Annotated in this window: 52 protein-coding genes and 1 pseudogene (1 of these 53 only partly in view); 27 read left to right on the forward strand and 26 right to left on the reverse strand. The window is 68.2% G+C overall.

The window, feature by feature from the left end; genetic code table 11:
- Positions 1–125: 125 nt before the first annotated feature.
- The 10 genes and pseudogenes from ASD05_RS03670 to gtdA form a co-directional block, all read right to left on the reverse strand.
- Complete coding sequence (locus ASD05_RS03670; RefSeq protein WP_056587843.1) at positions 126–839, reverse strand: SDR family oxidoreductase; 714 nt, start codon at positions 837–839, stop codon at positions 126–128.
- A gap of 327 nt (positions 840–1,166) precedes the next feature.
- Positions 1,167–1,766 (reverse strand): annotated as a pseudogene (locus ASD05_RS03675) (glutathione S-transferase); the annotation flags it as partial.
- A gap of 27 nt (positions 1,767–1,793) precedes the next feature.
- Positions 1,794–2,681: an acyl-CoA thioesterase gene (locus ASD05_RS03680; RefSeq protein WP_056587846.1), complete on the reverse strand. Its 888-nt coding sequence runs from the start codon at positions 2,679–2,681 to the stop codon at positions 1,794–1,796.
- A gap of 98 nt (positions 2,682–2,779) precedes the next feature.
- Positions 2,780–3,469 (reverse strand): hypothetical protein, encoded by a 690-nt coding sequence (locus ASD05_RS03685; RefSeq protein WP_235507843.1) that lies wholly within the window; start codon positions 3,467–3,469, stop codon positions 2,780–2,782.
- Between the two features lie 23 nt (positions 3,470–3,492).
- Complete coding sequence (locus tag ASD05_RS03690) at positions 3,493–4,863, reverse strand: FAD-dependent oxidoreductase (RefSeq protein WP_056587851.1); 1,371 nt, start codon at positions 4,861–4,863, stop codon at positions 3,493–3,495.
- Positions 4,863–5,840 carry a Bug family tripartite tricarboxylate transporter substrate binding protein gene (locus ASD05_RS03695; RefSeq protein WP_056587854.1) on the reverse strand — a complete coding sequence of 326 codons (978 nt, stop codon included), beginning with the start codon at positions 5,838–5,840 and terminating at the stop codon, positions 4,863–4,865. The genes ASD05_RS03690 and ASD05_RS03695 overlap by 1 nt, the downstream gene beginning before the upstream one ends.
- Before the next feature lie 96 nt (positions 5,841–5,936).
- Positions 5,937–6,914 carry a Bug family tripartite tricarboxylate transporter substrate binding protein gene (locus ASD05_RS03700; RefSeq protein WP_056587858.1) on the reverse strand — a complete coding sequence of 326 codons (978 nt, stop codon included), beginning with the start codon at positions 6,912–6,914 and terminating at the stop codon, positions 5,937–5,939.
- 59 nt (positions 6,915–6,973) lie between these two features.
- On the reverse strand, positions 6,974–8,221 hold the full coding sequence (locus ASD05_RS03705; RefSeq protein WP_056587861.1) for a 3-hydroxybenzoate 6-monooxygenase: 1,248 nt from the start codon (positions 8,219–8,221) through the stop codon (positions 6,974–6,976).
- A gap of 24 nt (positions 8,222–8,245) precedes the next feature.
- Positions 8,246–8,950: a fumarylacetoacetate hydrolase family protein gene (locus tag ASD05_RS03710; RefSeq protein WP_056587863.1), complete on the reverse strand. Its 705-nt coding sequence runs from the start codon at positions 8,948–8,950 to the stop codon at positions 8,246–8,248.
- Between the two features lie 66 nt (positions 8,951–9,016).
- Positions 9,017–10,078: a gentisate 1,2-dioxygenase gene (gene gtdA / locus ASD05_RS03715; RefSeq protein ID WP_056588395.1), complete on the reverse strand. Its 1,062-nt coding sequence runs from the start codon at positions 10,076–10,078 to the stop codon at positions 9,017–9,019.
- Between the two features lie 122 nt (positions 10,079–10,200).
- Here gtdA and ASD05_RS03720 point away from each other — a divergent pair, with 122 nt between their 5' ends.
- From ASD05_RS03720 to ASD05_RS03745, 6 genes are all read left to right on the forward strand, one after another.
- A complete protein-coding gene (locus ASD05_RS03720; protein ID WP_056587866.1) occupies positions 10,201–11,097 on the forward strand; it encodes a LysR family transcriptional regulator in 897 nt (298 codons plus the stop codon).
- A gap of 99 nt (positions 11,098–11,196) precedes the next feature.
- Complete coding sequence (locus tag ASD05_RS03725) at positions 11,197–11,646, forward strand: acyl-CoA thioesterase (RefSeq protein ID WP_007835409.1); 450 nt, start codon at positions 11,197–11,199, stop codon at positions 11,644–11,646.
- A gap of 92 nt (positions 11,647–11,738) precedes the next feature.
- Entirely contained in the window at positions 11,739–12,215 is a 477-nt protein-coding gene (locus ASD05_RS03730) for a phasin family protein (RefSeq protein ID WP_007835410.1), read from the forward strand.
- 142 nt (positions 12,216–12,357) lie between these two features.
- Positions 12,358–13,077 carry a TetR/AcrR family transcriptional regulator gene (locus tag ASD05_RS03735; RefSeq protein WP_056587869.1) on the forward strand — a complete coding sequence of 240 codons (720 nt, stop codon included), beginning with the start codon at positions 12,358–12,360 and terminating at the stop codon, positions 13,075–13,077.
- A gap of 6 nt (positions 13,078–13,083) precedes the next feature.
- Positions 13,084–13,923 carry a hypothetical protein gene (locus tag ASD05_RS03740; RefSeq protein ID WP_200955382.1) on the forward strand — a complete coding sequence of 280 codons (840 nt, stop codon included), beginning with the start codon at positions 13,084–13,086 and terminating at the stop codon, positions 13,921–13,923.
- Positions 13,924–13,987: 64 nt separating this feature from the next.
- Positions 13,988–14,248 carry an acyl-CoA-binding protein gene (locus ASD05_RS03745; RefSeq protein ID WP_056587875.1) on the forward strand — a complete coding sequence of 87 codons (261 nt, stop codon included), beginning with the start codon at positions 13,988–13,990 and terminating at the stop codon, positions 14,246–14,248.
- Positions 14,249–14,341: 93 nt separating this feature from the next.
- Here the strand turns inward: ASD05_RS03745 and ASD05_RS03750 are convergent, their stop codons facing one another.
- Genes ASD05_RS03750 through ASD05_RS03765 form a run of 4 tightly spaced genes read right to left on the reverse strand, consistent with a single transcriptional unit; the run spans position 14,342 to position 19,130 of the window.
- A complete protein-coding gene (locus ASD05_RS03750; protein WP_056587879.1) occupies positions 14,342–15,592 on the reverse strand; it encodes a CaiB/BaiF CoA transferase family protein in 1,251 nt (416 codons plus the stop codon).
- A 46-nt stretch (positions 15,593–15,638) separates the two neighbouring features.
- The gene (locus tag ASD05_RS03755; RefSeq protein WP_056587882.1) at positions 15,639–15,953 is read right to left on the reverse strand and encodes a polyhydroxyalkanoic acid system family protein; all 315 of its coding nucleotides are present in this window, start codon (positions 15,951–15,953) and stop codon (positions 15,639–15,641) included.
- On the reverse strand, positions 15,946–17,070 hold the full coding sequence (locus ASD05_RS03760; RefSeq protein ID WP_056587885.1) for an aminopeptidase: 1,125 nt from the start codon (positions 17,068–17,070) through the stop codon (positions 15,946–15,948). Before ASD05_RS03760 ends, ASD05_RS03755 begins: the two co-directional genes overlap by 8 nt.
- Positions 17,067–19,130, reverse strand: coding sequence for a molybdopterin-dependent oxidoreductase (locus ASD05_RS03765; RefSeq protein ID WP_056587888.1), 2,064 nt, complete (start codon positions 19,128–19,130; stop codon positions 17,067–17,069). The genes ASD05_RS03760 and ASD05_RS03765 overlap by 4 nt, the downstream gene beginning before the upstream one ends.
- Before the next feature lie 51 nt (positions 19,131–19,181).
- Between ASD05_RS03765 and ASD05_RS03770 the strand changes: the two genes are divergently transcribed.
- Positions 19,182–20,309: an ABC transporter substrate-binding protein gene (locus ASD05_RS03770; RefSeq protein ID WP_056588398.1), complete on the forward strand. Its 1,128-nt coding sequence runs from the start codon at positions 19,182–19,184 to the stop codon at positions 20,307–20,309.
- Positions 20,310–20,593: 284 nt separating this feature from the next.
- Here the strand turns inward: ASD05_RS03770 and ASD05_RS03775 are convergent, their stop codons facing one another.
- From ASD05_RS03775 to ASD05_RS03790, 4 genes are all read right to left on the reverse strand, one after another.
- Positions 20,594–21,688: a M14 family metallopeptidase gene (locus ASD05_RS03775; RefSeq protein ID WP_056587891.1), complete on the reverse strand. Its 1,095-nt coding sequence runs from the start codon at positions 21,686–21,688 to the stop codon at positions 20,594–20,596.
- A 7-nt stretch (positions 21,689–21,695) separates the two neighbouring features.
- Positions 21,696–22,898: a M20 aminoacylase family protein gene (locus ASD05_RS03780; protein WP_056587894.1), complete on the reverse strand. Its 1,203-nt coding sequence runs from the start codon at positions 22,896–22,898 to the stop codon at positions 21,696–21,698.
- 77 nt (positions 22,899–22,975) lie between these two features.
- Positions 22,976–23,473 (reverse strand): nucleoside deaminase, encoded by a 498-nt coding sequence (locus ASD05_RS03785; protein WP_056587898.1) that lies wholly within the window; start codon positions 23,471–23,473, stop codon positions 22,976–22,978.
- Positions 23,474–23,493: 20 nt separating this feature from the next.
- Positions 23,494–24,684 (reverse strand): glycerophosphodiester phosphodiesterase, encoded by a 1,191-nt coding sequence (locus tag ASD05_RS03790; protein ID WP_056587901.1) that lies wholly within the window; start codon positions 24,682–24,684, stop codon positions 23,494–23,496.
- 105 nt (positions 24,685–24,789) lie between these two features.
- On the opposite strand from ASD05_RS03790, the gene argE reads away from it, so the two are divergent.
- The 10 genes from argE (at position 24,790) to ASD05_RS03840 (ending at position 37,948) form a co-directional block, all read left to right on the forward strand.
- Positions 24,790–25,956 (forward strand): acetylornithine deacetylase, encoded by a 1,167-nt coding sequence (gene argE / locus ASD05_RS03795; protein ID WP_056587906.1) that lies wholly within the window; start codon positions 24,790–24,792, stop codon positions 25,954–25,956.
- Positions 25,957–26,209: 253 nt separating this feature from the next.
- On the forward strand, positions 26,210–27,433 hold the full coding sequence (locus ASD05_RS03800; RefSeq protein ID WP_056587909.1) for a DUF445 domain-containing protein: 1,224 nt from the start codon (positions 26,210–26,212) through the stop codon (positions 27,431–27,433).
- Between the two features lie 118 nt (positions 27,434–27,551).
- On the forward strand, positions 27,552–29,213 hold the full coding sequence (locus ASD05_RS03805) for a hypothetical protein (RefSeq protein WP_056587912.1): 1,662 nt from the start codon (positions 27,552–27,554) through the stop codon (positions 29,211–29,213).
- Between the two features lie 135 nt (positions 29,214–29,348).
- Positions 29,349–30,122, forward strand: a complete 774-nt coding sequence (locus tag ASD05_RS03810; protein ID WP_056587915.1) for an MHYT domain-containing protein — start codon at positions 29,349–29,351, stop codon at positions 30,120–30,122.
- 97 nt (positions 30,123–30,219) lie between these two features.
- Positions 30,220–31,830 (forward strand): acyl-CoA carboxylase subunit beta, encoded by a 1,611-nt coding sequence (locus tag ASD05_RS03815; RefSeq protein ID WP_056587918.1) that lies wholly within the window; start codon positions 30,220–30,222, stop codon positions 31,828–31,830.
- Positions 31,827–33,776, forward strand: coding sequence for an acetyl/propionyl/methylcrotonyl-CoA carboxylase subunit alpha (locus tag ASD05_RS03820; RefSeq protein ID WP_056587920.1), 1,950 nt, complete (start codon positions 31,827–31,829; stop codon positions 33,774–33,776). Before ASD05_RS03815 ends, ASD05_RS03820 begins: the two co-directional genes overlap by 4 nt.
- Before the next feature lie 37 nt (positions 33,777–33,813).
- Positions 33,814–34,728, forward strand: a complete 915-nt coding sequence (locus ASD05_RS03825; RefSeq protein WP_056588401.1) for an SDR family oxidoreductase — start codon at positions 33,814–33,816, stop codon at positions 34,726–34,728.
- Positions 34,729–34,743: 15 nt separating this feature from the next.
- Positions 34,744–35,904: an acyl-CoA dehydrogenase family protein gene (locus ASD05_RS03830; protein WP_056588404.1), complete on the forward strand. Its 1,161-nt coding sequence runs from the start codon at positions 34,744–34,746 to the stop codon at positions 35,902–35,904.
- Positions 35,905–35,911: 7 nt separating this feature from the next.
- Positions 35,912–37,075, forward strand: a complete 1,164-nt coding sequence (locus ASD05_RS03835; protein ID WP_056587923.1) for an acyl-CoA dehydrogenase family protein — start codon at positions 35,912–35,914, stop codon at positions 37,073–37,075.
- Positions 37,076–37,240: 165 nt separating this feature from the next.
- Positions 37,241–37,948, forward strand: a complete 708-nt coding sequence (locus ASD05_RS03840) for a slipin family protein (protein WP_413749373.1) — start codon at positions 37,241–37,243, stop codon at positions 37,946–37,948.
- Between the two features lie 16 nt (positions 37,949–37,964).
- Here ASD05_RS03840 and ASD05_RS03845 read toward each other — a convergent pair whose 3' ends face one another.
- On the reverse strand, positions 37,965–39,242 hold the full coding sequence (locus ASD05_RS03845) for a DEAD/DEAH box helicase (protein ID WP_056587926.1): 1,278 nt from the start codon (positions 39,240–39,242) through the stop codon (positions 37,965–37,967).
- A gap of 44 nt (positions 39,243–39,286) precedes the next feature.
- Between ASD05_RS03845 and ASD05_RS03850 the strand changes: the two genes are divergently transcribed.
- The 5 genes from ASD05_RS03850 to ASD05_RS03865 all read left to right on the forward strand — a co-directional run bounded on the left by ASD05_RS03850 (position 39,287) and on the right by ASD05_RS03865 (position 42,701).
- Entirely contained in the window at positions 39,287–39,661 is a 375-nt protein-coding gene (locus ASD05_RS03850; protein ID WP_007835451.1) for a translation initiation factor Sui1, read from the forward strand.
- A 6-nt stretch (positions 39,662–39,667) separates the two neighbouring features.
- The gene (locus ASD05_RS29280; RefSeq protein WP_007835452.1) at positions 39,668–39,904 is read left to right on the forward strand and encodes a DUF3820 family protein; all 237 of its coding nucleotides are present in this window, start codon (positions 39,668–39,670) and stop codon (positions 39,902–39,904) included.
- A gap of 181 nt (positions 39,905–40,085) precedes the next feature.
- Positions 40,086–40,490 carry an RNA recognition motif domain-containing protein gene (locus tag ASD05_RS03855; protein WP_056587930.1) on the forward strand — a complete coding sequence of 135 codons (405 nt, stop codon included), beginning with the start codon at positions 40,086–40,088 and terminating at the stop codon, positions 40,488–40,490.
- 197 nt (positions 40,491–40,687) lie between these two features.
- Positions 40,688–41,176: a tripartite tricarboxylate transporter TctB family protein gene (locus ASD05_RS03860; RefSeq protein WP_007835454.1), complete on the forward strand. Its 489-nt coding sequence runs from the start codon at positions 40,688–40,690 to the stop codon at positions 41,174–41,176.
- 13 nt (positions 41,177–41,189) lie between these two features.
- Complete coding sequence (locus ASD05_RS03865) at positions 41,190–42,701, forward strand: tripartite tricarboxylate transporter permease (RefSeq protein WP_056587933.1); 1,512 nt, start codon at positions 41,190–41,192, stop codon at positions 42,699–42,701.
- Between the two features lie 107 nt (positions 42,702–42,808).
- On the opposite strand, the gene chrA is transcribed toward ASD05_RS03865, so the two are convergent.
- Both chrA and ASD05_RS03875 read right to left on the reverse strand, forming a co-directional pair.
- Positions 42,809–44,173, reverse strand: coding sequence for a chromate efflux transporter (chrA, locus tag ASD05_RS03870; RefSeq protein WP_056587936.1), 1,365 nt, complete (start codon positions 44,171–44,173; stop codon positions 42,809–42,811).
- Between the two features lie 20 nt (positions 44,174–44,193).
- Complete coding sequence (locus ASD05_RS03875; RefSeq protein WP_056587939.1) at positions 44,194–44,952, reverse strand: TSUP family transporter; 759 nt, start codon at positions 44,950–44,952, stop codon at positions 44,194–44,196.
- A 446-nt stretch (positions 44,953–45,398) separates the two neighbouring features.
- On the opposite strand from ASD05_RS03875, the gene ASD05_RS03880 reads away from it, so the two are divergent.
- On the forward strand, positions 45,399–45,698 hold the full coding sequence (locus tag ASD05_RS03880; protein ID WP_056587941.1) for a hypothetical protein: 300 nt from the start codon (positions 45,399–45,401) through the stop codon (positions 45,696–45,698).
- A 22-nt stretch (positions 45,699–45,720) separates the two neighbouring features.
- Here the strand turns inward: ASD05_RS03880 and ASD05_RS03885 are convergent, their stop codons facing one another.
- From ASD05_RS03885 to ASD05_RS03905, 5 genes are all read right to left on the reverse strand, one after another.
- Complete coding sequence (locus ASD05_RS03885) at positions 45,721–47,394, reverse strand: thiamine pyrophosphate-binding protein (protein ID WP_056587943.1); 1,674 nt, start codon at positions 47,392–47,394, stop codon at positions 45,721–45,723.
- A gap of 157 nt (positions 47,395–47,551) precedes the next feature.
- On the reverse strand, positions 47,552–48,772 hold the full coding sequence (locus tag ASD05_RS03890) for a pyridoxal phosphate-dependent aminotransferase (RefSeq protein ID WP_056587946.1): 1,221 nt from the start codon (positions 48,770–48,772) through the stop codon (positions 47,552–47,554).
- A complete protein-coding gene (locus tag ASD05_RS03895; RefSeq protein WP_056587949.1) occupies positions 48,769–49,671 on the reverse strand; it encodes an amino acid ABC transporter substrate-binding protein in 903 nt (300 codons plus the stop codon). Before ASD05_RS03895 ends, ASD05_RS03890 begins: the two co-directional genes overlap by 4 nt.
- A 98-nt stretch (positions 49,672–49,769) precedes the next feature.
- Positions 49,770–51,308: an aldehyde dehydrogenase family protein gene (locus ASD05_RS03900; protein ID WP_056587952.1), complete on the reverse strand. Its 1,539-nt coding sequence runs from the start codon at positions 51,306–51,308 to the stop codon at positions 49,770–49,772.
- A 161-nt stretch (positions 51,309–51,469) separates the two neighbouring features.
- On the reverse strand, positions 51,470–52,327 hold the full coding sequence (locus tag ASD05_RS03905; RefSeq protein WP_056587954.1) for an IclR family transcriptional regulator: 858 nt from the start codon (positions 52,325–52,327) through the stop codon (positions 51,470–51,472).
- 206 nt (positions 52,328–52,533) lie between these two features.
- Between ASD05_RS03905 and ASD05_RS03910 the strand changes: the two genes are divergently transcribed.
- The 4 genes in view from ASD05_RS03910 to ASD05_RS03925 are tightly spaced (each overlapping or abutting the next) and all read left to right on the forward strand, a layout consistent with a single transcriptional unit that may run on beyond the window.
- On the forward strand, positions 52,534–53,622 hold the full coding sequence (locus ASD05_RS03910) for an ABC transporter ATP-binding protein (RefSeq protein WP_056587958.1): 1,089 nt from the start codon (positions 52,534–52,536) through the stop codon (positions 53,620–53,622).
- Entirely contained in the window at positions 53,619–54,479 is an 861-nt protein-coding gene (locus tag ASD05_RS03915; RefSeq protein WP_056587962.1) for an ABC transporter permease, read from the forward strand. Before ASD05_RS03910 ends, ASD05_RS03915 begins: the two co-directional genes overlap by 4 nt.
- On the forward strand, positions 54,476–55,270 hold the full coding sequence (locus tag ASD05_RS03920) for an ABC transporter permease (RefSeq protein WP_056587965.1): 795 nt from the start codon (positions 54,476–54,478) through the stop codon (positions 55,268–55,270). Before ASD05_RS03915 ends, ASD05_RS03920 begins: the two co-directional genes overlap by 4 nt.
- Positions 55,271–55,365, forward strand: partial view of a (2Fe-2S)-binding protein gene (locus ASD05_RS03925; RefSeq protein ID WP_056587971.1) — the start only. It continues 211 nt past the right edge of the window; the window shows 95 of its 306 coding nt (coding positions 1–95); its start codon is at positions 55,271–55,273; its stop codon lies beyond the right edge, outside the window.

The following is a 55,365-nucleotide window of genomic DNA, read 5'->3' on the forward strand; positions in this document are numbered from 1 at the left end:
GGCTGAGGCCCTTGGGGCATTTGCTCGCCCCAATGAAAAATGCCCCGCTCTCGCGGGGCATCTCGATCAAGTCGTCGGCAGACTATTTACACAGCCTGCCCGGCGCCGCTTTGTGTTTTGGGCCGCTACACCGAGCGCGTGATGCCGCCGTCCACGCGCAGGTTCTGACCGGTGATGTAGCCCGCGCCTTCCGAGGCGAGAAAGCCGATGACCGCCGCGATCTCCGCGCTCTTGCCGTAGCGGCCCATCGGAATGCGCGAGCGGAACTCGGCCTTCTCCGGCAGGCTGTCGATGAAGCCGGGCAGCACGTTGTTCATGCGCACGTTCTTCGCGGCGTAGGTGTCGGCGAAGAGTTTGGTGAAGGCCGCGAGGCCGGCGCGGAACACGCCCGAGGTGGGGAACACGGGGTCGGGCTCGAAGGCCGCGAAGGTGGAAATGTTGATGATGGCCCCACCACCCTGCTGCACCATCAGCGGCGCGACCAGCCGTGCGGGGCGCACCGCGCTCAGCAGGTACACGTCCATGCCGCGATGCCAGTCTTCATCGGTGATTTCGAGGATGGGCGCGCGCGGCCCGTGGCCTGCGCTGTTGACCAGCACGTCGACACGGCCCCACTGCGCCACGACCTTGTCGACCAGCCGCTTCAGGTCGTCGTTCGACTGATTCGAGCCCGTCACGCCGATGCCGCCGAGCTCGGCGGCCAGTGCCTCGCCCTTGCCCGACGACGAGAGGATAGCCACGCGAAAGCCATCGTCGGCGAGCTTGCACGCTGCTGCGGCACCCATGCCGCTGCCACCTGCAGTGACGATGGCTACTTTTTTCTGGTCTTCAGAGGACATTCGGGATTCCTTGGTTCGTGCGAGAGCCCGCATTTAGCCAAGGAATCGACTCCCCTGCCAGACTGGGATTTGCGTCCGAGTTCGGGGTGCGTGCGAATGACACCGGGTATTCCCCTCCGCGAATGTCCTCCGGCCTGCGGCCTCCCCCTTTATTTCGCTGCGGGGAGCACCCGGTGCCATTCGCACATGAGCGCACTGCTTGTGCCGGCGGTTCGACCGCAACGTCCATCGATCACGCCGATGGGGTGCCTTGCGCAGCGAAATAAAGGAGGAGGCCGCAGGCCGGGGGACATTCGCGGAGCAAGGTACCCCGTCGGCGTGAGCGGTAGGCACCGTCGCCCGCATCGAAGCCCGCTGGTTGAACCCCTTGAACCACTTCGCACTGTTCGGCGCCTCGGCTCTCCAGTCCACCGAAGGAAAGCGGAAGTCCATGTACCCCAGCGCGCAGCCGAAAGCGATGGTGCCGATGTCGACGCGGTCGCCGAAGGACGGCGCTGCGGATTCCAGCCACTCGAGGCCGGTGCGCACCTTGGCGAGCTGTCCGTCGGTCCAGTCGGCCCAGCGCAGTTCCTCGGGACGCAGCACGGTCTCGTAGCGCGCCAGCAGCGCGGCGCCGGTCATCCCGTCGGCGAGTGCGAGTTCGGTGAGGCGGGCCCAGCGTTCCTCGCCGTCGGCTGGAAAGAGCTTGCCCGACTGCGTGGCGTTGAGGTACTCGCAGATCACGCGGCTGTCGAAGAGCACCTGGCCGTCGTCGGTGATGAGGGTGGGCACCTGGCCGAGCGGGTTCTTCGGGATGATGGTGGCGTCGCGCTTCACCGGGCCGGCCGCGCTGGGCAGCTTCTCGATGCGGTCGGCGATGCCGAGCTCGTGCGCCACGACCATGCATTTGCGCACGAAGGGGGAAGCGGGCGAGAAGAAGATCTGCATGGCGGGCGATGCTCCGGTGTGGCGTTGTTACTTGCGGCGGATGCGCAGCATGCCTTCCTGCGCGGCCGAGGCCACCAGCCGGCCGTCGCGCGCATAGAGGCTGCCGCGGCACAGGCCGCGCGCGCCGCCCGCGCTGGGCGAGTCGAGCACGTACAGCAGCCAGTCGTCCATGCGGAAATCGCGGTGGAACCACATCGCGTGGTCGAGGCTGGCGGGGCGCACCTGGCCGCTCATGAAGCTCAGGCCGTGCGGCAGCATCGCGGCGCGCAGCAGGCCGTGGTCGGAGGCATAGGCCAGGAGCGCGCGGTGCACCATCGGGTCGTCGGGCAGCGGCGCGATGGCGCGCATCCAGATGGCGCTTTGCGCCGAGGCCGGGCGCACCTGCGGGGCGATCAGGTCCTCGGGGTCGACGCGGCGGTACTCGATGCCGTGCGGCTGCACCGCCTTGACGCGCCAGGGCTCGGGCAGGCGATCGCCGAGGGCGATGCGCTGGTCGAGCTCGCTGACGAGGCCGTCGGGGCCGGCCACCTCGGGCATGTCGAACTGGTGCTCGACGCCGTCGTCCACGGTCTGGAACGAGGCCGACATCTCGAAGATGATGCGCTCCTGCTGGCGCGCCACCACGTGGCGGGTGGTGAAGCTGCGGCCGTCGCGCACGCGGTCGACGCTGTACTCGATGGGCGCGTGCTCGCCGGGCAGCAGGAAGTAGGCGTGCATCGAATGCACGGGGCGCTCGGCGCCCACGGTGAGGCTGGCGGCCATCAGCGATTGGCCCAGCACCTGGCCGCCGAAGACGGCGGGCGTGCCGATGTCTTCGCTCTGCGCCAGGAAGCGGTCGCCGCCCAGTGGCTCGAGCTGCATGAGCGCGACGAGTTCGTTGACGAGGCGGGAGGCGGTGGCGGGATCGGTGGTCATCGGAGGCATTCAGGGCAAGCGTAAAAGCAACCCTCGACCATAGCAAAGGCCGCGCCCGAAAGCTGTCGCGGGCCGGTCAGCCGGCGCTCCCGATGGGCCTATTTGTAGAAGCAGACACCCATGAAGCGGGCGCTGCAACCGGAATCCGTGCCGCCCTGAACCACGCGCACCGGCACACCGCCCAGCAGCATCGAGCCGTCGTCGGCATACACCAGCGGCGAAGGCGCGGCCTTGGCGAAGGTGCCGCTGAGCGTTTCCTGCTCGACGTACTTGAGGTACTGGCGCCGCGAAAAGTCGACCTTGTCGGCCGACTTCAACGGCGCGGCCTCGTAGCGCTTGCCGTACACCGTGCCGAAGTAGCGCAGTGCCGGCCCGGTGCGGTCGCCGTACTTCACGTCGGCTTTCGCGAAGCCGGTCTGGACGAGGTAGGTGCGGTCCTCGGGCGTCAGGTCGGCGTCGAAGGCCATCAGCACGTACTGGCCCTCGAAGCTCTGGTTGCGCGCCACCTTGAGTTCGCCGATCAGCGCGGGCGTGACCTTGGTGCGGCCGTCCCAGCGCAGCAGCGCCGCCACGGACGGATCACCGTCGAACACGTAGTGGTAGTTCTCGCCGGCAATGGCGACCTTGCGGCCGTCCTTGGCCGCCATGAAGCTCACGACCCGGTCCTTGCCGTGGACCGGGTCGCCTTCGGGCGTGCTGGCACAGCCGATCTGCAGCAGGCCGAGGGCGGCGCAGGACAGCGCCAGGAAGATGCGACGTGCGCAGGTCGGCAACGAAGGGAGGTGCACTTTTCGTCCAGGGTTCGAGTTCATCAAGCCCCGGACTCTAGCCTCTGGCGGTCGAGATCGGCGCCGTCCGCGGCCAGCTTCTTCTGCAGCGCGGCTACGTCCACGCCGGCGAACGCGGTGCTGCCCAGCGACGCCGCCGCCGTGCCCGCGGCCTGCCCCATGACGAAGCAGCCGCCGCTCGCACGCGCGGCCGACTGGCCTTCGTGCGTCATCGATGCGCAGCGGCCGGCCACCAGCAGGTTGTTGATCGCCTGCGGCACCAGCATGCGCCAGGGCAGGTGGTTGTAGGCATTGGCTTCGTCGCGCGGGAAGGCCCACTCGATGCGGCCATCGGCGTGCATTTCCATCGGCCAGGCGTTCAGGCCGATGTTGTCGTCGAACTTCGCCGAACCCAGGATGTCCTCGCGCCCGAGCGCATACAGCCCCTGGATGCGCCGCGTCTCGCGGATGCCGACCTGCGGCGCGATCTCCACGATGGCCGACTGCGCGAAGCCCGGCACCTCGGCCTTCAAGAACTTGAAGTACTCGGCGATCTGGCGGCGGCCTTCGAGCTCGCCCTCGGTGAGCTCGCGCGCGTCGACGCCGTTCATCGCGTGGCCCTGGGCATTGCGGATCTGCGTGACGTTGGCGCGCCATTCGCGCGGGTCCTTGTTGGGCCGCAGGATCGCGCCTTCGCGCGGGAACTTGTAGACGCCGGGCTTCTGCTGCTCGGCACGCGCCATGTAGTCGTTGATGGCCGAGAACTCGCCCACAGCCGCCAGCGCGGCCGGCGCGTCGACCTGGCCGATGCGGAACATGGTGGTCGGAAACAGCCCGCTGCCGTGGCCGTCGCCCACCTCGAAGGGCACGCCGGCAAAGGCCGCCACGTCGGCGTCGCCGCTGGCGTCGATGAAGGCATTGGCGCGAATCGCCTGGCGGCCCGACTTGGTCTCGACCACCAGCGCGGCGATGCGGCTGCCGTCGCGAACGACGGATGCGGCCAGCGCGTGGAACAGCAGCTTCACGCCGGCGGCGCCGAGCAGCTGGTCGGCGGCCAGCTTGTAGGCCGAGGTGTCGTACGAACGCACGCAGATGCGCCCGCCCATGCCGTTCTGCGGCGCATTCATGCCGTTGAACCCGGCGATGCGGTCGATCAGCTCGTCGACCACGCCGCGCACCAGCTGCGTCATCTCGCCGTTGCGCTTGCCGTACAGGCCAGCGAAGTTGGTGACGCCGCCGGCCGTGCCCATGCCGCCGAGAAAACCGTAGCGCTCCACCAGCAGCGTGCTCGCACCGTGGCGCGCGGCGCTCACGGCGGCCGCGATGCCGGCGGGGCCGCCACCGACCACCACCACGTCGTATTCGCCGAAGACCGACAGCGCGCGCGCCGGTTCGTTCAATGTCTGCGCTGTCATCACTGCAACTTGATGCCGCGGGCCGAGATGATCTTGGTCATGATCGCGGCCTCTTCGTTGACGCGCGTGCGCATGCCGTCCGGCGAAGTGCCCACGGCCTGCCAGCCCTGCTCGAAGAGCTTGCGGCGCACGTCGGGGTTCTTCATGACCACTTCGAGTTCGCGGCTGATGCGGGCCTGCGCGGCCTTCGACAGGTTGGCCGGGCCGAGCAGCGCCACCCACACCTCGAGGTTGAAGTCCTTCACGCCGGCCTCGGCCAGCGGCGGGATCTCGGGCACCAGCGCGCTGCGCCCGCCCGTGAGGCCGATGGCCTTGAGCTTGCCGGCGCGGATCTGCGGCATGGCCACGCCCGGCGGGATCAGGCCCATCTGCACCTGGTCGCCCAGCATCGCCGTGACGACCTGCGGATTGCCCTGGTAGGGCACGTGCTCGGGCTTGAAGCCGCTCACGCGCGTCTTGAGCAGTTCCATGCCCAGGTGGCCGACCGAGCCGATGCCCACCGAGCCGTAGTTCCACTTGTCGCCGGCCTTGCGGCCCGCGTCGAAGAAGGCGGTGCCCGAGGGCAGGTTGTTCTGCGCCACCAGCACCAGCGGCGCCGTGGCAATCAGCGAGAGGTACGTGAAGTCCTTGGCCGGGTCGTAGGGCAGCTTGGGGTACAGCATCTTCGACGACGTGAGATTGCCGTTGATGACGAGGCCCAGCGTGTGGTCGTCGGTGGCCTTGGCCACCTGGTCGGCCGCGATGTTGCCCGAGGCGCCGGCCTTGTTGTCGACCACGATCGGCTGGCCCAGCGCCTTGCTCAGCGGCTCGGCGATGGTGCGCGCCGCGATGTCGGGCGTGGAGCCACCGGGAAAGCCCACGAGCAGGCGGATCGGCTTGGTCGGCCAGGCGGCGTTGTCGGCATTGGCGCTCAGGGGCAGCGCGGCGGCGGCGGCCAGACCGCAGGCAATCAAAAGGGCTCTCTTGGTGGCGTGCATGAAGGAAAAGTGTGAAAAAGTCGTCAAAAAACCAAAGAGGGCCAGCTTAACTGCCGGGCAAGACACCGGGCAAGACCGAAGCCCGGCGCGCCCTCTCTATTCGAGGCTGATGTTGCCCCTGCGCACCAGCTCGCCATACACCTTCGACTTGGCCTCGGCATTGCGCTCGATTTCCTCGGGCGACCAGGCCAGCGGCTCGAAGGCGAAGGTGTCGAAGCGCGCGCGGATCTCGGGGTCGGCGATGACCTTGGCCACGTCGGCATTGATCTTCGCCTTGACGGCCGCCGGCACGCCCTTGGGCGCGAGCAGCGACACGAACGAGTTGACCTCCAGCGAGGCCGGGCCGCCGGCCTCGGCCATGGTGGGCACGTCGGGCATCTGCGGAATGCGCCTGGGCGCCGCGATGGCCAGGTAACGCAGCTTGCCGGCCTTGTAGATGCCCTGGCTCGACGGAATGCTCGCGAAGCTCCACGGCACCTCGCCGGCGCCCACGTTGGAAAACAGCTGCGACACCTCGCGGTAGGGAGCGTGGCGCATGTGGATGCCGGTGAGCGCCTCGAGCTGCTGCGCGCCCAGGTGGCCGGGACTGCCGACGCCCCACGAGCCGTAGACGATGCCATCGGGGTTGGCCTTGGCCGCGCCGATCAGGTCGCTCATGTTCTTCCACTTCGAATCGGTGGCCACGGCCACGAAGAAGGGCGTGCGAAACAGCGAGGCCACCGGGTCGAAGTGCTGCAGCGTCACGAAGTTGCGCGACTTGTACAGGTGCGGCAACGCGGCGATGTGCTCGCTGTCGAGCTGCAGCAGCGTGTAGCCGTCGGGCGCGGCGCGCCGGGCCTGGTCGATGGCGATGAAGCCGCCGCCGCCGGGCTTGTTGTCGATCAGCACGCGCTGGCCCCACAGGCGCGAGAGCTTGTCGGAGACGAGGCGCAGCACCGCGTCGGGGCCGCTGCCGGCCGCGAAGGGCGTGACCAGGGTCACGGGCTTGTTGGGAAAGTCGCCGGCCTGCGCCAACGCCCCTGTAGCGACTGTCAGGGCAAGCCCCGCGGTCAGCAGTGCGCGCGAAAAGTTCATGGTGTCTTGTCTCCTGGGCCTGTGGCCTCGATGGTTATGGATGATGGAAGAAGCTGACTTCAATGCGGCGAAAGCACGGCGACCGCCCCGGGCCGCAGCGCCTCGGGCGCGTCGTCCAGGCAATGCTCGGGCCGCCAGGCGTAGAGCCACTCGACCGCATCGTAGAAGCGCTCGGGCGAGCGCCCTGTCCACAGGCTGTTGCGCACCAGGCGCTCCACGCCCCTGGCGTGATAGAGGCGCCCCATCTCGCGCACCGACAGCACCACGCGCGCCGTGCGGGCGATGCGCGCCGCTTCGTACAGCTTGAACGCGGCGGGCATGTCGAAGCCGCAGGCCTGCACGGCGGCGCCGAGCGTCACGGCATCCTCGAGCGCCATGCAGGCGCCCTGCGCGAGGTACTGCATCATCGGATGCGCCGCATCGCCCAGCAGCGTGGCCGGGCCTTCGCTCCATCGCTCGACCGGGTCGCGGTCGGCGGTGCTCCAGCGGCGCCACGAGGTCGGGCGGTCGAGCAGCTGGCGCGGGCGCGCATGCACGCCCTCGAAGTACGAAAGCACTTCTTTCTTGCTGCCGTCGGTCACGCCCCACTCTTCCTGCTCGCGGCTGTGGAAGGTGACGACGAGGTTGTATTGCTCGCCATGGCGCAGCGGGTAGTGCACCAGGTGGCAGTCGGGGCCGGCCCAGACCACGGGCGCGTTCCAGCGCAGGTCGGCGGGCATGTCGGCCGCGGGCACCACGGCGCGATAGACCACGTGCCCCGACACGCGCGGCGCGTCGCCGATGAGCTTGCTGCGCACCACCGATTTCACGCCATCGCAGCCGACGATCGCATCGGCCTGGAAGCGGCGGCCGTCGCGCGTGACAGCGGTCACGCCGTGCGCACCGGTGTCGATGGCCTCGACCTGCGCCGATGTGTGGAAGCGGATCAACGGGTGCTTCTTCACGGCTTCATGGATCGCGCCGTGCAGGTCGGCGCGATGGCTCACCGCGTACGGGTTCCTGAAACGTGCGCGAAAGGCTTCGCCGACCGGCACCGAGGCCACTTCGCTGCAATCGACCGCGTCCATCATCACGAGCCGATCGGTGAAGACCGAACCGCGGCGCACCGCCTCGCCCACGCCCAGCGCATCGAGCGCGGCGAAGGCATTGGGGCCGAGCTGCAGGCCGGCGCCGATCTCGCCGATGGCAGCGCTCTGCTCCAGCAGGTCGATGGAAACGCCCAGGCGCGCCAGTGCCAGTGCGGCAGCCATGCCGCCGATGCCCCCGCCGACCAGCAGCACCGAGGGAGGATTCTTCGAGGGAGTCATGGCAGGCCTGCGCGGTGGAGGGAATCAGTCGATGTGCACGGTCAGCGAGGGCAGGCGCTCGATGCTCACCTTGATCGTCTGGCCCGGCTTCACCGCGCCCACGCCTTCGGGCGTGCCCGTGAAGATCAGGTCGCCGGGCTGCAGCGTGAAGAGCGTCGACAGGTTGGCGATGACTTCGTTCACCGACCAGATCAGGTGCGTGATGTCGCTGTGCTGGCGCACCTCGCCGTCAACTTCGAGCACGATGGCGCCGGCGTTGATCTCGCCCACGTCGGCCAGCGTGCGCAGCGGCGCGATGGGCGCGGAGAAGTCGAAGGCCTTGCCGATTTCCCACGGGCGGCCCTGCTCGCGCATCTTCATCTGCAGGTCGCGACGGGTCATGTCCAGGCCCACGGCGTAGCTGTGGATGTGGCTCGCGGCCTGCTCGACCGGGATGTTGCTGCCGCCCTTGCCGATGGCGACCACCAGCTCGGCTTCGTAGTGGTAGTTGCTGGTGAGCGGCGGATAGGGAATCGAGGCGCCCTTGCCGTCCGCCACGGGCACGACGGAGGCGTCGTCGTTCGGCTTGCAGAAGAAGAACGGCGGTTCGCGGTCGGGGTCGAAGCCCATCTCGCGCGCATGGGCCGCATAGTTGCGGCCGACGCAGTAGACGCGGCGCAAGGGGAACTGCTGGTCGGAGCCCACGATGGGCAGGCCGACGATGGAAGGAGGCGTGAAGACGAAAGACATGAAAGCTCCTGCCGCATGGGGCGGCGCTGGGTCGAACAAACAAGAAGAAAAGCCGGGCGCCCGGATTCAGGCGTCTTCGAGGAAGGCTTCGCGCAGGATGCCCATGGCCTGCTGCACGGGGCGGTCGGAAAAGCTGAACAGCACCGTGTCTTCGTCGGGCGAAGACAGGCGCAGCGGCGCCCACGAGGGCACCACGAAGGTGTCGCGCGGACCGAACGCGAAGCGCTGGCCGCCGATCTCGGCCGTGCCATGGCCTTCGACCACGCTGTACACCGCGCCGTCGGTCGCACGGTGCGCCCTGCCTGCGAAGCCCTTGGGCAGCAGCTGCAGGTTGGTCGAGATGGTCGGCATCGGCGAGCCGCCCGTCAGCGGGTTGATGTAGCGCAGCTTGTGGCCCAGCCACGCGTCGGGCGCTTCCTGCTTCTGCAGCTGGGCCAGCGCCTCGCGGCTGCGCGCATAGGGGTAGTTGAAGATTGGCGAGGTGACCGAGGTGTGGTCGTGCCGCACTGGCACCATGTTGTGACCGAAGCGCGCGAGGCTGTGGCCCTCTGGGCGCGCCACGTGCTGCACCTTGGCGTCGTCGTTCTCGGCGAAGCCGGCGTCGAAGAAGCGCAGCATCGGGATGTCGAGGCCGTCGAGCCACACCACCGGCTCCACGCTGCCGCCGATGCCTTCGTTGCCATGGTCGTGCCAGGCCCAGGAGGGCGTGATGATGAAGTCGCCCGGATGCATGGTGGTGCGCTCGCCACCCACCGTGGTGTAGGCGCCCTTGCCGTCGACGATGAAGCGCAGTGCCGACTGCACGTGGCGGTGCGAAGGCGCCACCTCGCCCGGCATGATGAGCTGCAGCCCGGCATAGAGCGACTGGGTGATCGACGAATTGCCGGGCAGCGCCGGGTTCTCGAGCACCAGCACGCGGCGCACGGCCTCCTCGGCGGTGATGAGGTCGGCCGACTCCATCAGCAGCGGGCGGATCTCGTCGTAGCGCCACAGCGCCGGCACGCAGGGCGTCTGCGGCTCGCGCGGCACCAGCGCGTGCAGCGATTCCCACAGCGGCGTGAGGTGCAGCGGGCGGATGCGGGCGTAGTAGTCGCGGCGCTCGGCCGCGTTGGAGGGAGCGGGTTTCATGGGGCGGGGGTCTCCGTTGGCGGCATTGTTGGCCCGCACCACTATTTCCTCAAGACCTACAGCCAATACACGGAATTCGAAATTTCGATAATGGTGCCTTTCGCCGTAAGCAAGAGGCCCGCATGTCCAAGCTCGATCTCGAATGGCTCGCCGTGTTCGACGAGGTCTACAAGACCGGCAACGTCTCGAAGGCCGCCGAGCGGCTGGGCATGGCACAGGCGGCGGCCAGCACCGCGCTGAACAAGCTGCGCGCGCACTTCGACGACCGCCTGTTCACCCGCACCGCGCAGGGCATGCAGCCCACGCCGCACGCCGAGCGCATCTACCCGAACCTGCGCGAGGCGCTGGCCCAGCTCGCGCAGGCCCAGGGCAACCGCAGCAGCTTCGAGCCCGCGCAGGCGCAGCGGCGCTTTCGCATCTGCATGACCGACATCAGCGAGGTGGTGCTGCTGCCCGGCCTGCTCGACCACCTGCGCCACGCGGCGCCGGGCGTGCACATCGAGACCGAGATCATCTCCACCCTCAGCGGCCGGCGCCTGCAGGACGGCGAGGTGGACCTCGCCGTGGGCTTCATGCCGCAGCTGGATGCGGGCTTCTACCAGCAGACGCTGTTCATGCAGAACTTCGTCTGCCTGGCGGCGCAGAACCATCCGCGCATCGGCGAGAAGCTCACGCGCAAGCGCTTCGAGGCGGAGGCGCATGCGGTGGTGTCCACCTCGGGCACCGGGCACGCCATCGTCGACACGACCCTCGCGCGGCTGGGCCTGAGGCGCAACGTGGTGGTGCGGCTGTCGAGCTTCCTGAGCGTGGCGCGCATCGTGGCGCACACCGAACTGATCGTGGTGGTGCCGCGCATCCTCGGCAACGTGCTGGCCACGCAGGAGCCGGTGAAACTGCTGGAGCCGCCTTTCGTGCTGCCGGATTACGCGGTGAAGCAGCACTGGCACGAGCGCTTCCACGCCGACCCGGGCAATGCCTGGCTGAGGCGCACGCTGGCCCAGTTGTTCAGCGGCAGCTGACCGAGCGTGCATGCCCTGGCGACGGGCGGCGTCCGCAGGCGTGGCCCCGCTCGCATAATCGCGGCACCTCCCACAGCCATATCCACAAAAGGCGGCCCCATGTCTTCGATCACCCTGCGCTTTCTCGCCGAACCCAGCACCGTCAACTTCGGCGGCAAGGTCCACGGCGGCACGGTCATGAAGTGGATCGACGAGGCCGGCTACGCCTGCGCAACCAGCTGGTCCAAGCGCTACTGCGTCACCGCCTTCATCGGCAGCATCCGCTTCCACCGCCCGATCATGATCGGCGACCTCGTCGAGGTGGAGGCCCGCCTGGCCTACACGGGCAACACCAGCATGAACATCTCGGTCGAGGTGCGCAGCGGCGACATGAAGGGCGGCGCGATGGAAAAGACCACCGAATGCCTGATCGTGTTCGTCTCGGTCGACTCGCACGGCCGGCCACTGCCGGTGGAAAGCTTCGTGCCCGGCACCCCCGGCGAAATGGCGCTGGCCGAGCGCGCCAAGACGCACCTCGATGCGAGCCGCGCAGCCGGCGCGACGCCGTAGACCCTCCCGGCTTCGCATGTAGACGTGAAGCTCTAATGGGGAGCACGTCGAGCGGCTAGAGTCAGGCGATCGTTTGCAAAAGGAACATTCGCATGGCTACCCAGGACGACGACAGCAACGGCAAGGCCGCCGACCGCATCAAGGATTCCGCCCAGCAGATCTGGCTCGCAGGGCTCGGCGCCTTCGCCAAGATGCAGCAGGAAGGCAGCAAGGCCTTCGAGGCGCTGGTGAAGGACGGCGCCGGCATGCAGAAGAAGACCCAGCAGGCCGCCGAGGAAACCCTGGCCCAGGCCCAGCAGCGCATGGCCGGCTTCGCCAGCGAGTTCGGCACCAAGGCCGCAGGCCAGTGGGGCAAGCTGGAGAACATCTTCGAAGACCGCGTGGCGCGCGCCCTCGAAAAACTGGGCGCACCCACCGCGGCCGACATGGCCGCGCTGCAGGCGCGCGTCGAGGCGCTCGAAGCCCAGCTGAAGAAGCAGGCGGGTGCGGCCCCCCGCAAGCCCACGGCACGCAAGACGGCCGCCCCCGCCGCCAAGAAAACCACCTTGCGCCGCAGCAAGGCTGGCTGACACCGCGCCGGCCCCGAGCGGCCGGCCGGTATTGCGGCACCGCACAAGAACCCGGCGCCGCAAAACATGTCCCGCACCGTTCATGGAGCGATGCACATAGGCTAGAGTGTCCCCAAGAACACGAGCAAACGGGGGCACCGACATGGCAAAGAAGGCGCCACGCCGCACGGCGCAACGCATCCTCGAAGCCGCACTGGATCTGTTCAACCGCTTCGGGGAGCCGAACGTCTCGACGACGCTGGTGGCGGGCGAACTCAACATCAGTCCGGGCAACCTGTACTACCACTACCCGGCCAAGGAAGAGCTGATCAACAAGCTCTACGAAGCCTACGAAACCGAGCTCAACGAGCTGCTGCATGCGAGCGAGGGCGTGCACGACGTGGAGGACGCGTGGTTCTTCATGCACAGCCTGTTCGAGCTGATCTGGCGCTACCGCTTTCTCTACCGCGACCTGAACGACCTGCTCAGCAAGAACCGGCACCTGGAGACCCAGTTCCAGCTGGTGCTGAAGAACAAGGTCCGCGCCATCCGCCAGCTCATCGCCGGCCTGAGCCGCGCCGGCCATCTCGAGATCGACGTGCACGAGGTCGACACGCTCGCGCAGAGCATGGTCGTCGTGCTGACCTACTGGCTCAGCTTCGAGTACGTGCGCAATCCGCGTGAGGCGCTGGAACCCGCGCATGCGCAGGGCGCGCTGATGCGTGGCGGCCATCACACCCTGCACCTGCTCGCACCCTACCTCGAGCACGAGCAGCGGCGGCATTTGCTGACACTGAGCAACGCCTACAACGGTGAAGATGCCGCCAGCAGCGGCAGTCTGGGCGCCGGCGCCGCGGCATCCCCTGTCGATATGGCGGCCTAGACGACCATGCCTCACCCCGATTTCAAACCGCTCTCACTGATGTCCGCCAGCCCGGTTGCCGCAGCCAGCCCGGGCCCCTGGACGCCCCTGCCCTGGGCCGACCTGCCCCGCTTCGACGTGCGCAGCGTGCTGGCCCACTGGCCGCGCCTGCATGCCGGCCACGAGCTGCCGCTGCCGACCGAAGGCTCGCCGCTCGCCGAGGGCTGGGCGCTGTACCACAACGGCGAATTCGAACGCGCCGCCGCCATCGGCCTGCAATTGGGCAGTGAGGGAATGGCGCTGGCCAACCAGGCGACCGCGATCTACGCCAACTACCTGGAGCCGCGCGAGGCCGTGCGGCTCGCGATGCTGCGCCAGGTCATCGAACGCGCCAGCGCGCAGGCCGCCACCGAACCCGAGAACTGCCAGGCGCTCTACTGGCAGGCCTATGCGCTGGGCCGCTACAGCCAGGGCATCAGCGTGGCGCGCGCACTGGCCCAGGGCCTGGGCAGCAAGCTCAAGGGCGCGCTGGAACGCGTGATCGAACTGCAGCCGCGGCACGCGGACGCCCACCTCGCGCTGGCCTCGTTCCATGCCGAGGTGATCGACAAGGTCGGCGCGCTGGTCGGACGCATGACCTATGGCGTGCGCTCGGAAACCTCGATCGCGCTGTTCGAGCGGGGCCTGGAACTGCACCCGCATTCGGCCGCCGGAATGATGGAATACGCCCGCGCGCAACTGATGCTGCACGGCGAGTCGCGCATGGGCGAGGCGACGCGGCTCTATGAAAAGGCGGCGGCGCTGAAGCCGGCCGATGCGCGCGAGCGGCTGGATGTGGAGCTGGCCCGGGCGGGACTGAAAGACTGAACCTGGTACCCAGCGGTACCACTCAATTTAAGATGCGCGGTTTCCGCTTTTCAATTCGAGCCCCATGTCCGACCTCAATGCCCAATTCGAAGCCGCCCAGGCCAACTCCAAGCTGCTCGCCGAGCGCCCCGACAACCCGACGCTGCTGAAGATCTATGGCCTTTTCAAGCAAGCCACCGAGGGCGACAACACCGCCAAGAAGCCCAGCTTCAGCGACGTCGTCGCGCGCGCCAAGTGGGATGCGTGGACAGCCCAGAAGGGTGCGAGTGCGGATGAGGCCAAGCAGAAATACATCGACCTGATCGAATCGCTGCGAGCAGGCTAGGCTCTCCCCCAGGCTGCGCGCACTTCGTGTCGCTGCGCCAACCCCCTTCCGGGGGCGACACCTGCGGCCCGGCAAAGCCGGTTCCACGGTGTCTCACGAAGCAGAGCCGACGATCCCCCGCGCGTGCAGCGCGGCGATCTGCTCGGCGCTCAGGCCGATCTCCTTCAGCACCGCATCGGTGTCCGCGCCCAGCGCCGGCGCGTTGTGCCGGTGGCTCGCCGGCGTGAGCGACAGCTTGGGCACGAAGCCCGGCACCGCGAGCTCGCTGCCGTCGGGCATGCGCACCTGCTGCAGCATGCCGCGCGCCGCATAGTGCGGGTCGGCCGCGATGTCGGCGATGGTGTAGATGCGGCCCGCCGGCACATGCGCCGCGTCGAGCGCGGCCAGCACCTCGTCCACGGTGCGCTGCGCGGCCCAGTCGCCGATGGCGGCGTCCAGCATCTCGACCTGCGCCACCCGGCCCGTGTTGCCGGCCAACGCCGGATCGGCCGCCAAGTCGGGCCGGCCGATGCACCCCATCAGGCGGCGGAAGATGCTGTCGCCGTTGCCCGCGACGATGGCGTAGCCGCCGTCGGCACAGCGGTACGCGTTGGTCGGCGCAATGCCGGGCAAGGCGCTGCCGGCCGCCTCGCGCACCGCGCCGAACGCGCCGTACTCGGGCAGCAGGCTTTCCATGCAGTTGAAGACCGCCTCGTAGAGCGCCACGTCGATCACCTGTCCGCGGCCCTTCGGATAGTCGGCGCTCACCGTGGCATGCCGGTGCTGCATGGCCAGCAGCACGCCGACCACGCCGTGCAGCGAGGCCAGCGTGTCGCCGATCGACACGCCCACGCGCACCGGCACGCGGCCCGGCTCGCCCGTGAGATGGCGCAGCCCGCCCATGGCCTCGGCCACCACGCCGAAGCCGGGGCGGTCGCGGTAAGGCCCGGTCTGGCCGTAGCCGCTGATGCGCAGCATGACGAGCGCGGGGTTGGCGGCCAGCAGCTCGTCGGGCCCGAGGCCCCAGCCTTCCATCGCGCCGGGACGGAAGTTCTCGATCAGCACGTCGGCCTCGGCCGCGAGCTGCCGCACGATGGCCTGCGCCTCGGGCTCGCGCAGGTCGAGCGCCAGCGAGCGCTTGTTGCGCGACTGCACCTGCCACCAGACGGAGGTGCCGTCCTTCAGCAGCCGCCAGGTGCGCAGCGGATCGCCTGCACCGGGCGGCTCGATCTTGATGACCTCGGCACCGAAGTCGCCCAGCGTGCGCGCCGCGAAAGGTCCGGCGATCAGCTGCCCGAGCTCGATGACCTTGAGGCCGGCCAGCGGGCCAGCGGCCGGAGGAGAAGAGGTTGTGGTCGTCGTCATGGCGCCAGAGTGTGCCGTGCCACCGCCGTCCGAGTCCCGGAGACGGTCAGGCGAGGCGGCTGCGGCCCCGGGGAGACTGGAGCATCGCGTCGAGGCTGCGCGTGATCTTCTGCTCGATCATTTCGCTGAAGCTGCTGAACAGGAAGCCCAGCGTCGCGTCGAGCGTGAAGGTGCTCTCCGTGACTTCGACCGTGCCGTCGATGCCCGCGCGGGTGAAGGTCGCCACGTCGCGGCCGTCGCCCTGGGTGTAGACGCATTCGAGGCCGAACTCCTGCTCGACCTGCGCGATCCATTTGTGCGCGACGGCGCGCGCCCCTGTAATGCCCAGCGTGTGGTTGCGTTCGATATGGATGTCAGGCACCGTGGTCTCCGTTTTTGTGTTCCGGGCTGGAATGGGTCTGCAGGATGCCGGTCGCCGACTGAAGCGCGGCGCGGCGTTCCGCGTCGGTCGGCTGCGCGGCGATGCGCCGGACCGCAGTGTAGAAGCGCGGCCAGTCGCGGCCCTCGCGCTCGAAGAGTTTCTCGAAGCCGGGCACGAGGTCGTCGTAGGCGGCTTGCGCACCGAAAGCCGCGTTGTTGGCGCGCGCCACCCAGGCGTCGTAGGCGTTCTGGCGCGGACCGGTCCAGCCCGCCTTCAGCTTCGCATAGCGTTCGTGGAAATCGGCCATGGCGGCCTGCTTCATGGCGTCGACCCTGGCCCGGTCCCCGGCTTTGGCTTCGGGCGATTCGTAGATGCGGTTCAGCGCACGGCGCGTGTCGAGCGCCAGCGCGCGGAATTCCTGGCGCTGCGCGTCGAACTGCGCGTACTCGCGGCGCGCCGGCTCGCCGGCCTCGCGCTGCAGCCACAGCGCCCCGCCGATGCGCTCGACCGCCGTGGCGTACGACTCGTTGAACACCGTGTCGCCGGACACGTAGAGCACCTGATGCGCCAGCTCGTGGAACACGATGCGCGCAAGCTCGCCTTCGGGGTAGCCGATGAAGGTGGACAGCAGCGGATCGCCGCCGGCCCAGTTCATCCAGCCCAGCGTGGAGTACGCGGGCACCGGGTACACAGCCGTTTCCAGGTCCTGCTTCTTCTGCGCCTCGGCTTCGGCATTGGCCGCGTCCTCGCTGTAGTAGCCGCGGTAACCCACGCAGCCCGCGACCGGGAAGCACCAGCTCTTGAGCGTGAGCGAGTACGGCGGCGCCGCCACCACGTTCCACACGGCGGCGCGGCGGTGCAGGTCGGCGTACGACTTGTAGCTGGCGTTGTCGGGCAGGCCGAGTTCGCTGGAAGCGAAGCGGCGGATGCGCTGGGCGAGTTCGAGCTTGGCCTTCAACGGCGCGGACACGGCCGGATCGGCCAGCCATTCGGGCACAGGTCTGGCGGCCCGCATGATGCCGATGTGGCCGCTGGCGGACTGCCAGTAGTAGCCGAGGTCGGCACAGCCGGCCAGGAACAGCGAGCCGGCCAGCGCGAGCGCGCGCAGGGGCCTCACGCCTTCTCGACCTCCACGAGGCAGTCGTAGAAGGTAGGCCCCCGGCCGATGTCGGTCAGGCGCTGGCTCGTCAGTTCGTTGACGTTGGTGCCGTCCACGCCGAACTTGCGCCACCAGATGCCCATGCCATGCACCACGCCCTGCCTCGCGCGGCGCGAGACTTCTGCGCGGCAGCGGTGTTCGCCGCGCTTGTTGAACACACGCACCATCGCGCCGTTCTCGATGCCGCGCGCCGCGGCGTCGGCTTCGTGGATCTCGAGCAGCGGTTCGACCTCGATGGCGCGCAGGCTCGTCACGTTGACGAAGGTCGAATTGAGGAAGTTGCGCGCCGGCGGCGAGATCATGGCCAGCGGGAATTCGGTCGAGCTGCCGGCCGGCTCCCAGTTGGGCACGTGATCGGGCAGGCCGTCGATGCCCATGGCCTCGAGTCGCGCGCTGAAGAATTCGCAGCGGCCCGAGGGCGTGGGGAATTTGCCATCGGCAAACGGCGCCTCGGGCAGCTTCACCGTGGTGAAGCCCTGCGACAGAAGTTGCGGAAAGTCGATCGCGTCCTCGGCGAAGGCGGTGCGGCACAGCGTCTCGTCGTCGTCGGAGAAGCAGGGCTCGTCGAAACCCATGCGGCGCGCCAGCTCGCGGAACACCCAGGCGTTGCTGCGGGCCTCGCTGCGCGGCGCCACGGCCGGCCGGTTCAGCAGCACGTCGGTGTGGCCGTAGCTGCAGTGAATGTCCCAGTGCTCCAGCTGCGTGGTGGCGGGCAGCAGGTAGTCGGCATAGTCGGCAGTGTCGGTGCGGAACTGCTCCAGCACCACGGTGAACAGGTCTTCGCGCGCGAAGCCCGCCGCCACCTTGGCCGACTCCGGCGCCACCGCCACCGGGTTGCTGTTGTAGACCACGATGGCCTTCACCGGGTTGGCGGTGTCCAGCAGCGCGTCGCCGATGGTGCTCATGTTGATGGTGCGCGGCTTGCGGCCGGCCAGCAGGTCGGGGCGCTGCAGCGCGGCGCGATCGACCGGGTAGTGGCCCGAGCTGCTCAGCAGCAGGCCGCCCGCGCGGTCGCGCCAGGCACCCACCAGCGCCGGCAGGCACGCGACGGCGCGCGCCGCGTTGCCGCCGCCGCGCACGCGCTGCATGCCGTAGTTCAGGCGGATGGCGGCCGGCTTGGTGGTGCCGTAGGCCCTGGCCAGCGACACGATCTGTTCTTCGGGAATGCCGCAGACCTGGGCCGCGCGCGACGGCGGCCATTGCAGCGCGCGCTCGCGCAGCTGCTCCCAGCCCAGCGTGTGATTGGCGATGTAGTCGTGGTCGAGCCAGTCGTGCACGATCAGCTCGTGCATCAGGGCCAGCGCCAGCGCGGCGTCGGTGCCGGGCAGCAGCGCGATGTGCTCGTCGCACTTGTCGGCGGTTTCGGTGCGGCGCGGGTCGATGCACACCAGCCGCGCGCCGGCGCGCTTGGCGGCCTGGGCGTGGCGCCAGAAATGCAGGTTGCTGGCAATGGAGTTGCTGCCCCAGATCAGGATCAGCTTCGCCTCGGCGAAGAACTCGATGCGCATGCCGACCTTGGCGCCCAGGGTGTGGACCATGGCCTCGCCGCCGGCCATCGAGCAGATGGTGCGGTCCAGCAGGGTGGCGCCCAGTTTGTGGAAGAAGCGCCGGTCCATCGACTCGCCCTGCACCAGTCCCATGGTGCCCGCATAGCTATAGGGGACAATAGCTTCGGGTTTTCCCTGTAATACTTGAAGATGCGCGGCGATGTCGTCCAGTGCGGCGTCCCAGCTCACCGGCTCGAACTGGCCGCTTCCCTTGGGGCCGATGCGCTTCAGGGGCTGCACCAGCCGTTCCGCATGGTCGTTGCGCTCGATGTAGCGCGACACCTTGGTGCACAGCACCCCGCCCGTGTGCGAATGGGCAGGGTTGCCCTGCAGCTTCACGGCCACGCCGTCCCTGACGGTGGTGACGAGTGCGCATGTGTCCGGGCAATCGTGAGGGCAGGCGCCCAGCACGGCGGTCGATGCGGGTTGGGAAGGTGCTTCTTCGAGCAAGGTATCCGATGCGTGGGCCATCGGGCGAGTCTAATTTGTGCGCCAATCAGAGCGCAGGAACGGGTTTTGATCATGTTGAATCGACGTCATTTTTCTTTGGCCGCAGGCGCGGCTGCCACCCTGGGTGGCTTCGGCATTGCGCGTGCGCAGGGCGACACGCCGCTGGTGCTGGGCCAGTCGGCTCCGTTCACCGGACCGGCGGCGCAGCTGGGCATCCAGTTCAACCAGGGCGCCAAGCTGTTCCTGGACGCCTACAACGCCCAGCCGGGGCACCGCAACGTGGTGATCAAGAACCTCGACGACGGCTACGAGCCCGAGCGCTGCGCCGCCAACACGCAGAAGCTGATCGATGAGGACGTGTTCGCCCTCTTCGGCTACGTCGGCACGCCGACCAGCCTGGCCGCGCTGCCGCTGGCGGTGAAGGACAAGGTGCCGTTCATCGCACCATTCACCGGCGCGATGTCGCTGCGCGAGCCCTTCCAGAAGAACGTGTTCCACCTGCGCGCCTCGTACAACGACGAGACGGCGCTGATGGTGAAGCAGCTCACCCACCTGGGCCTGAAGAAGATCGCGGTCTTCTACCAGAACGACGCCTACGGCAAGGCCGGGCTCGACGGCGTGACGCTGGCACTCGCACCGCAGCAGCTGAAGCCGGTGGCACTGGCCACGGTGGAGCGCAACTCGGCCGACGTGGCGCAGGCGGTGAAGACCATCCTGGCGGCCCAGCCCGATGCGGTGGTGCAGGTCGGCGCGTACAAGGCCTGCGCGGCCTTCATCCGCGAGGCGCGCAAGGCGGGCTACGGCGGTACCTTCTTCAACATGTCTTTCGTCGGCACGCAGGCGCTGGCGGACGAACTGGGCAAGCAGGCGGCCGGCGTGGTGGTGACGCAGGTGGTGCCCTCGCCCTACAACCCGGCCAATGCGCTGGCGCGCGAGTTCACCGACGCGGTGCGCAAGGCCGGGGGCGGCGCGAGCGCCAATTTTTCGAGCATGGAGGGCTACCTGGCCGCGAAGGTGTTGACCGAAGGCCTGCGCAAGGCGCCGGGCAAGCCCACGCGCGAGAGCCTGATCGCGGGGCTGGAAAGCATCGACCGCCAGCAGTTCGGCGGGTTCGAGGTGTCGTTCTCGGCCAAGAACCACGTGGGCTCGAAGTTCGTCGAGCTGTCGATGCTGACGGGGGACGGGCGGGTCAGGACTTAGGTCTTTGCCTCGGGGCTGCGTTCGTGCGCTCGGGGGGCGTGCCCAGGCCACCGGGTACTCCCCTCCGCGAATGTCCCCCGGCCTGCGGCCTCCTCCTTTATTTCGCTGCGGGGAGCACCCGATGCCCTGTGCACAGGGCACGCGGCTGGTGTGCGGCCGATCAACCAGTGCTCTGAACGATCACGCCGGTGGGGTGCCTTGCGCAGCGAAATAAAGGGGGAGCCCGAAGGGCGGAGGACATTCGCGGAGCAAGGTACCCCGTCGGCGTGAGCGCGCCCAAGAAATCAACCGCTTAGACCGTCCACAGCCTGGAACATCGCCTGCCGAGCCTGGCTGACGATCTGCCCGCGCCAGGCATCGGTGTCGGTGTAGAACGCCTCGAGCATCCGCGCGCGGATGCCGTCGGCCAGGTCGGCCGGCGCCTCGGGATGCTTGTGCAGCCAGTGGTCGGCGCGCAGGGCGCCGGTCACTTCGAGCAACGGCAGCGTGCCGTACTCGAGCGCGATGCCGGTGTACTCGGCCTGCGGGCATTCCTCGTACGCCGAATCCCACATCATCCCGCGCAGCAGCGCCGATGTCGAAGAACCGTCGTAGATCGAGGTGACGGGCGCGGCCGGCGTGCCCCACCATGCATTGGCGCGCGCATAGGCGGCCTTGTCGTCGCGGCCGGCGAAGATGCGTTCGCCCAGGCCGTTGGGGCCGAGCCCCGTGTGCAGGTCGATCCAGGCGATGCGTCGGGCATTGCCCGCATGGCGCTTCAGCACGCTGCGAATCGTCTTGTTGCTCCAGGTCGGCGCCCTGCCGCCGAAGAACAGGCCGTCGTCGAACTGGTACTGCCCGCTGGTCACTGCCGCCTGGAAGGCGGTGACACCGAGCTTCTCGATCCACTTGGCGACCGCCGCCTGGTTCTCGGGCGTGGGCGGCCAGATGGCGGGCAGCAGCAGCTCGTGCAGCTTGGCGTAGGGCTCGTTGACCGGCACCGGCTTCGAGAAATCGATGAAGTTGCGGTTCAGGTCGACGTTCTCGTGCGTCACGCGACGGCCGTAAGAAAAGCCGTGCGGGTTGAGCGCGTGCACATACAGCACCGCCACGCCCTGCGCCTTCGCCTTCTCGCGCCATTCGGCGTCGTGCAGCGCGAACACCTGCACGCCGCTGCCGCAATGGCCCTCGACGCCATGGCAGGCGCTGGTGACGATCAACAGGTTCTGCGCGTTCGCGTCGCCGTCGAGCGCGACGTCCATCGACAGGTCTTCGCCGTCGCGCCCCTTGAGCGGATGCGCGTGCGGCTCGACCGCGAGGCCGGCGCTCACGCAACCCTGCAGGAACTTCTGGCGCGCCTGGGCGTAGCGCGGCGAGAAGGCTTCGGCGATTCCGATCATGTGGCGATCAGGCGCTTGCGCCGCCGGGCTTGAGGAACTGCTCGGCGATCTGCACCCAGCAGGTGGCGCCCAGCGGGATGAGGTCGTCGTTGAAGTCGTAGCTGGCGTTGTGCAGCGTGCACGGGCCTTCGCCGTGGTGCACGTCGCGGTGCGTGCCGTCGCCGTTGCCGATGAAGGCATACGCGCCGGGCTTGGCCTGCAGCATGAAGGCGAAGTCTTCCGAAGTCATGGCGGCCTCCTGCTTCAGCACGTTCTCGGGGCCGACGATGCCGCCCATCACGCGGCGCGCGAAGTCGGCCTCGGCCTCGGTGTTGACGGTGGGCGGGTAGTAGCGCTCGAAGCGGAAGTCGCAGGTGGCGTCGTGCGCCGCGCAGATGTGGTCGCAGATCTGCTTCATGCGCGCCTCGATCATGTCGAGCACCTCGATCGAGAAGGTGCGCACCGTGCCCGACAGCTCGCAGTTGTCGGGAATCACGTTGTTGGCTTCGCCGGCGTGAATGGTAGTGACGGAGATGACGGCCGAATCGGTCGGCTTCATCTTGCGCGTGAGGATGGTCTGGAAGGCTTGCACGATCTCGCAGGCGATCGGCACCGGGTCGATGCCGGTCTGCGGCAGCGCGGCGTGGCCGCCCTTGCCGATCACGTTGACGAAGAACTTGTTGCCCGAAGCCATCACCGGCCCGGGGCTCACGGCGAACTGGCCGGCCTTCATGCCGGGCCAGTTATGCATGCCGAAGACGGCGTCCATGGGGAACTGCTCGAACAGCCCTTCCTTGATCATTTCGCGGGCACCGCCGCCGCCCTCTTCCGCCGGCTGGAAGATCAGGTACACGGTGCCGTCGAAATTGCGGTTCTTCGCCAGGTGCTGCGCGGCCGCCAGCAGCATGGCGGTGTGGCCGTCGTGCCCGCAGGCGTGCATCTTGCCGTGGTGCTTGCTGGCGTGGGCGAAGGTGTTGAGCTCGGTGACGGGCAGCGCGTCCATATCGGCGCGCAGGCCCACGGCGCGGCTGCTGGTGCCGTTCTTCACGATGCCCACCACCCCGGTGGTGCCCAGGCCGCGGTGGATGGGAATGCCCCATTCGGTGAGCTTGCCTGCCACCACGTCGGCGGTGCGGACTTCTTCGAAGCAGAGTTCGGGATGGGCGTGGAGGTCACGTCGGACGGCGGCAATGCCGGCGGCCTGCGTGACGAGCGAGTCGATGAGTTTCATGGCGTGGTCGTCTCAAAACGCCAGTCTATCCACTCCGGCGTTTCGAGGCACCCGCAAAGCCTCGTTATCCGGTGTTGTCAGTGTCCGGCGGTCCAGAAGCCGAGGTGCGGCACGGAAGCTTCTTCCTCGAGCAGCGGCCCCACCACCTCGACGCGCCGCTGCCCGCGCGCGAAGACCTCGCGGCAGGGCAGCGAGAAGGTCGGGTTCTCGGGATGGTCGCCGGTCAGGCCGAGCAGCGCGTGCTCGGACAGCGCGTAGACCACGCGGCCGATGTTGGTCCAGTAGATGGCGCCCGCGCACATGCAGCAGGGCTCGGCGCTGGTGTACAGCGTGCAGCGCTCCAGCTGCCCGGGCGTAAGCAGGCGCGCGGCCTGCGCCGCCGCTGCCAGTTCGGCGTGCTGCGTGGGATCGCCCTCGGGCGGCATCGAGTTGTTGCCCGCGGTGACCACGACTTCGCCGTGCTCGTTCGCCACCAGCGCGGCAAAGGGATGGCGCCCGCGCGCCTTCGATTCGTCCGACAGCCGGATGGCCATGCGAAGCAGTTCGAGGTCGCGCGGGGACAGGTCGGCGCTCATGTCTGGACGACGCCCCGCGTTCAGCGGCCGATGCTCTTCAGGTAGTCGGCGCGCGCGGCCAGCGCGGTGTCGGTGAAGTCGGTGAACACGCCGTCCACGCCGAGCTTGTAGTACACGCCGTATTCGTTCTTGCCGTCCTTGTTGTAGTCGGAGGCCAGGCGGCGCGACTCGTTGCGGAAGGTGAAGGGATGCACGAACAGGCCCGCCTTGTGCGCATCGGCGATCAGCGAGGTGGGCGCCGTGGAGGTGGCGTCGGCGTCGTTGATCTTGCCGTCCTTGTTGACGTCCACCGGCTTGCCGTCGGCGCCGATGGTGCCCTTGACGCTCACGATGTAGCGCTTCCAGGGGCCGATGCCGTCGGCGTACGTCTTGATCTCGGCCAGGCCCGCGGGCGTGACCATGGCGTCGAAGTTGCGCTTGTCGCCGGCCTTGGTCCAGTCGTAGGGGCGATCGCTGGGCACGGCGAAGGTCACGGCGCCGGTCTTCAGGTCGACGCTGTCGCCGTCGATGAGCTGGATGAGCTTCGTGTTGAGACCCTTGCTCTTCATGTACTTCAGGCTGCCCGGCTCGAACGACTGCACATAGATCGGCGCGGTCTTGCTGTTCCAGCCGGCGGCGTTGATGGCCGCGATGACCTTGTCTTCCAGCGGCAGGCCCAGGTCGCGGAAGTAGGTCGGGTTCTTCGTCTCGGGGTAGATGGCGATGGTGCGGCCGGTTTCCTTCGACTTGGCTTTGGCGAAATCGATGATCTCCTGGAAGGTCGGGACCTTGTACTTGCCGTTGAATTCCTGCGGGCGCTCGGCGTCGGTGGAGATGCCGCCCAGGGTCTTGATCTCGGCCAGCGTGAAGTCGTTGCTGAACCAGCCGGTCTGGGTCTCGCCGTCGACCTTGATGGTCTTCTTGCGCGAGGCGAAGCGGGGGTGCTTGGCCACGTCGGTGCTGATGGCGAGGTTGGGGTCGTGGCGGGCGATGAGCACGCCGTCCTTGGTGGAGACCAGGTCCATCTCGATCACGTCGGCGCCGAGTTCGATGGCGCGCGCATAGGCTTCGAGCGTTTCTTCCGGCAGATAGCCCGATGCGCCGCGGTGGGCGATGACCAGCGGCGGGTTGCCGTCGAGCGTCAGCAGCTTGTTGCTGGAGGGTCCGGTGCTGCTGCAGGCTGCCACGCAGAGGGCGGCGGTGGCGGTCAGGGCGATCTGAAGGGTGCGCATGGTCGTGGTTTCTCCGTCCGAATGAAGAGGCGCAGGGTACCCGTTTCGCGTGACAGCTTCGACCCCCACGCTCGCGCGCCGCCGACTTCCTGGAGAATGTGTTGCATGCTCCACACGCTTTCCCCCCAAAGCCTGCTGCTGGCCCAGACCCTGGTGCGCATGAACACCGTCAGTGCCAACAGCAACCTCCAACTGATCGACTTCGCGCAGAGCCACCTCGCGGCCCTGGGCGTCAAGAGCCGCATCACCTACAACGCCGAACGCACCAAGGCGAACCTGTTCGCCACGCTGGGCGAAGGCAAGCCGGCCGGCGTGATCGTCTCGGGCCACACCGACACGGTGCCGTGGGACGGGCAGGACTGGAGCGTCGACCCGCTCTCCGCCGTGGTGCGCGACGAGCGGCTGTACGGCCGAGGCTCGGCCGACATGAAGAGCTTCATCGCCATCGCGCTGTCGAACGCGAAGCGCTTTTTGGAAAGCGACTCGCCCTTCGCGGTGCACTTCGCCTTCAGCTACGAGGAAGAGATCGGCTGCTTCGGCGTGAAGGAACTCATCGCCGACATGCGCGAAGCCAACATCAAGCCGCTGGCCTGCATCGTGGGCGAACCCACCAGCATGGTGCCCGCCATCGCGCACAAGGGCGTCTACCGCTACAAGTGCTGCGTGCGCGGCAAGGAGGCGCATTCGTCGCTCACGCCGAAGTCGGTCAATGCCATCGAGATGGCGGCGCGCGTGATCGGCAAGGTGCGCGACATGGCGGAAGGCTTCGAGCGCAGCGAGCCGCGCTACGAGGGCTTCGACGTGCCCTTCAGCACTGCGAGCGTGGGCCAGTTCCACGGCGGCATCGCCGACAACGTGGTGCCGCGCGACGCCGAGTTCCGCTACGAGTTCCGCGACCTGCCGACCGCCGATGCGAAGCGCATGCAGGCCGACGTGGTGGCCTACGCGGGCAGCATCGAACCGGCGATGAAGAAGGTGGCGCCCGATGCGGGTTTCAGCTTCGAGACCATCTGCGAGATCCCCAGCTTCCTGGGCTCTGCCAACGACCCCGTCACGCTGCTGGCGCAGCGCCTGGCAAGCGAGGATCGCACCACTCTGGTGGCCTTCGGCACCGAAGCGGGCCTGTTCAAGAACGCCGGCATCCCCACGGTGGTGTGCGGTCCGGGCAGCATCGAGCAGGCGCACCAGCCCGACGAGTACGTGAGCCTCGAACAGCTGGCGCGCTGCGAACTGTTCATGGAGCGGCTGGCTTCTTCTCCTAGCATCGGCTGAGATGGTGCGTTGCTTTCCGGGGGGCGCTCACGCCGACGGGGTACCTTGCTCCGCGAATGTCCCCCGGCCTGCGGCCTCCTCCTTTATTTCGCTGCGCAAGGTACCCCATCGGCGTGATCGTTCAGCAGAGCGGTTGAACTGCCGGCATGAGCAGAGCGCCCATCGTGCACAGGGCACCGGGTGCTCCCCGCAGCGAAATAAAGGAGGAGCCGAAGGCGGGGGACATTCGCGGAGGGGAGTACCCGGTGGCCTGATGAAGCGCGTCGCCCTCGGCCTGCTGTGCGGCGCCGCCGTGCTCTACGCAGTGGCCAGTGCACTGCATGTGCAGCACCCGGCGTGGGGCTACGTCGCAGCCTTCTCCGAGGCCGCGATGGTCGGCGCCATTGCCGACTGGTTCGCGGTGGTGGCGCTGTTTCGCCATCCGTTGGGCCTGCCGATTCCGCACACCGCCATCATCCCGAGCAACAAGGACCGCATCGGCGCCAAGCTCGCGGGCTTCATCTGCGACAACTTCCTGAGCACCGGACAGGTGCTCGGCAAGCTGCGGGAATTCGATGCGGCCGGCCGCATCGCCGACTGGCTGGCACGGCCTGCCAGCGGCGAGAAGCTCGGTGAATGGGGCGTGGCCGCCACGCGCTACGGGCTCTCGGCCTTCGACGACGAGCGGGTGCGGGACTTCCTGGGGCGCGCCGCCGCGGCGGGTCTCGAGAAGATCGACCTCTCGCGCCTCACCGGCCAGGCGCTCGACGCTCTCACCGCCGGCGGGCGCCACCAGGCACTGCTCGACGACGTGCTGCAGCAGGTGGCCGGCCTGCTCGAAGGCGACGAGGTGCAGGCGCACATCACCGAGGCCATCGCGCGCGAGATCAAGACGCTGCGCTACGTCGGCCTCGACCAGGTGGCCGCCAAGCTGGCCACGCGCAAGATCGTCGCGGCCGTGGCGCGCACCATCGGCGAACTGGCGGCCGAGCCCGACCATCCGATGCGCCGGCGCTTCGACCACTTCGTCGACGACTTCGTGGTGCGCCTGAAGCTCGACCCCGAGTTCCAGCAGCGCGGCGAGCAGATCCGCGCCGAGCTCGTCGCGCACCCGGCCCTGGGCGACTACCTGCACGGGCTGTGGGGCGAACTGCTGGCGTGGCTGCACGACGACCTGGGCCGCGGCGACTCGACCATCCGCCGGCGCATCGCCTCGATGGCCGGCGCGCTGGGCACGCGGCTGCAGGGCGACGAGGCCATCCGCCGCTGGATCAACGAGCAGATCGAGGCGGCCGCGCCGCTGGCCATCGAGCGCTACCGGGAAGACATCCGCCGCTACATCGAGGAACGCGTGGGCGAGTGGAACGCTCAGGAGATGACGCTCGAGCTGGAGCGCCACATCGGGCGCGACCTGCAGTTCATCCGCATCAACGGCACGCTGGTGGGCGGGCTCGTGGGGCTGCTGATCCACACGGTCACGCAGCTGCTGCGCGGCTGAGCGGCCCCGGGTAATCCACAGCGGACGAAAGTCCGCATTCTGTCTCCGGAGAGACCCCGCGGCTCCGCCCTCCTCCTAGACTGTTCCGCGCATCGATCAACCAGAGGAGACACGCACCATGCCCCGTCGAAGCAGCCTCGGCGCCCTCGCGCTGACCGCCACCCTCACCCTGCTGGGCGCCTGCGGCAGCCTCGCGCCGCCATCGGCCACGCGGCCCGCCTCCTGGGGTCCGCCCGAGGCGCTGGTCGCCCCGTCGTCCTTCGCGGGGGTGCATGGGCTGGCCATCGACGCCAAGGGCCGGTTGCTCGCCGGTTCGGTGGTCGGCAACACGCTCTGGGAGGTCGACCGCAACACCGGCGCGGCCAAGGTGCTGATCGACGCGCCCGAAGGCCAGGCCGACGACATCGCCGTCGGCCCCAAGGGCGAGCTGGCCTGGACCAACTACCTCATGGGCATGCTGCGCTACCGCGAGAGCGACACCGCGCCCATGCGCGTGCTCGCCAAGGACCTGCCCGGCCTCAACTCGCTCGACTTCGACCGCCGCAACGGCAGGCTCTACGCCTCGCAGGTGTTCCTGGGCGACGCGCTGTGGGAGATCGACCGCGAAGGCCAGAAGCCGCCACGGCTCATCAAGAAGGACATGGGCGGCTTCAACGGCTTCGAGGTGGGGCCCGACGGCATGCTCTACGGGCCGCTGTGGTTCAAGGGCCAGGTCGTGAAGATCGACCCGGCGAACGGCGCCATGACCGTGATCGCCGATGGCTTCAAGATCCCGGCCGCCGCTAACCTCGACGGCAAGGGCAACCTCTGGGTGGTGGATGCGCGCAGCGGCGAGCTGGTGCGGGTGGACCTCGCCACCGGCCGCAAGACCGTCGCGAAGCAGCTGCGGCCCTCGCTCGACAACCTCGCCATAGCCAAGGACACGCCGGACGGAACCATCTACGTCTCCAACATGGCCAACAACGAGGTGCAGGCCTTCAACCCCGCCACCGGCGACCTGCGCACGCTCACCAGCGGCAAGTTGGCCGTGCCGGCCGGCATGAAGATCGACGGCAACGACCTCTGGGTGGCCGACGTCTTCGGCTTCCGCCAGGTCGACGTGCGCACCGGCGAGGTGCGCGACGTGTTCCGCATGCAGCGCGACCCCGACCTCGACTACCCGTTCGCGGTCGGGCTTTCGCCCAGGCTCTTCGCGCTGAGCTCGTGGTTCACGGGCACGGTGCAGCTGGTCGACCGGCAGACGCTGAAGACCGTCGAAACCATCCACGGCCTGAAGGCGCCGTTCGACGCCATCCCCATGCCCGACGGCAGCGTGATCTACGCCGAGATCGCCACCGGCAGCATCACCCGCGCCAGCGGGCCGAAGTTTTCCGAAAAGTCAGTGCTTGCTAGCGGCTTGAATGGCCCGGTGCAGATGGTCGTCGGCCAAGACGGCGCGCTCTACGTGACCGAGGCCGCCGGCAAGCTGTTGCGCCTTCCGCTGGACGCCAGTGCGCCGCTGCGCACCGTGGCCGACGGGCTGGCGCTGCCCGAGGGGCTGGCGCAGACGCCGTGGGGCAGCTTCATCGTGGCGGAAAGCGCGGCGCGCCGGCTGGTGGAAATCGACCCCGTGAACGGCACGCGCCGGACGGTCGCCGAGAACCTGCCGATCGGCCTCGCGCCCGGGCCGGGGCTGCCCCCGCCCTATGTGGTGACGGGCGTTGCGGTGAGCCGCGACGGCACGATCTACATGGCTGCCGATCGCAACAATGCGATATATCGAATTCGCCCCGTAAGGTAGCGTAACGAAAAGTGTAGATTTCGATTTACTTTTAAAAACAAATATTACAGACTGCGCGGGACGTCTTGCGGCGTCCCGATCGCATCCGGTGATCGGGGGGTCCGCGAGGCGCTCTTTTCTTGGAAGGGACATCGCATGACACCGCTCGTCACAGGCCAACTGTTGTCGCCCGAGTACGCACTGGGGATGGTGGCGCTTTCGTTCGTCATTTCTTTCGCGGGCTCGCTGGTGGCCCTCATCTGCGCCGGCCGCATGGTCGGGGCGGACGGCAAACCCAACCTCGCCGTCGTGGCCTGCGCGGCAGTGGCGCTGGGCGGCATCGGCATCTGGTCGATGCACTTCATCGGCATGCTGGCGTACCGCCTGCCGGTGGCCATCTCGTACAACATGCCGCTCACGGTGGTGTCGCTGGTGGCGGCCATCCTGATCTCCGGCATTGCCCTCTACATGGCCGGCGGACGGCGCAAGTTCAGCAAATCGGGTTGGCTCGGCGGCAGCCTGCTGGCCGGCGTCGGTGTCTGCGTGATGCACTACATGGGCATGTTCGCGATGAACATGCGCGCCTCGATGGACTTCGACCTGACGAGGGTCGGGCTGTCGGTGCTGATCGCCGTCACCGCCGCCGGAGCGGCCCTGTGGCTGGCGTTCAACCTGCGCAAGTTCACGCACAAGGTTGCGGCCGCTGCGGTGATGGGCGTGGCGGTCTGCACCATGCACTACGTGGGCATGAGCGCGGCGAGCATGGTGTGCATCGCCGCGGCGCCCACTGACGCGCTGGCCATCGGCGGCAGCTACATGGGCCTCACGGTGTTCGGCACGGCAGGCGCGGTGCTGATCTTCATCTACTGGGTGGTCACCGGCAGCAGCCTCGACGCCCCGGTGGCTGCGCGGCGCGCCCGCGCAAGCTGACCGCCCTGCGGCGGCCAGCCAGTAAGCGCAAGCGGGGGCGGCGCCCGCCCCCTAGAGTCGGTGCAGAGCGAAAACAAGCGACCTGCACAAACTCCACATGCCAGTCATCGAATCCCGGCTGCAAACGGCCAGCGACACCTTCCAGGCCAACCGCACCGGCATGCTCGCGCTGCTCGGCCAGGTGCGCGGGCACGAGGCTCGCGCCGTGGCCGCCTCCGGCGCCTCGGCCGAGCGCTTCGCCAAGCGCGGGCAGCTGTTGCCGCGCGAGCGCATCGCGCTGCTGCTCGACACGGGCGCGCCCTTCCTGCCGCTGGCCTCGCTCGCGGGGCTGGGGCATGACGATCCCGATCTGGCCAGGAGCGTGCCGGGCGGCGGCCTGATCTCCGGCATCGGCCAGGTGTCGGGCGTGCGCTGCATGGTCAGCGCCTCCGACTCGGGCATCGATGCCGGCGCGCTGCAGCCCATGGGCCTGGACAAGCAGCTGCGCGTGCAGGAGATCGCGCTCGAGAACAAGCTGCCCTACGTGCAGCTGGTGGAAAGCGCCGGCGCCAACCTCATGCAATACCGCGTGCAGGACTTCGTGCGCGGCGGCAACATCTTCCGCAACCTCGCGCGGCTGTCGGCCGCAGGGCTGCCGGTGGTGACGGTGACGCACGGCTCCTCGACCGCGGGCGGCGCCTACCAGACCGGGCTGTCCGACTACATCGTGATGGTGCGCGACCGCACGCGGGCCTTTCTCGCGGGGCCGCCGCTGCTGAAGGCGGCCACCGGCGAGATCGCCACCGAAGAAGAGCTGGGCGGCGCCGTGATGCACACCCACATCTCGGGCCTGGGCGATTACCTGGCGGAAGACGACCGCGACGCCATCCGCATCGCGCGCGCCATCCTCGGCGGCATCGACTGGGCACGCCCCGAGGCGCAGCGCCAATTCACGCCGCCGCACTACGACGCCGAAGACCTGCTCGGCATCATGCCCAGCGACGGCCGGCGGCCGGTGGACATGCGCGAGGTCATCGCGCGCATCGCCGACGGCTCCGAGTTCCTGGCGTTCAGCGAGCACTACGGCAGCGCCACCGTCTGCGGCCACATCCGGCTCGAAGGGCATGCGGTGGGCATCGTCACCAACAACGGCCCCATCGACTCCGACGGCGCGACCAAGGCCACGCATTTCATCCAGGCCTGCTGCCAGTCGCGCACGCCCATCGTCTACCTGCAGAACATCACGGGCTACATGGTGGGCCGCGCGCACGAGGAGGCCGGCATCATCAAGCACGGCGCGAAGATGATCCAGGCCGTGACCAATGCCAACGTGCCGCAGATCACGCTGCATTGCGGTGCCTCGTACGGTGCGGGCAACTACGGCATGTGCGGCCGCGGCTTCGCGCCGCGCTTCTGCTTCTCTTGGCCCAACGCGCGCACCGCGGTGATGGGCGGCGAGCAGGCGGCGAAGACCATGGCCATCGTGATGGAGGCCGGCATGGCGCGAAAGGGGGCGGTCGATCACGCGAAGATCGAGGCAATGCAGCAGCAGGTCGTCGAGCGCTTCGAGCGGCAGATGAGCGTGTTCACCACCAGCGCGCTGCTGCTGGACGATGGCGTGATCGACCCGCGCGACACGCGCGCGGTGCTGGCCGAGGTTCTTTCCGTGTGCCGCGATGCCGATGCGCGCGTGCCGCAGCCGATGCAGTTTTCGGTGGCACGGCCATGAGCAGCGCGTTCCACAAGATCCTGATCGCGAACCGCGGCGAGATCGCGGTGCGCGTGATGCGCACCGCGCGCGCCATGGGCTGCCGCACGGTGGCCGTTTATTCGAGCGCGGATGCGGATGCCGAGCATGTGCGGCAGGCCGACGAGGCGGTGTGGATCGGCGAATCGCTGCCAGCGCAGAGCTACCTGAACATCGCCGCGATCATCGAGGCCGCGCATGCGAGCGGCGCCGATGCGGTGCATCCGGGTTACGGCTTCCTCGCGGAAAACGCGGCGTTCGCGCAGGCCTGCCGCGATGCGGGGCTGGTCTTCATCGGGCCATCGCCCGAAGCCATCCGCGCGATGGGCGACAAGGCCGGCGCCAAGCGGCTGATGCAGGCGGCGGGCGTGCCATGCATTCCGGGCTACCAGGGCGAAGACCAACGCACGGAAAAGCTCGCGGCCGAGGCGGCACGCATCGGCTGGCCCGTGATGATCAAGGCGACCGCGGGCGGCGGCGGTCGCGGCATGCGGCTGGTCAACTCGGCGGCGAACTTCGCCGAGCAGCTGCACAGCGCGCAGTCCGAAGCGCTCAATGCCTTCGGCGATGCCACCGTGATCCTGGAGCGCGCCATCGTCGCGCCGCGCCACATCGAGATCCAGGTGTTCGCCGATCGGCACGGCAACGCGATCCATCTCGGCGAACGCGACTGCTCGGTGCAGCGGCGGCACCAGAAGGTGATCGAGGAAGCGCCCTCGCCGGCCGTGTCCGACGCGCTGCGCGAACGCATGGGCGCGACCGCCGTCGCGGCGGCGAAAGCCATCGCCTACGAAGGCGCGGGCACATTGGAGTTTCTGCTCGATGCAGAGGGCCAGTACTGGTTCATGGAAATGAACACGCGCCTGCAGGTGGAGCACCCCGTGACCGAAGCAGTGACGGGCCTCGACCTGGTCGAGCTGCAACTGCGCGTCGCGGCCGGCGAGCCCCTGCCCTTGACGCAGCAGGAGGTGCGCATCGCCGGCCACGCGATCGAGGTGCGCCTGTGCGCCGAAGACCCGCAGCAGGGTTTCTTGCCGCAAAGCGGTGCGCTCGCGGCATGGCGGCCTTCGCCCGCGTTGCGCACCGAGCACGCCTTGCGCGACGGTGCCGCCGTGCCGCCCTTCTACGACTCGATGCTCGCCAAGCTCGTGGCGCACGGCCGCACACGCGAGGAAGCCCGGCAGCGGCTGGTCGCGGGCCTGCAGGACACGGTGGCGCTCGGCCTCTCGACCAACCAGCAACTGCTGCAGCGTGCACTGTCGCACGATGTGTTCGCGAGCGGCGCGGCAACGACCGCCTTCATCGGCGATCACCTCGAATCGCTGCTTGCCGCGGATGCCGTCGACGACACCCGCGCTGCATTGCTGGCGGCGCTGCTGCTGCAACTGGGCGAGCGCGGCTGGCCCTCGCCGCTGGCGCACACGCTTCCCAATTCCCTGCGCTTCTCGCTCGATGGCGTGGTGCGTGCGGCCCGCGTGACACCGCGTGGTGCCGGCCGATTCGACATCGCACTGGACGGCGCAGCCCCCGCGCAGCTCGCATTGCTCGCACTGCCTAGCGACGGCAGCCTGCGCTTCTCGTGCGGCGGGCTGGCCGAGCAGGCGTTCATCGCGCGGCAAGCCGAACGCGTGGATTTCCACTTTCGCGGCCAGTCGTTCCGATTGGAGAACCTCACGCACGTCGCGGTGGCGCGCACCGACGGCACCGACACCGACGGCCTGCTGCGCGCCTCCATGAACGGCCGGGTGATCGCGCTGCTCGTGGCTGAAGGCGATGCGGTCGCCGCGGGCCAGCCGCTGGTCACGCTCGAAGCGATGAAGATGGAGCACGTCCATTGCGCGCCGCGCGCCGGCCGCGTCGCCCTGCATGTCGCGGTGGGCGCGCAGGTGGCCGCGCGCCATGTGGTCGCGCAGGTCGCGGATGCATGACGGCAACGGCTCCTACCCATTTCCGAAGGTCATTCGCATGAACGCCCCCTCCTCCCGCTATCGCTCCGTCTTCACACCCGGCCTGTTCGACGGACAGGTCATCGTCGTCACCGGCGGCGGCTCCGGCATCGGCCGCTGCACCGCGCACGAGCTCGCAGCGCTCGGCGCGCAGGTGGTGCTGGTCGGCCGCAAGCCCGAGAAGCTCGAGCAGGTGAAGGCCGAGATCGAAGCCAGCGGCGGCAAGGCAAGCACGCAGGCCTTCGACATCCGGCAGGAAGAAGCGGTGCGCGCGGCCGTCGCCGCTGTCATTTCAACCCACGGCCGCATCGACGGCCTCGTGAACAACGCGGGAGGCCAGTACATCACGCCGCTCGCCGCCATCACGGCCAAGGGTTGGGAGGCGGTGATCCACACCAACCTCACGGGCGGCTTCCTGGTCGCGCGCGAGTGCTACGTGCAAAGCATGCAGGCCAACGGCGGCACCATCGTCAACATCGTGGCCGATATCTGGGGCTCGATGCCCAACATGGGCCACAGCGGCGCGGCGCGCGCCGGCATGGTGAGCTTCACCGAGACCGCCGCGCTCGAATGGGCCGCGAGCGGCGTGCGCGTGAACGCGGTGGCGCCGGGCTACATCGCCTCGAGCGGCATGGACCATTACCCGCCCGAGGCCGGCGGCATGCTGCGCGCCATGCGCAACACCGTGCCCGCGGGCCGCTTCGGCAACGAGGCCGAGACCTCCGCCGCCATTGCCTTCCTGCTGAGCCCCGCGGCCAGCTTCATCAGCGGCAGCGTGCTGCGCGTGGACGGCGCGCGGCCGCAGGTGCGCATGGGCTGGCCGATGGAGATTCCCGATGCGCAGACACAGCAGCGCGCGGCGGTGAGGCCTTTCGACGGCTTTCACCTCGCGCAGACGCCGCGCGTGTTCCAGAACGACGAGCCCAACGACTGATTGGAGACAAGCGACATGCAGTACACCCACGAACACCTCGAGATCCAGAAGACCCTGCGCCGCTTCATCGACGAAGAGATCAACCCGCACGTGGACGAATGGGAAGAGGCAGAGATCTTCCCCGCGCACGAGGTCTTCAAGAAGCTGGGCAACCTGGGCATGCTGGGCCTGAACAAGCCCGAGGCCTTCGGCGGCGCGGGGCTCGACTACTCGTATGCGATGGCGATGGCCGAGGCGCTCGGCCACGTGAGCTGCGGCGGCGTGCCGATGGCCATCGGCGTGCAGACCGACATGTGCACGCCCGCGCTCGCGCGCTTCGGCAGCGACGAACTGCGCCGCGAGTTCCTCGTGCCCGCCATTGCCGGCGACACGGTCGGCTGCATCGGCGTGAGCGAGCCCGGCGCGGGCAGCGACGTCGCGGGCCTCAAGAGCCACGCGCGCAAGGACGGCGACGACTACCTCATCAGCGGCCAGAAGATGTGGATCACCAACAGCCTGCAGGCCGACTGGATGTGCATGCTGGTCAACACCAGCGACGGACCGGTTCACCGCAACAAGTCGCTCGTGATGGTGCCGATGGACAGCCCCGGCATCGAGAAAGCGAAGAAGATCCGCAAGATCGGCATGAACTCGAGCGACACCGGGCTCATCTACTTCGACAACGTGCGCGTGCCGCAGCGCTTTCGCATCGGCGAGGAAGGCCAGGGCTTCGTCTACCAGATGCAGCAGTTCCAGGAAGAGCGCCTGTGGGCCGCCGCGAGTTCGCTCGAACCGATGGAAGACTGCATCGCGCAGACCATCGAGTGGGCGCAGCAGCGCCACATGTTCGGCGGCACGCTGGCCGACCAGCAGTGGGTGCAGTTCAAGCTGGCCGAGCTCAAGACCGAGGTGGAGGCGCTGCGCGCGCTGACCTACCGCGCCTGCGACCTGCATGTGCAGGGCGAAGACGTGCTCGAGCTCGCGTCGATGGCCAAGCTCAAGACCGGCCGCCTCACGCGGCAGGTGGCAGACACCTGCCTGCAGTTCTGGGGCGGGATGGGCTTCACGCTCGAGAACCGCGTCTCGCGCCTGTACCGAGACGGCCGGCTCGGCTCCATCGGCGGCGGCGCGGACGAAGTGATGCTGGGCATCCTCGCAAAGACGATGGGCATCGCGAAGCGGCCGCCGCGCGGCTGAGGCGCCCATGGACGCCGAACTGCAAGCCGACCGCGCGGCGCTCGCCGACACGGTGCGGCGCTTTGCCGAAAGCGAGATCGCGCCGAACGTGCAGGCCTGGGATGAAGCGGGCGAGTTTCCGCGCGCGCTCTACGCACGTGCCGCCGAACTGGGATTGCTCGGACTGGGCTACCCCGAAGACCTGGGCGGTACGCCCGCTTCGTATTCGCTCAAGCTGCCCGCATGGATCGCACTCGCGCGCCACGGCAAGAGCGGCGGTGTGCTCGCAAGCCTGTTCTCGCACAACATCGGATTGCCGCCCGTGGTGCTGCATGCGAGCGATGCGGTGCGCCGCGAGGTCGTGCCGCCGGTGCTGCGCGGCGAGAAGATCGCGGCGCTCGCCATCACCGAGCCCGGCGGCGGCTCGGACGTGGCCGCGCTGCGCACCACGGCAAGGCGCGACGGCGGCGACTACGTGGTGAACGGCGAGAAGACCTTCATCACCTCGGGCATGCGCGCCGACTGGATCACGGTGGCCGTGCGCACCGGCGAAGGGCGCGGCGCGGGCGGCATCTCTATGCTCCTCGTGCCCGGCGATGCGCCCGGCCTTTCGCGCACGCGCCTCGCGAAGATGGGCTGGCTGTGCTCCGACACCGCGACGCTGCACTTCGACAACGTGCGCGTGCCGGCGCGCTACCTGCTCGGCGGCGAAGGCGCAGGCTTCCGCATGGTCATGGGCAACTTCAACGGCGAGCGCATCGGGCTCGCGGCGGGCGCGCTCGGCTTCGCCCAGGCCTGCCTCGACGAGGCGCTGGCCTGGGCGCGCGATCGCAAGACATTCGGCGCCGCGCTGATCGAGCACCAGGCGGTGCGCCACAAGCTGGTCGACATGCAGATGCGCATCGCCTCCACCGAGGCGTGGATCGAGGCGGTTTCGTCCAAGGGCGATGCGCACGAAGCGGCCGGGCGCTTCAACGCACCCGAATGGGTCGCGCAGGTCTGCATGCTGAAGAACCACGCCACGCAGACCATGCAGTTCTGCGCCGACCAGGCGGTGCAGATCCTCGGCGGCATGGGCTTCATGCGCGGCACCGTGAGCGAGCGCATCTACCGCGAGGTGAAGGTGATGATGATCGGCGGCGGGGCCGAGGAGATCATGAAGGAACTGGCGGCCAGGCAGATGGGCTGGTAGGCGCGCGCCTACACAAGGCGCCGGGCCGATCCCTGTTCGGCGCCTGTCTGGAACGCTTGCGCCATGCGCGTGTCGAACAATCCAGCGGCCCTTGCCGGGTCGCAGGAGACCACCATGCTCTCTTTCACTTACGGCATCGGCGCCTTCGTCCTCGTGTTGCTGGTGATGCTGGCCTTTTCCGCCATCTGGATCTTCCGCGAATACGAGCGCGGCATCGTGTTTACGCTGGGGCGTTTCACGCGGGTCGCGGGCCCCGGGCTGGTGGTCGTGATACCGGCCATCCAGCAGGTGGTGCGCGTCGACCTGCGCACCGTGGTGCTCGAAGTGCCGACGCAGGACGTGATCTCGCGCGACAACGTGTCGGTCAAGGTCAGCGCGGTCGTGTATTTCCGCATCGTCGACGCAGAGAAGGCCATCATCCAGGTCAAGGACTTCTTCAACGCCACCAGCCAGCTGGCCCAGACCACGCTGCGCTCGGTGCTCGGCAAGCACCAGCTCGACGACATGCTGGCCGAGCGCGAGAAGCTCAACCTCGACGTCCGCGAATCGCTGGACGTGCAGACGGCGTCATGGGGCATCAAGGTGTCGAACGTGGAGATCAAGCAGATCGACCTCACCGAATCGATGGTGCGCGCCATCGCGCGGCAGGCCGAGGCCGAACGCGAACGGCGCGCCAAGGTGATCCACGCCGAGGGCGAGCTGCAGGCCTCGGAAAAGCTGTTCCAGGCCGCGCGCGTGCTGGCGCAGGAGCCGCAAGCCATCCAGCTGCGCTACCTGGAGACGCTGACGGTGATAGGCGCGGACAAGAACACGACCATCGTGTTCCCGCTGCCGGTGGACCTGCTGACGAGCTTCCTGGGCAAGCGCTCGTAGCCTGCGCGGCACAGGGTCAGTCGTTCTTCTCGGGCGTTTCGCCCCGTGCAGCCGCAAGCGCAGCCGCCGCGCGCAGCTTGTCCTTCTTGCTCGGCCGCTTGCCCTTGACGCCGCCGGTGCCCGACGCATCGACCACGGGCACCGCCACCTCCGTCGGCTCGAAGCCTTCGACGCGCTCGCGCGGCAGGCTCAGCCCCTGTCGCTTCTCGATCAGCCGGAAGTGCGCCTCGGTGGCCGCGCTCACGAAGCTGATCGCCAGTCCGCTCTCGCCCGCGCGGCCGGTGCGGCCGATGCGGTGGATGTAGTCGGTCGGCGAGCGCGGCAGGTCGTAGTTGATGACCACGGGCAGCTGCGCGATGTCGATGCCGCGCGCTGCGAGGTCGGTGGCGATCACCACGTCCCAGCGGCTCTGCTTGAACTGCGAAAGGATGTCGGTGCGCGTGCCCTGCGCGATGTCGCCGTGGAAGGGCACGGCGTAGATGCCGTTCTTGTAGAGCTTCTCGGCCACGGTCTGCGCCGCATGCTGCGTGGCGACGAAGACCAGCACGCGATCCCATTCGCCTTCGTGCTGCTTCAGCAGGTGGCGCAGCAACTGCGTGCGGCGGATGGCGTCGACCTCGATCACGCGCTGCACGATGTTCGGCTCGGTGCCGGGCTCGCCCTGCACGTCGACGACGGCCGGATCGCGCAGCATGCTGTCGGCCAGCGCCTGGATGGCGCCCGGGAAGGTAGCGGAGAACAGCAGGTTCTGGCGCTGCTTCGGCAGCAGCGCGAGGATGCGGCCGAGCTCTTCGGCAAAGCCAAGGTCGAACAGGCGGTCGGCCTCGTCGAGCACCAGCGTCGACACGGCATCGAGCTTGAGCGCGTTGTGGTCGGCGAGGTCGAGCAGCCGGCCCGGCGTGGCGACGACGATGTCGGCACCGCCGCGCAGGCTCATCATCTGCGGGTTGATCGACACGCCGCCGAAGGCGACGACGATCTTCAGGCGTTCGGGCAGGTGCTGCGCCAGGCTGCGCATGGTCTCGCCGACCTGGGCCGCGAGTTCGCGCGTGGGCACGAGCACCAGCGCGCGCACGCGGCGCGAGCCCTGTGTGCGCTCGGCGCCCAGGCGCTGCAGCAGGGGCAGGGAAAATGCGGCTGTCTTGCCGGAGCCGGTCTGCGCCGAGCCCCGCAGGTCGCGGCCTTGCAGAATCGCGGGGATGGCCGCGGCCTGGATGGCGGTCGGCGCGGCATAGCCGCTTTCGGCGGCGGCCTGCACGAGCGCGGGGGCCAGGCCCAGTGAGTCGAATGGCATGTAAGCAGACACAGAAGAGAAGAAAGACGGATCGGATGTCGACGATGAAACAGCAGCGCAATCAGGCCGGCAGCGCCCTGGTGTACTCCACCGAGGCGGGCGGCCGCATGTGCCCCGGCTGCGGCGAGCCCATGGCCCGGTGCCGCTGCAAGGAGCTCAAGGCGCGCCTGCCGGCCACGGACGGCATTGTCCGCGTATCGCACGAAACCAAGGGACGCAAGGGCAAGGGCGTGACCGTCGTCAAGGGTGTGGCGCTCGATGCGGAAGGCCTCGCGGCGCTCGGCAAGCAGCTGAAAACGGCCTGCGGCTCGGGTGGCACGGTGAAGGACGGCGTGATCGAGATCCAGGGCGACCACCGCGAACTGGTGGTCGCGGCGCTGGTGAAGCAGGGCCACACGGTCAAGCGGGCGGGAGGCTGAGCACCTATGCAACCCGAAGACCTGCAGCGCCTGGTGACGCTCCAAATGCCTTTTGGCAAGCACAAGGGCACGCTGATTGCCGATTTGCCCGGAAATTACCTGACCTGGTTTGCACGTGAGGGTTTTCCCTCAGGAGAAATTGGCCGACTGCTCGCGCTGATGCATGAAATAGACCACAACGGGCTCTCCGGCCTGCTGAAACCGTTGCGAAACCGCCCATCGGGCCGAGATGTTTCTCAATAACACACGATTTCCCCACGTTTTTTGTAAATCGGGCTGGATAATCCGGCCTACGTGTCTGTGAGCTTTGTCTCCCGTGCACGTAATTCGGTGATCGGTCAGTTTCGCGCCACAGCGCATTTTGTTTGTTGTGATTCTGGGACTCCATCGCTTTGTCTTGTTGGTTTGAATTAGGAGTCCCTCAATGGGCAAGAAACTCTACGTAGGCAACCTCGCCTACTCCGTGCGTGACAACGATCTGGAACAAGCCTTCGGCGAGTTCGGCGCCATCGTCAGCGCCAAGGTCATGATGGAACGTGACACCGGCCGTTCGAAGGGCTTCGGCTTTGTCGAAATGGGTTCGGATGCCGAAGCACTGGCAGCCATTGAAGCCATGAACGGCCACTCGCTGCAGGGCCGCGCCCTGACGGTGAACGAAGCCCGTCCGATGGAAGCCCGTCCCCCCCGTAGCGGTGGTGGTGGCGGCGGCTACGGTGGTGGCGGCGGTGGCGGCTACGGCGGTGGTGGTGGCGGCTACGGCGGCGGTGGCGGTGGCCGCAGCGGTGGTGGCGGCGGCTACGGCGGCGGCGGTGGTCGCGGCGGCTACTAAGCCCTTCCCTCCAGAGCCTTCGGGCTTCTGAATAAAAAAGCTCCTTCGGGAGCTTTTTTCGTTTCTGCGCCAGGCTCGAGCGCCTTCGTCAGCTCGGCCTAATGAAAACCCGGTAAGCAATAGTCCGTACCTCCGCGGTCAGCCAACAGTCAGCCGCGCAGAACGACCCTCGACCCTTCATATAAGAGGGGCGAGACATGCGCATCAAGAGTCAGGCGGACTTCTTCTCAGGAGTCATGTTCACTGCCGTGGGAGGAGCCTTTGCGATAGGCGCCACGACCTACACCGTCGGCAACGGTGCCCGCATGGGACCGGGTTACTTCCCGCTGATGCTCGGCATCCTGCTGGCCGTCCTCGGCGCCATCATCATGTTCCAGGCGCTGGTGGTCGAAACCCCCACCGGCGACCCGATCGGCAAATGGGCCTGGAAGCCGCTAGCCTTCGTGCTCGGCGCCAACCTCGCCTTCGGCGTGCTGCTGGGCGGGCTGCCCAGCATCGGGCTGCCGGCGATGGGGATGATCATCGCGATCTACGCGCTCACGATCATCTCGAGCATGGCGGGCGAGCACTTCAAGCTGCGCGACGTGCTGATTCTCTCCACCATCCTGGCGGCCGGCAGCTACGTGGCCTTCATCTGGGCGCTGAAGCTCCAGATCCAGGTCTGGCCTACTTTCATTTCGGGTTGAGGAGCGCATCGCCATGGAACTGTTCCACAACCTCGCGACCGGCTTCGGCGTCGCGTTCACCTTCACCAACCTGCTGTACTGCCTGGTCGGCTGCATCCTGGGCACGCTGATTGGCGTGCTCCCCGGCATCGGCCCGGTCGCGACCATCGCGATGCTGCTGCCCGCCACCTACGCGCTGCCGCCCGTGTCGGCGCTGATCATGCTGGCCGGCATCTACTACGGCGCGCAATACGGCGGCTCGACCACGGCCATCCTGGTGAACCTGCCCGGGGAGTCGTCCTCGGTGGTCACCTGTATCGACGGCTACCAGATGGCAAGGCAGGGCCGCGCAGGCCCGGCGCTCGCCGCCGCGGGCCTGGGCTCGTTCTTCGCGGGCTGCGTCGGTACGCTGATCCTGGCCGCCTTCGCACCGCCGCTGACCGAGCTGGCCTTCAAGTTCGGCCCGGCCGAATACTTCTCGCTGATGGTGCTGGGCCTGATCGGCGCCGTGGTGCTGGCTTCGGGCTCGCTGCTGAAGGCGGTTGCGATGATCGTGCTGGGCCTGCTGCTGGGCATCGTCGGCACCGACGTGAATTCGGGCGTGGCGCGCTACAGCTTCGACATTCCTGAACTCACCGACGGCATCGGCTTCGTGGTGATCGCCATGGGCGTGTTCGGCTACGGCGAAATCATCGGCAACCTCTCGCAGCCCGACGACGAGCGCGAGGTGTTCACGCACAAGGTGAAGGGCCTGTGGCCCACCAAGGAAGACTTCAAGCGCATGACGCCCGCCGTGCTGCGCGGCACGGCGCTGGGTTCGGCGCTGGGCATCCTGCCCGGCGGCGGCGCGCTGCTGGCGGCCTTCGCGGCCTATGCGCTGGAGAAGAAGATCAAGATGCGCCCCGGCGAAGTCGCCTTCGGCAAGGGCAACATCCGCGGCGTGGCTTCGCCCGAGTCGGCCAACAATGCCGGCGCGCAGACCTCGTTCATCCCGCTGCTGACGCTGGGCATTCCGCCCAACGCGGTGATGGCGCTGATGGTGGGTGCGATGACGATCCACAACATCCAGCCCGGTCCGCAGGTCATGACCAGCAACCCCGAACTGTTCTGGGGCCTGATCGCCTCGATGTGGATCGGCAACGCGATGCTGATCGTGCTGAACCTGCCGCTGATCGGCATGTGGATCAAGCTGCTGACGGTGCCCTACAAGTTCCTGTTCCCGGCGATCGTGCTGTTCTGCGCCATCGGCGTGTACTCGACCAACAACAACACCTTCGACATCTGGATGGTGGCGGCCTTCGGCTTCATCGGCTACCTGTTCCTGAAGCTGCGCACGGAGCCCGCTCCGCTGCTGCTGGGTTTCATCCTGGGCCCGATGATGGAAGAGAACCTGCGGCGCGCACTGCTGCTGTCGCGCGGCGCGTGGAGCGTGTTCGTCACGCGGCCGCTGTCGGCGGGACTGCTGGTGGCTGCGGCGCTGCTGCTGGGCATCGTGCTGCTGCCGGCGATCAAGGCCAAGCGCGAAGAAGCCTTCGTCGAAGAGTAGTTGGCTCGCCCCCAGGCTGCGCGCACTTCGTGTCGCTGCGCCAACCCCCTACCGGGGGCAACACCTGCGGCCCGGCAAAGCCGGTTCCGCGGTGTTCCACGAAAAAGTCAGTGCTGTAGCAAGCGCAGCACCACCAACTGCCACGCCAGCCCGAGCAAGGCCGCGCCCAGCACCACCGGGATCACCCCGGCCTTGAAGCGGAACAGCGCCACGGCGGCGATCAGCCCGATCGCCGCCGATGCCGCGTCGAAGCCACCGCCCGCGCCCTTCGGCCACAGCACGTGCCAGGCGAAGAACACCGCGAGGTTGACGATCACGCCCACCACGGCCGCCGTGATGGCCGTCAGCGGCGCGGTGAGCTTCAGGTTGCCGTGCGTCGATTCGATGAACGGGCCGCCCAGCAGGATGAACAGGAACGACGGCAGGAAGGTGAAGAAGCTCACCACCGTCGCCGCCACCGCGCCCGCCAGGAACAGCGACTGCCCGCCGAACAGCGACTGGTTCCAGCCGCCCACGAAACCCACGAACGACACCACCATGATCAGCGGCCCCGGCGTGGTTTCGCCCAGCGCGAGCCCGTCGATCATCTGCGTGGCGCTGAGCCAGCCGTAGTGGTCGACCGCGCCCTGGAACACGTAGGGCAGCACCGCATAGGCGCCGCCGAAAGTCAGCAGCGCGGCCTTGGTGAAGAACCAGCCCATCTGCGTGAGCGCGCCGTGCCAGCCGAACAGTGCCGCGAGGGCGCCGATGGCGACGAGCCAGAGTGCGAGGAACACGCCCAGCACGCGCAAGAAGCGGCCCCAGCCGAAGCGCGCATGCGCGGGTGTCGGCGTGTCGTCGTCGATCAGCGCGGGGCCGACCGAGGCCGCCGCCGCTGCGTGAGCGCCGCCCGGCGCGAAGCGCTCTGGCGCCACCCGGCTGCCAAGGTAGCCGATGGCCCCCGCCACGAGCACGATCAGCGGAAACGGCACGCGAAGGGCAAAGATCGCCACGAATGCCGCGGCGGCGATTGCCCACAGCCAGGCGTTCTTCAGCACCCGAGAGCCGATGCGCCAGGCCGCGAACAGCACGATGGCCGTCACCGCGGGCTTTACGCCGTAGAGCAGCCCCGCCACCGCCGGCACCTGTCCGTACGCCATGTAGACCCACGACAGCGCGATCAGGATGAACAGCGACGGCAGCACGAACAGCCCTCCCGCCACGATGCCGCCCCAGGTGCGGTGCATGAGCCAGCCGATATAGGTCGCCAGCTGCTGCGCCTCGGGGCCGGGCAGCACCATGCAGTAATTCAGCGCATGGAGGAATCGCTTCTCCGAGATCCAGCGGCGGCGCTCCACCAGCTCCTGGTGCATCAGCGCGATCTGCCCGGCCGGCCCGCCGAAGCTGATGAAGCCCAGCTTGAGCCAGTAGCCGAAGGCCTGCCAGAAGCTGACGGGGGCGAGCGGCTCGGCAGGCGCTTCGGGGGAGGACATCGGCTGACTTTCTTGTTTCGCTATTTCAGGAATGCGTCGTACGCGGTCTTCAGGATCAGCGCGCTCACCACCACGATGAACACCACCCGAACGAAGCCCGCCCCGTGCTTCAGTGCAACCCGCGTGCCGAGCAGGCTGCCGGCCACGTTGGCCACCGCCATCACCAGCCCGTAGTGCCACCAGACATGGCCCTTGGCAGCCAGCAGGATCAGCGCCGCGGCGTTGGTCAGCGTGTTGATGATCTTGGCCGAGGCCGAGGCGTTGAGGAAGTCGTAGCCCATCCAGCGCACGAACAGGAACACCAGGAAGCTCCCCGCGCCCGGCCCGAAGAAGCCGTCATAGAACCCGATCGACAGGCCGATGGTGCAGGCCGCCAGCGTCTCGGCCCGGCCGGAGAAGCGCGGCGCATGCATCCGGCCCATGTCCTTGCGCGCCAGCGTGTAGAGCAGCACGCCCAGCAGGATGACCGGCAGCGCCCGGCGCAGGAAGTCGCCCGGGAATAGCGTGACGCCCCAGGCGCCCAGCATCGAGCCGGCGAAACCGAGCACCGCGGCGGGCCAAAGGGCGCCCCAGCGCATCTGCACACGCTGGCTGAACTGGGCCGCGGCGGCGGCCGTGCCCCAAATGGACGCACTCTTGTTGGTGCCCAGCAGCGTTGCCGGGGTCGCGCCCGGGAACACGGCAAACAGCGCCGGCACCAGGATCAACCCGCCTCCGCCCACGATCGAATCGACAAAACCCGCGAGCAGCGAAGCGCCCGTCACCACCAGCATTTCCATGGCGGCGATTGTCTCACTCGTGGCGCTATCGAAAATATAGCTTCATGTGCACGCGTGGCCTTTGTGGGAGGTCAATTTGGCACTGAGGAAAAACCCGTCGGGCACGGCGCGCGCGGGCATAAAAAAGGCGCCGACCAGCGGCGCCTTTCAAAGTCAAACATGGCATCTCGTACGGAGCCTTGGAAGCATTTTTATAGTTGCTCGAGTTTGTCTCCTCGGACCCTCGGCAGCACGAGCCAGGGCCCGTTCGCGAGTGCGCAGACTTTAGGGGGCGCACCGCCTCAGTGCATTGGGAATTACCCGCTTTGCCGGCCTGGAAAGTCAGATTCGCAAACCAAAGTGTTTCCGATGGTTAACAGAGCGGCACAATTCATGCAGGCGCATCAGGCCCCGATCTTGCACAGGATAGGAAAGAACCCGGGAATCGCCCACCCGACGGAGGAAGCATGCCATCCATGTCCGAAAGCGAACGCATCGCCCTCGCCGCGCGCCTTCATGTGGCGCTTCGGCGAAAGCATGGGCGCGTGACCGACACCGAATGGATGGCCACCAACGCCGAATACGCCGCCGAGATCGTGCGCATGACGCGCGCGCATGCCGCGGACACCAAGGATGAGGAGCTCTACCAGCTCGCGATGCGGCTCGAACAGGCGATGGAACCGCTGGCCCGCGCCGCGCGGCTGGCGGCGCGGCGGCCCGACGGCAACCCGCCGGCGCCGCTTCGCCACGCGGACGGGCTGAGCTGACGCCTTCCTGCTGCGGGCCTGTTCAGGACGCGGCCAGCGCGGCCTTGCGGATCGACTGCAGCGTGCTTCCCGGCGTGATCGCTTCCGGATCGAGCAGGCAGTGCAGGATCGCCGGCTTGCCGCTCGCACGCGCACGGGCCAGCGCGGGGCCGAACTCTTCGGTGCTGGTCACGCGTTCGCCGTGGCCGCCGAACACTTCGGCATAGCCGCGGAAATCGGGGTTCTTCAATTGCGTGGCGCTGATGCGGCCGGGATAGTGCTTTTCCTGGTGCATGCGGATCGTGCCGTACATGGCGTTGTCCAGCAGCACCACGATGATCGGCAGGCCGTACTGCACGGCGGTGGCGAATTCCTGACCGTGCATCATGAAATCGCCGTCGCCCGCGAACACGACCACTTCGCGCTGCGGCCAGAGGCGCTTGGCGCCGACGCCGGCCGGCAGGCCGTAGCCCATCGAGCCACTGGTGGGCGCAAGCTGGCTCGCGAAGGCGCGGAACGGCCAGAAGCGGTGCACCCAAGTGGCGAAGTTACCCGCGCCGTTGCAGAAGATGGTGTCGGCCGGCAGCACTTCACGCAGGTGCTGCATGACCTCGCCCATCTGCAGCGGGCCGGGAATGCGGATGGGCGCCGGGTCGCTCCAGCGCAGGAAGTCTTCGCGTGCGATCTTTGTCTCTGCCTGCCAGGCCGGCTCTTGCGCGGGGCGCAGCGTGGACACCGCTTCGGCGAATGCCTGCGGCGTGGCGTGAATGCCCTGCGCCGGGCGGTAGAGCTTGCCGAGCTCGTCGGCATCGGCGTGCACATGCACCAGTGCCTGCTTCGGCTGCGGGATCGCCAGCAGTTCGTAGCCTTGCGACGGCACTTCCGACAGGCGCCCGCCGACGAGCAGCACGAGGTCGGCATTGCGGATGCGCTCCAGCATTCGCGGGTTGGCGCCCAGGCCCAGGTCGCCCGCATAGCAGGGGTGCTCGGCCGACATCAGCATCTGGCGGCGGAACGAGCAGTACACGGGCAGCGAGAACGCGGCCGCGAAATCCGCGAACTGCAGCGCCGCCTTCTCCGACCAGCGGCTGCCGCCGAGGATGACCACCGGGCGCTGCGCCTGCGACAGCCGCTGCTGCAGCTCGGCGAGCTGCGCCGCGCCGGGGTGGGTTTCGGTCACCGCGTAGGGCTGCGCGTCGGCCGCCGCCGCGGCCTCGGTCAGCATGTCTTCGGGCAGCGCGATCACCACCGGGCCGGGCCGGCCCGAGGTTGCGACATGGAAGGCGCGCGACACCAGCTCGGGCACGCGTGCCGGATCGTCGATCTGCACCACCCACTTGGCCATGGTGCCGAACACCGCGCCGTAGTCCAGCTCCTGGAAAGCCTCGCGGCCCATCGCGTCGCGCGCGACCTGGCCCACGAACAGCAGCAGCGGCGTCGAGTCCTGGTGCGCGATGTGCACGCCGGCCGCCGCGTTGGTGGCGCCCGGGCCGCGCGTGACGAAGCAGATGCCTGGCTGGCCCGTGAGCTTGCCCTGCGCCTCGGCCATCATCGCCGCGCCGCCTTCCTGGCGGCACACGGTCACGTCGATCGATGCGTCATGCAGCGCGTCGAGCACGGCCAGAAAGCTTTCGCCGGGCACGCAGAACAGCTGCCTGACGCCGTGGGTGATGAGCTGGTCGACCAGGATCTGGCCGCCGGTGCGGGAGGAAGTCATGCTGTGTCCGATGGAATGAAGGTGTTGGGTCTTGCTCCTTCCCCCTCTGGGGGAAGGCTGGGATGGGGGCAAGCGGCGTTGGATGAGCCGACGGCAATCGATACGCCGCCTGCCCCCACCCCTGCCCTCCCCCAGCGGGGGAGGGAGAAATGCGGGGTCATTCGAGGGCTTCGCATGCGGCCGCGATGCGCTGGCATGCCTCTTCCAGCTGCGCCATCGACGTCGCATACGAGATGCGGAAATACGGCGCCAGCCCGAACACGCTGCCCGGCACCACCGCCACCTCGAAGTCCTGCAGCAGGTAGCGGCAGAAGTCGCTGTCCGTCTGCAGCAGCGTGCCGCCGCGCGTGCGCTTGCCTAGCACGCCGGCGCAGCTGGCGAAGGTATAGAACGCGCCTTCGGGCACGCGGCAATGCAGCCCCGGCGCGCGGTTCAGCTCGGCCACCACGAAGTCGCGCCGCGCCTGGAAGTCGGCGCAGCGCTCGGCCACGATCTCCTGCGGCCCGGTCAGCGCCTCGATGGCCGCCGCCTGACTGATCGACGAGGGGCACGAGGTCGTCTGGCTCTGCACCACGGCCATCGCCGCGACCAGCGCGCGCGGCCCTGCGCCGTAGCCCACGCGCCAGCCGGTCATCGCATAGGCTTTCGATACGCCATTGACGGTCAGCGTGCGTTCGCGCAGGCGCGATTCCACCGCTACCGGCGTCGCGAAGGCCAGGCCGTCGTAGAGGATGTGTTCGTAGATGTCGTCCGCCAGCACCCACACCTGCGGATGCCGCAGCAGCACCTCGCACAGCGGCTTCAGCTGCGCCGCGCTGTAGGCCGCGCCGCTCGGGTTCGATGGCGAATTGACGAACAGCCAACGCGTGCGCGGCGTGATCGCCGCCTCGAGCTGTGCGGCATCGAGCCGGAAGCCGTTCGCCTCGGTGCACGCCACCGGCACCGGCACGCCGCCGCAGATCTGCACGATGTCGGCGTACGAGGTCCAGTACGGCGCGGGCAGGATCACTTCATCGCCCGGGTTCAGGCTGGCCATCAGCGCGTTGAAGATCACCTGCTTGGCGCCTGCGCTCACGCTGATCTCGTCGAGTGCGAAGTCGAGCGCGTTGTCGCGCTTGAACTTCAGCTGCACCGCCGCCTTCATCGCCGGGCTGCCGTCGAGCACGGTGTAGCGCGTGTCGCCACGGCCGATGGCGCGCACCGCCGCGTCGCGCACGTTCTGCGGCGTGTCGAAGTCGGGCTCGCCCGCGCCCAGCACGATCACCGGACGGCCCGCGCGCTTGAGCGCATTGGCGTGGTCGGTGATGCGCAGGATTTCCGAGACGCCGATGGCGCGCACGCGCTGCGCCGGCGAGAAGACAACGGTGTCCGTGGTCACTTGGCGTAGGCCTCCAGTGGCTTGTCGTTGGGTTCGAGCATCAGCTGCTTCAGCGCCGTGCTCATCGGCAGGTTCAGGCTCGTGTTCTTCGGCGGAATGGCCGCCACGAACCACTTGGCGTAGATCTTTTCCAGGTCGCCGCTCTTCATCATGCGGCGCAGCGAATCGTCCACCGCGGCCTTGAAGGCCGGGTCGTCCTTGCGGAACAGCAGCGCGATCGGCTCCGAGCCCAGCGGCTCGCCCACGATGCGGTAGGCGGCCGGGTTCTTCGAGTTCGCGATGATCCCGGCCAGCAGGTTGTCGTCGAGCACGAAGGCGTCGGCGCGGCCCGACTCCATCAGCAGGAAGCTCTCGAGGTGGTCCTTGCCGAGCATCGTGTTGTACGAGACGTTCTGCGCGCGCTCGCGCTTGCGCAGCAGTTGCACGGCGGTGGTGCCGGTCGATGCCGACACGTTGCGGCCCGCGAGCTGCTCGAGCGAGGTGATGCCCGAGTCGACCTTGGTCGCCATGCGCACTTCGCTCACGTACGTGGTGAGCGCGAACGCCACCTGCTGTTGGCGCGCGGTGTTGTTGGTGGTGGGGCCGCAGCCGATGTCGAGCGTGCCGTTCTGCACCAGGGGGATGGTGTTCTGCGCGGTCACGGCCATGTATTCGAGCTTCGCCTGCGGCACGATGTCCTTCAGCACGCGCTCGCACAGCTCGACGTGGTAGCCCACGTACTTCTCGCCCGCGCCCAGCATGTAGGCCATGGGCGGCGAGGCTTCGCGCACGCCGAGCACGACCTTGCCGCTGGTTTTGATCTTGTCGAGCGTGCTGCTGGCGGTGGTCTGCGCGCTGGCGCCGCCGAACGCGAGCGCGAGCAGCGTGGCTGCTGCAACTGTCTTGAAGGGAATGCTCATTTCTTCTGTCTCCTGGTGGTTGTTTTTCTGGGGTGCGCACGGCCGTCCACCTGCCGACGCGAGGAATTGCGCGGCAGGAACGGACGAGCCGGGGGCGGTCAGTCGCCGATGTCGAAGGTCACGCCCTGCGCTAGAGGCAATGCCGTCGAGTAGTTGATGGTGTTCGTCGCGCGGCGCATGTACGCCTTCCAGCTGTCGGAGCCGGCTTCGCGGCCGCCGCCGGTTTCCTTCTCGCCACCGAAGGCGCCGCCGATCTCCGCGCCGCTCGGGCCGATGTTGACGTTGGCAATGCCGCAGTCCGATCCCGCGCTCGACATGAAGCGCTCGGCCTCGCGCACGTTCAGCGTGAAGATCGACGACGACAGGCCCGCGCCCACCGCGTTGTGCCATTCGATGGCTTCATCGAGCGAGCTGTAGCGCACCACGTAGAGGATGGGTGCGAAGGTCTCGCGCAGCACCGGGCCGTCGTGCGTCTTCAGTTCGACCAGCGCGGGGCGCACGTAGTACGCGTCCTTGGTGCCGAGGCCTTCGACGCGCTGGCCGCCGTGCACCGTGGCGCCGGCCTCGCGGCTTTCGCCGAGCGCCTTCTGCATGCCGTCGAAGGCTGCGCGGTCGATCAGCGGGCCGACCAGCGTGCCGGCCTCGCGCGGATCGCCCACCTGCACGTTGCCATAAACCTTCGCGAGCTTGGGCACCAGCGCGTCATACACGCTGTCGTGCACGAACAGGCGGCGCAGCGTGGTGCAGCGCTGGCCGGCCGTGCCCATGGCCGCGAACGCGATGCCGCGCAGCGTGAGGTCGAGGTCGGCCGAGGGCGTGACGATGGCCGCGTTGTTGCCGCCCAGTTCGAGAATCGCGCGGGCGAAGCGCGCGGCCAGCTTCGGCCCCACCTGGCGGCCCATTGCCGTCGAGCCGGTGGCCGAGAGGATCGGCACGCGATGGTCGTCGACCAGCACCTCGCCGATGTCGCGCTGGCCCAGCAGCAGGCCGAGCAGGCCTTCGGGCGCATCGCCGAAGCGCGCGACGGCGCGCTGCGCGATGGCATGCACGGCCAGTGCGGTCAGCGGCGTCTTCTCGGAAGGCTTCCACACCACCGAGTCGCCGCACACCAGCGCCAGCGCGGCGTTCCACGACCACACGGCCACCGGGAAGTTGAAGGCCGAGATCACGCCGCACACGCCCAGCGGATGCCAGGTTTCCATCATGCGGTGCTCGGCGCGCTCGGTGGCCAGCGTGAGGCCGTAGAGCTGGCGCGAGAGGCCGACCGCGAAGTCGCAGATGTCGATCATTTCCTGCACTTCGCCCGCGCCTTCGGACGGGATCTTGCCGGCCTCCAGCGTGACGAGGCGCCCGAGGTCGCCCTTGGCGGCGCGCAGCTCTTCGCCGAGCAGGCGCACCAGCTCGCCGCGGCGCGGGGCCGGCACGCTGCGCCAGGCCTTGAAGGCTTCGTGCGCGTGGCCGATGGCAGCGGTGGCTTCGGCCGGCGTGGTCTGCGGCACCTGTGCGATGACCTCGCCGCTGACGGGCGAGCGCACCGTCAGCGTGCCGCCGGTATGAGCCTCGACGGGCACGCCGAGGCGCTGCAGCAGCTGTTCGACTTCGGTGGGGACGGGGAGGGAAGTGTGGGCTTCGGACATGGTCGCGCTCCGGGAAGGAGATGGAAGAGAAAGGCGATGGGAGTCGGTGGAATGCGGCCAATATCTGCGAATCCGGGACGATTGGCTAGTGAAAATATGGAAGGACTTGATGCGTTTTGGGAAGGAACTTCATCCGCCGCTCGCCTTCCGGCACAGCGGGTTCATTCCGGCCTGGGCGCTTCGGGCACGCCAATGCGCTGCCCCGCAGGCGACCCCGCCAGGCTCTGCGCCGGCCTTCTCAGCGTTGCATCGAACGGATTGATCTTCGGCCCGATCGCCCCCGCCTCGCGCTTGAGCAGTTCGACCACGGTCGGCATGCGGTCCGCATTGAGCCGGTCGGCAATGGTGCCCACGCTCAGCGCCGCCACCGCGCGGCCCTCGCGGTCGAGGATCGGCACCGCGACGCCGGCCATGCCTTCGAGCAGGCCCGTGTTGCGCCCCGCATAGCCCGCCTGCCGCACGCGCTCGATCTCGGTGCGCAGATAGACCTCGTCGTACACGCCGTACTCGCGTACGCGCGACAGGTTGAAGCGGATCACCTCCTCGCGCTCGGCCTCGGGCAGGAACGCGAGGATGGCCAGCGCACCCTGCCCCACACCCAGCGCGATGCGCCCGCCGATGTCGCCCGTGAACGAGCGGATGGGAAACGGGCCTTCGCTGCGGTCCAGGCACACCGCGTCGAAGCCGCTGCGCGCCAATAAGAAGATGCTGTCGCCCAGGCTCGCGCACAGGCGCAGCAGCACGGGACGGCAGATGGAGCGCAGGTCGCCCGGGTTGCCCGCGCTCGCTGCGAGCGCGAAGAAATCGATGCTCAACCGATAGAGCTTGCTGCGCTCGTCCTGCTCGACCATGCCCTCGGCCATGAGCGACTGCAGCAAACGGTGCGTGGTGGCCTGCGTGAGGCCCACGGAACGTGCGATCTGGGTCACGCGGCCGCCCTCGCCCTGCACCGCGCCGAGCGCGCGGATCACCGAGAAGACGCGCGGCACGCCGCCGCTGGCCGCCGATGGGGTTTCCATACCTTGCTCCTGTGGAATTCAATCTATCGATCGAGGCGATCATATTCCATTGAACGGAATAAATTGAATAAAGATTCTGATTAGTGGAATACCCGAAGCGAACTGGCGCGTTCATTGCAATAGAGTGAATTGAAATCGGCAAGTGGTCCATGGCACGCACCAAGGTGTCGCACGCCCCTTTTGCCCCCCGACAGAAAGGCTTTTCCATGTCATTCCTCCGGCTCACCGACGTGACCAAGTTCTATGGCTCCGCTCGCGCGGTGTCGGCCATGAACCTCACGGTGGAAAAAGGCGAGTTCGTCTCGCTGCTCGGCCCTTCGGGCTGCGGCAAGACCACCACGCTGCAGATGATTGCGGGCTTCGAGGCCGTGAGCAGCGGCCGCATCGAACTCGCGGGCAAGGACATCACGCATGCCAAGGCCAACACGCGTGGCCTGGGCATCGTGTTCCAGACCTATGCCCTGTTTCCGCACATGACGGTGGCCGACAACGTGAGCTTCGGCCTCGAGATGCGCAAGATGCCCAAGGCCGAGCGCGCCGAACGCGTGAAGCAGGCGCTGGCGCTGGTGCACCTCGAAGCGCATGCCACGCGCTATCCGCGCGAACTCTCGGGTGGCCAGCGGCAGCGCGTGGCGCTGTCGCGCGCGCTGGTGATCGAGCCGCCGGTGCTGCTGCTCGACGAGCCGCTGTCCAACCTCGACGCCAAGCTGCGCGAGGAGATGCAGTTCGAGCTGCGGCAGATCCAGCGCAAGGTCGGCACCACCACGGTGATGGTCACGCACGACCAGAGCGAGGCCATGTCGATCAGCGACCGCGTGGTGGTGATGGAAGGCGGCTGCGCCACGCAGATCGACCATCCGCAGCGCGTGTACGAACACCCGAGCACGCGCTTCATCTCCACCTTTGTCGGCAAGGCCAACCTGCTCGATTGCCGCGTGTCCGGCAGCGGCGCCGCGCGCACCTGTGTCGAAGTCGGCGCGCTCTCGCTCGACGTGGACGACACCGGCTTCGGCGTCGACACGGCCGCGCTGCTGAGCGTGCGGCCCGAGAAGCTGCAGCTCGTGCCGACGAGCCGGGGCCGGCTCGACGGCGAGGTCCAGGAACGCTTCTTCCTCGGCAGCCAGTGGCTCTACCGCGTGGCCACGCCCATCGGCGACCTCACGGTGCTGAGCCCCAACGACGGGCGCGATGCGCTCGAAGAAGGCGCTCGCACCGGCATCGACTGGCCGGCGCACTGCATGCGGCTGCTGCCCGCGGACGCCACCGCGAAGGCCGTGATGGCCGTGACGGCATGACCACCTTGCAGAACAAGGCCACGCCCTGGTGGCTCTCCGGCCCCGCGCTGCTGCTGTTCAGCGCGCTGCTGCTGGTGCCGCTCGCGCTCACGGCCGTGCTGTCGTTCAACGTGTACGACCCGGCCACCGGCCCGAAGGCCGGCGAGTTCACGCTGGCGCACTACGCGCTAGTGTTCTCCGACTCGTACTACCTCGGCATCTTCTGGCGCACCTTCTGGGTCTCTGGCCTGGTCACGCTGATCTGCGTGCTCGTCGGCGCGCCCGAGGCCTATGTGCTGAGCCGCATGCGCAACCCGTGGCGCTCGGTGCTGCTGCTGGTGGTGCTCGCACCGCTGCTCGTGTCGGTGGTGGTGCGCGCCTTCGGCTGGAGCATGCTGCTGGGCCCCGAGGGCGCGGTGAATGCGCTGCTGCAGCTCGTGGGCATCGGCCCGGTGAAGATCCTCTACACCAACGCGGCGGTGGTCATTGCGCTGGTGCACGTGATGCTGCCCTTCATGGTGATCCCGGTGTGGACCTCGCTGCAGAAGCTCGACCCCGGCGTGGAGAACGCTGCGCTCTCGCTCAACGCCACGCCCTTCACCACGCTGCGGCGCATCGTGCTGCCGCAGGTGATGCCAGGCATTCTCTCGGGCAGTCTGATCGTGTTCGGCCTGGCCGCGAGCTCGTTCGCGATTCCCGGCTTGCTCGGCGGGCGCCGGCTGAAGATGGTCGCGACCATCGTCTACGACGAATACCTGAGCGAACTCAACTGGCCGCTGGGCGCGGCCGTGGCGCTGGTGCTGCTGGTGGCCAACCTCGTGGTCATGCTCAGCTACAACCGGCTGGTCGAAGGCCGCTACAAGAAGGCATTGGGATGAAAAGAAACGGCCCCATCGCCCTTGCGTTCAACGCGCTCGTCATCACCTTCATGCTGGCGCCGCTGGTGGTCGTGTGCATCGTGGCGTTCACGCCCGAGAACACGCTGACCATTCCGACCACCAGCTTCTCGCTGCGCTGGTTCAAGGCGGTGTTCGCGCACCCCGACTTCATGCAGTCGTTCTGGAACAGCCTGTGGCTCGCACTGAGCTCGGCCACCATCGCCACGCTGCTCGCGGTGCCGGCCGGCATGGCGATCACGCGCTACGCGTTTCCGGGGCGCGACTTTCTCAACGGGCTGTTCCTGTCGCCGCTGATCGTGCCGCACCTGGTGCTGGGCGTGGCGCTGCTGCGGCTGTTCGCGCTGGTCGGCGGCACGGGCAGCTTCGGCTGGCTGGTGATGGCGCATGCGCTCATCGTCACGCCCTACACGCTGCGGTTGGTGGTGGCAGCGCTGGTGGGCTTCGACCGCAGCGCCGAGCAGGCCGCGCTGTCGCTGGGCGCGAGCCAGGCCATGGTGTTCCGCCGCATCACGCTGCCGATGATCCTGCCGGGTGTCACGGGCGGCTGGATGCTGTCGTTCATCAACAGTTTCGACGAAGTGACGATGTCGATCTTCGTGACCGCACCGAGCACGGTGACGCTGCCGGTGCGCATGTACATGTACGCGACCGAGTCGATCGATCCGCTGATGGCCGCGGTGTCGGCGCTGATGGTGGCCATCACGGCCTTCGCGATGGTGCTGCTCGACCGTGTCTACGGACTCGACCGCGTGCTGGTGGGGCGCAGATAGATGACCATGACTGCACACGCCCTGCTTCACCGCATGGCCGAGAAAAGCGGGCGCGAAGCCGTGCCCTTCACCCTCGATGGCGTGCCGGCCAGCGC

It is taken from the genome of Variovorax sp. Root434 (genome assembly GCF_001426595.1).
Lineage (GTDB): Bacteria > Pseudomonadota > Gammaproteobacteria > Burkholderiales > Burkholderiaceae_C > Variovorax.

Bases quoted from the DNA above. Each gene is read 5' to 3' on its own strand.
- ASD05_RS03670 (WP_056587843.1), bottom strand. From the start codon at position 839: ATGTCCTCTGAAGACCAGAAAAAAGTAGCCATCGTCACTGCAGGTGGC.
- ASD05_RS03680 (WP_056587846.1), bottom strand. From the start codon at position 2,681: ATGACCACCGATCCCGCCACCGCCTCCCGCCTCGTCAACGAACTCGTC.
- ASD05_RS03690 (WP_056587851.1), bottom strand. From the start codon at position 4,863: ATGACAGCGCAGACATTGAACGAACCGGCGCGCGCGCTGTCGGTCTTC.
- ASD05_RS03695 (WP_056587854.1), bottom strand. From the start codon at position 5,840: ATGCACGCCACCAAGAGAGCCCTTTTGATTGCCTGCGGTCTGGCCGCC.
- ASD05_RS03700 (WP_056587858.1), bottom strand. From the start codon at position 6,914: ATGAACTTTTCGCGCGCACTGCTGACCGCGGGGCTTGCCCTGACAGTC.
- ASD05_RS03705 (WP_056587861.1), bottom strand. From the start codon at position 8,221: ATGACTCCCTCGAAGAATCCTCCCTCGGTGCTGCTGGTCGGCGGGGGC.
- ASD05_RS03710 (WP_056587863.1), bottom strand. From the start codon at position 8,950: ATGTCTTTCGTCTTCACGCCTCCTTCCATCGTCGGCCTGCCCATCGTG.
- gtdA (WP_056588395.1), bottom strand. From the start codon at position 10,078: ATGAAACCCGCTCCCTCCAACGCGGCCGAGCGCCGCGACTACTACGCC.
- ASD05_RS03720 (WP_056587866.1), top strand. From the start codon at position 10,201: ATGTCCAAGCTCGATCTCGAATGGCTCGCCGTGTTCGACGAGGTCTAC.
- ASD05_RS03725 (WP_007835409.1), top strand. From the start codon at position 11,197: ATGTCTTCGATCACCCTGCGCTTTCTCGCCGAACCCAGCACCGTCAAC.
- ASD05_RS03730 (WP_007835410.1), top strand. From the start codon at position 11,739: ATGGCTACCCAGGACGACGACAGCAACGGCAAGGCCGCCGACCGCATC.
- ASD05_RS03735 (WP_056587869.1), top strand. From the start codon at position 12,358: ATGGCAAAGAAGGCGCCACGCCGCACGGCGCAACGCATCCTCGAAGCC.
- ASD05_RS03740 (WP_200955382.1), top strand. From the start codon at position 13,084: ATGCCTCACCCCGATTTCAAACCGCTCTCACTGATGTCCGCCAGCCCG.
- ASD05_RS03745 (WP_056587875.1), top strand. From the start codon at position 13,988: ATGTCCGACCTCAATGCCCAATTCGAAGCCGCCCAGGCCAACTCCAAG.
- ASD05_RS03750 (WP_056587879.1), bottom strand. From the start codon at position 15,592: ATGACGACGACCACAACCTCTTCTCCTCCGGCCGCTGGCCCGCTGGCC.
- ASD05_RS03765 (WP_056587888.1), bottom strand. From the start codon at position 19,130: ATGGCCCACGCATCGGATACCTTGCTCGAAGAAGCACCTTCCCAACCC.
- ASD05_RS03770 (WP_056588398.1), top strand. From the start codon at position 19,182: ATGTTGAATCGACGTCATTTTTCTTTGGCCGCAGGCGCGGCTGCCACC.
- ASD05_RS03775 (WP_056587891.1), bottom strand. From the start codon at position 21,688: ATGATCGGAATCGCCGAAGCCTTCTCGCCGCGCTACGCCCAGGCGCGC.
- ASD05_RS03780 (WP_056587894.1), bottom strand. From the start codon at position 22,898: ATGAAACTCATCGACTCGCTCGTCACGCAGGCCGCCGGCATTGCCGCC.
- ASD05_RS03785 (WP_056587898.1), bottom strand. From the start codon at position 23,473: ATGAGCGCCGACCTGTCCCCGCGCGACCTCGAACTGCTTCGCATGGCC.
- ASD05_RS03790 (WP_056587901.1), bottom strand. From the start codon at position 24,684: ATGCGCACCCTTCAGATCGCCCTGACCGCCACCGCCGCCCTCTGCGTG.
- argE (WP_056587906.1), top strand. From the start codon at position 24,790: ATGCTCCACACGCTTTCCCCCCAAAGCCTGCTGCTGGCCCAGACCCTG.
- ASD05_RS03800 (WP_056587909.1), top strand. From the start codon at position 26,210: ATGAAGCGCGTCGCCCTCGGCCTGCTGTGCGGCGCCGCCGTGCTCTAC.
- ASD05_RS03805 (WP_056587912.1), top strand. From the start codon at position 27,552: ATGCCCCGTCGAAGCAGCCTCGGCGCCCTCGCGCTGACCGCCACCCTC.
- ASD05_RS03810 (WP_056587915.1), top strand. From the start codon at position 29,349: ATGACACCGCTCGTCACAGGCCAACTGTTGTCGCCCGAGTACGCACTG.
- ASD05_RS03815 (WP_056587918.1), top strand. From the start codon at position 30,220: ATGCCAGTCATCGAATCCCGGCTGCAAACGGCCAGCGACACCTTCCAG.
- ASD05_RS03820 (WP_056587920.1), top strand. From the start codon at position 31,827: ATGAGCAGCGCGTTCCACAAGATCCTGATCGCGAACCGCGGCGAGATC.
- ASD05_RS03825 (WP_056588401.1), top strand. From the start codon at position 33,814: ATGAACGCCCCCTCCTCCCGCTATCGCTCCGTCTTCACACCCGGCCTG.
- ASD05_RS03830 (WP_056588404.1), top strand. From the start codon at position 34,744: ATGCAGTACACCCACGAACACCTCGAGATCCAGAAGACCCTGCGCCGC.
- ASD05_RS03835 (WP_056587923.1), top strand. From the start codon at position 35,912: ATGGACGCCGAACTGCAAGCCGACCGCGCGGCGCTCGCCGACACGGTG.
- ASD05_RS03840 (WP_413749373.1), top strand. From the start codon at position 37,241: ATGCTGGCCTTTTCCGCCATCTGGATCTTCCGCGAATACGAGCGCGGC.
- ASD05_RS03845 (WP_056587926.1), bottom strand. From the start codon at position 39,242: ATGCCATTCGACTCACTGGGCCTGGCCCCCGCGCTCGTGCAGGCCGCC.
- ASD05_RS03850 (WP_007835451.1), top strand. From the start codon at position 39,287: ATGAAACAGCAGCGCAATCAGGCCGGCAGCGCCCTGGTGTACTCCACC.
- ASD05_RS29280 (WP_007835452.1), top strand. From the start codon at position 39,668: ATGCAACCCGAAGACCTGCAGCGCCTGGTGACGCTCCAAATGCCTTTT.
- ASD05_RS03855 (WP_056587930.1), top strand. From the start codon at position 40,086: ATGGGCAAGAAACTCTACGTAGGCAACCTCGCCTACTCCGTGCGTGAC.
- ASD05_RS03860 (WP_007835454.1), top strand. From the start codon at position 40,688: ATGCGCATCAAGAGTCAGGCGGACTTCTTCTCAGGAGTCATGTTCACT.
- ASD05_RS03865 (WP_056587933.1), top strand. From the start codon at position 41,190: ATGGAACTGTTCCACAACCTCGCGACCGGCTTCGGCGTCGCGTTCACC.
- chrA (WP_056587936.1), bottom strand. From the start codon at position 44,173: ATGTCCTCCCCCGAAGCGCCTGCCGAGCCGCTCGCCCCCGTCAGCTTC.
- ASD05_RS03875 (WP_056587939.1), bottom strand. From the start codon at position 44,952: ATGGAAATGCTGGTGGTGACGGGCGCTTCGCTGCTCGCGGGTTTTGTC.
- ASD05_RS03880 (WP_056587941.1), top strand. From the start codon at position 45,399: ATGCCATCCATGTCCGAAAGCGAACGCATCGCCCTCGCCGCGCGCCTT.
- ASD05_RS03885 (WP_056587943.1), bottom strand. From the start codon at position 47,394: ATGACTTCCTCCCGCACCGGCGGCCAGATCCTGGTCGACCAGCTCATC.
- ASD05_RS03895 (WP_056587949.1), bottom strand. From the start codon at position 49,671: ATGAGCATTCCCTTCAAGACAGTTGCAGCAGCCACGCTGCTCGCGCTC.
- ASD05_RS03900 (WP_056587952.1), bottom strand. From the start codon at position 51,308: ATGTCCGAAGCCCACACTTCCCTCCCCGTCCCCACCGAAGTCGAACAG.
- ASD05_RS03905 (WP_056587954.1), bottom strand. From the start codon at position 52,327: ATGGAAACCCCATCGGCGGCCAGCGGCGGCGTGCCGCGCGTCTTCTCG.
- ASD05_RS03910 (WP_056587958.1), top strand. From the start codon at position 52,534: ATGTCATTCCTCCGGCTCACCGACGTGACCAAGTTCTATGGCTCCGCT.
- ASD05_RS03915 (WP_056587962.1), top strand. From the start codon at position 53,619: ATGACCACCTTGCAGAACAAGGCCACGCCCTGGTGGCTCTCCGGCCCC.
- ASD05_RS03920 (WP_056587965.1), top strand. From the start codon at position 54,476: ATGAAAAGAAACGGCCCCATCGCCCTTGCGTTCAACGCGCTCGTCATC.